35 protein-coding genes, 1 tRNA gene and 2 pseudogenes (2 of these 38 running past the window's edge) are annotated in these 57671 nt (G+C 59.2%); 12 read left to right on the top strand and 26 right to left on the bottom strand.

What is annotated here, in order from left to right:
- Window positions 1-1996: the 3' portion of an AAA family ATPase gene (locus tag GWG67_RS11640; RefSeq protein ID WP_275169482.1), read on the top strand. 101 nt of this gene lie to the left of the window's left edge; only the last 1996 of its 2097 coding nucleotides appear in the window; its start codon lies beyond the left edge, outside the window; its stop codon occupies window positions 1994-1996.
- Between the two features lie 526 nt (window positions 1997-2522).
- On the opposite strand, the gene GWG67_RS11645 is transcribed toward GWG67_RS11640, so the two are convergent.
- Window positions 2523-3533 carry a methyltransferase gene (locus GWG67_RS11645; RefSeq protein ID WP_275169483.1) on the bottom strand — a complete coding sequence of 337 codons (1011 nt, stop codon included), beginning with the start codon at window positions 3531-3533 and terminating at the stop codon, window positions 2523-2525.
- A 21-nt stretch (window positions 3534-3554) separates the two neighbouring features.
- Window positions 3555-4532, bottom strand: coding sequence for a tripartite tricarboxylate transporter substrate binding protein (locus GWG67_RS11650; protein ID WP_275169484.1), 978 nt, complete (start codon window positions 4530-4532; stop codon window positions 3555-3557).
- A 76-nt stretch (window positions 4533-4608) separates the two neighbouring features.
- Between GWG67_RS11650 and GWG67_RS11655 the strand changes: the two genes are divergently transcribed.
- On the top strand, window positions 4609-6246 hold the full coding sequence (locus GWG67_RS11655; RefSeq protein ID WP_342761032.1) for a winged helix-turn-helix domain-containing protein: 1638 nt from the start codon (window positions 4609-4611) through the stop codon (window positions 6244-6246).
- A gap of 343 nt (window positions 6247-6589) precedes the next feature.
- On the opposite strand, the gene GWG67_RS11660 is transcribed toward GWG67_RS11655, so the two are convergent.
- From GWG67_RS11660 to GWG67_RS11695, 8 genes are all read right to left on the bottom strand, one after another.
- On the bottom strand, window positions 6590-7513 hold the full coding sequence (locus GWG67_RS11660; protein ID WP_275169485.1) for a lipase family protein: 924 nt from the start codon (window positions 7511-7513) through the stop codon (window positions 6590-6592).
- A gap of 410 nt (window positions 7514-7923) precedes the next feature.
- Window positions 7924-9183 (bottom strand): peptidoglycan-binding protein, encoded by a 1260-nt coding sequence (locus GWG67_RS11665; protein WP_275169486.1) that lies wholly within the window; start codon window positions 9181-9183, stop codon window positions 7924-7926.
- A 50-nt stretch (window positions 9184-9233) separates the two neighbouring features.
- Complete coding sequence (locus GWG67_RS11670) at window positions 9234-10535, bottom strand: TIGR02594 family protein (protein WP_275169487.1); 1302 nt, start codon at window positions 10533-10535, stop codon at window positions 9234-9236.
- A 365-nt stretch (window positions 10536-10900) separates the two neighbouring features.
- Entirely contained in the window at window positions 10901-12124 is a 1224-nt protein-coding gene (locus GWG67_RS11675) for a serine protease (RefSeq protein WP_275169488.1), read from the bottom strand.
- Window positions 12125-12155: 31 nt separating this feature from the next.
- Window positions 12156-13418, bottom strand: coding sequence for a metallophosphoesterase (locus GWG67_RS11680; RefSeq protein ID WP_275169489.1), 1263 nt, complete (start codon window positions 13416-13418; stop codon window positions 12156-12158).
- Window positions 13419-14645: 1227 nt separating this feature from the next.
- Window positions 14646-15788, bottom strand: a complete 1143-nt coding sequence (grrM, locus tag GWG67_RS11685; RefSeq protein ID WP_275169490.1) for a cyclophane-forming radical SAM/SPASM peptide maturase GrrM/OscB — start codon at window positions 15786-15788, stop codon at window positions 14646-14648.
- A 511-nt stretch (window positions 15789-16299) separates the two neighbouring features.
- A complete protein-coding gene (locus tag GWG67_RS11690) occupies window positions 16300-19629 on the bottom strand; it encodes a hypothetical protein (RefSeq protein ID WP_275169491.1) in 3330 nt (1109 codons plus the stop codon).
- Between the two features lie 107 nt (window positions 19630-19736).
- Entirely contained in the window at window positions 19737-21647 is a 1911-nt protein-coding gene (locus tag GWG67_RS11695; RefSeq protein ID WP_275169492.1) for an effector-associated domain EAD1-containing protein, read from the bottom strand.
- 205 nt (window positions 21648-21852) lie between these two features.
- Here GWG67_RS11695 and GWG67_RS11700 point away from each other — a divergent pair, with 205 nt between their 5' ends.
- Both GWG67_RS11700 and GWG67_RS11705 read left to right on the top strand, forming a co-directional pair.
- The gene (locus tag GWG67_RS11700; RefSeq protein ID WP_275169493.1) at window positions 21853-22929 is read left to right on the top strand and encodes an effector-associated domain EAD1-containing protein; all 1077 of its coding nucleotides are present in this window, start codon (window positions 21853-21855) and stop codon (window positions 22927-22929) included.
- A gap of 1955 nt (window positions 22930-24884) precedes the next feature.
- A pseudogene (locus GWG67_RS11705) lies at window positions 24885-25102 on the top strand (IS3 family transposase); the annotation flags it as partial.
- A 380-nt stretch (window positions 25103-25482) separates the two neighbouring features.
- Here GWG67_RS11705 and GWG67_RS11710 read toward each other — a convergent pair.
- The 3 genes from GWG67_RS11710 to GWG67_RS11720 all read right to left on the bottom strand — a co-directional run bounded on the left by GWG67_RS11710 (window position 25483) and on the right by GWG67_RS11720 (window position 30739).
- Window positions 25483-27408 carry a pentapeptide repeat-containing protein gene (locus tag GWG67_RS11710; RefSeq protein ID WP_275169494.1) on the bottom strand — a complete coding sequence of 642 codons (1926 nt, stop codon included), beginning with the start codon at window positions 27406-27408 and terminating at the stop codon, window positions 25483-25485.
- Window positions 27405-28724 (bottom strand): effector-associated domain EAD1-containing protein, encoded by a 1320-nt coding sequence (locus tag GWG67_RS11715; RefSeq protein ID WP_275169495.1) that lies wholly within the window; start codon window positions 28722-28724, stop codon window positions 27405-27407. Before GWG67_RS11715 ends, GWG67_RS11710 begins: the two co-directional genes overlap by 4 nt.
- Window positions 28725-28810: 86 nt before the next feature.
- A complete protein-coding gene (locus GWG67_RS11720; RefSeq protein WP_275169496.1) occupies window positions 28811-30739 on the bottom strand; it encodes a DNA/RNA non-specific endonuclease in 1929 nt (642 codons plus the stop codon).
- Between the two features lie 112 nt (window positions 30740-30851).
- Between GWG67_RS11720 and GWG67_RS11725 the strand changes: the two genes are divergently transcribed.
- Entirely contained in the window at window positions 30852-31979 is a 1128-nt protein-coding gene (locus GWG67_RS11725) for a serine protease (RefSeq protein ID WP_275169497.1), read from the top strand.
- Window positions 31980-32479: 500 nt separating this feature from the next.
- On the opposite strand, the gene GWG67_RS39085 is transcribed toward GWG67_RS11725, so the two are convergent.
- Complete coding sequence (locus GWG67_RS39085; RefSeq protein ID WP_369335502.1) at window positions 32480-32839, bottom strand: DUF3732 domain-containing protein; 360 nt, start codon at window positions 32837-32839, stop codon at window positions 32480-32482.
- Window positions 32733-33152: a hypothetical protein gene (locus GWG67_RS11730; protein WP_275169498.1), complete on the bottom strand. Its 420-nt coding sequence runs from the start codon at window positions 33150-33152 to the stop codon at window positions 32733-32735. The genes GWG67_RS39085 and GWG67_RS11730 overlap by 107 nt, the downstream gene beginning before the upstream one ends.
- Window positions 33153-33194: 42 nt before the next feature.
- Here GWG67_RS11730 and GWG67_RS11735 point away from each other — a divergent pair, with 42 nt between their 5' ends.
- Window positions 33195-33413: a hypothetical protein gene (locus tag GWG67_RS11735; RefSeq protein WP_275169499.1), complete on the top strand. Its 219-nt coding sequence runs from the start codon at window positions 33195-33197 to the stop codon at window positions 33411-33413.
- Between the two features lie 375 nt (window positions 33414-33788).
- Here the strand turns inward: GWG67_RS11735 and brxL are convergent, their stop codons facing one another.
- From brxL to GWG67_RS11765, 6 genes are all read right to left on the bottom strand, one after another.
- On the bottom strand, window positions 33789-35837 hold the full coding sequence (gene brxL / locus GWG67_RS11740) for a BREX system Lon protease-like protein BrxL (RefSeq protein WP_275169699.1): 2049 nt from the start codon (window positions 35835-35837) through the stop codon (window positions 33789-33791).
- A gap of 6 nt (window positions 35838-35843) precedes the next feature.
- Window positions 35844-38126, bottom strand: coding sequence for a BREX-1 system phosphatase PglZ type B (gene pglZ / locus GWG67_RS11745; protein WP_275169500.1), 2283 nt, complete (start codon window positions 38124-38126; stop codon window positions 35844-35846).
- A gap of 124 nt (window positions 38127-38250) precedes the next feature.
- Window positions 38251-41577 (bottom strand): N-6 DNA methylase, encoded by a 3327-nt coding sequence (locus GWG67_RS11750; RefSeq protein ID WP_275169501.1) that lies wholly within the window; start codon window positions 41575-41577, stop codon window positions 38251-38253.
- Window positions 41578-41580: 3 nt separating this feature from the next.
- A complete protein-coding gene (gene brxC / locus GWG67_RS11755) occupies window positions 41581-45018 on the bottom strand; it encodes a BREX system P-loop protein BrxC (protein ID WP_275169502.1) in 3438 nt (1145 codons plus the stop codon).
- 10 nt (window positions 45019-45028) lie between these two features.
- Window positions 45029-45571: a DUF1788 domain-containing protein gene (locus GWG67_RS11760; protein ID WP_275169503.1), complete on the bottom strand. Its 543-nt coding sequence runs from the start codon at window positions 45569-45571 to the stop codon at window positions 45029-45031.
- Window positions 45561-46622, bottom strand: a complete 1062-nt coding sequence (locus GWG67_RS11765; RefSeq protein ID WP_275169504.1) for a hypothetical protein — start codon at window positions 46620-46622, stop codon at window positions 45561-45563. The genes GWG67_RS11760 and GWG67_RS11765 overlap by 11 nt, the downstream gene beginning before the upstream one ends.
- Before the next feature lie 757 nt (window positions 46623-47379).
- Between GWG67_RS11765 and GWG67_RS11770 the strand changes: the two are divergent.
- Window positions 47380-48375, top strand: a pseudogene (locus GWG67_RS11770) (recombinase family protein); the annotation flags it as partial.
- A 48-nt stretch (window positions 48376-48423) separates the two neighbouring features.
- On the opposite strand, the gene GWG67_RS11775 reads toward GWG67_RS11770, so the two are convergent.
- The 5 genes from GWG67_RS11775 to mnmA all read right to left on the bottom strand — a co-directional run bounded on the left by GWG67_RS11775 (window position 48424) and on the right by mnmA (window position 51646).
- Window positions 48424-48717 (bottom strand): hypothetical protein, encoded by a 294-nt coding sequence (locus GWG67_RS11775; protein ID WP_275169505.1) that lies wholly within the window; start codon window positions 48715-48717, stop codon window positions 48424-48426.
- A gap of 241 nt (window positions 48718-48958) precedes the next feature.
- Window positions 48959-49032, bottom strand: a tRNA-Met gene (locus tag GWG67_RS11780).
- A 370-nt stretch (window positions 49033-49402) separates the two neighbouring features.
- Window positions 49403-49759, bottom strand: coding sequence for a hypothetical protein (locus tag GWG67_RS11785; RefSeq protein WP_007596151.1), 357 nt, complete (start codon window positions 49757-49759; stop codon window positions 49403-49405).
- A gap of 44 nt (window positions 49760-49803) precedes the next feature.
- The gene (locus GWG67_RS11790) at window positions 49804-50442 is read right to left on the bottom strand and encodes a class I SAM-dependent methyltransferase (RefSeq protein WP_275169506.1); all 639 of its coding nucleotides are present in this window, start codon (window positions 50440-50442) and stop codon (window positions 49804-49806) included.
- A 22-nt stretch (window positions 50443-50464) separates the two neighbouring features.
- A complete protein-coding gene (gene mnmA / locus GWG67_RS11795) occupies window positions 50465-51646 on the bottom strand; it encodes a tRNA 2-thiouridine(34) synthase MnmA (RefSeq protein ID WP_275169507.1) in 1182 nt (393 codons plus the stop codon).
- A 348-nt stretch (window positions 51647-51994) separates the two neighbouring features.
- On the opposite strand from mnmA, the gene GWG67_RS11800 reads away from it, so the two are divergent.
- From GWG67_RS11800 to fliG, 5 genes are all read left to right on the top strand, one after another.
- On the top strand, window positions 51995-53629 hold the full coding sequence (locus GWG67_RS11800) for a flagellar hook-length control protein FliK (protein ID WP_275169508.1): 1635 nt from the start codon (window positions 51995-51997) through the stop codon (window positions 53627-53629).
- Between the two features lie 13 nt (window positions 53630-53642).
- On the top strand, window positions 53643-54350 hold the full coding sequence (locus tag GWG67_RS11805) for a flagellar hook assembly protein FlgD (RefSeq protein WP_275169509.1): 708 nt from the start codon (window positions 53643-53645) through the stop codon (window positions 54348-54350).
- 368 nt (window positions 54351-54718) lie between these two features.
- Complete coding sequence (locus GWG67_RS11810) at window positions 54719-54994, top strand: DUF1153 domain-containing protein (RefSeq protein ID WP_002714638.1); 276 nt, start codon at window positions 54719-54721, stop codon at window positions 54992-54994.
- A 192-nt stretch (window positions 54995-55186) separates the two neighbouring features.
- Window positions 55187-56794, top strand: coding sequence for a flagellar basal-body MS-ring/collar protein FliF (gene fliF / locus GWG67_RS11815; RefSeq protein WP_275169510.1), 1608 nt, complete (start codon window positions 55187-55189; stop codon window positions 56792-56794).
- A gap of 17 nt (window positions 56795-56811) precedes the next feature.
- Window positions 56812-57671 carry the 5' portion of a flagellar motor switch protein FliG gene (fliG, locus tag GWG67_RS11820; RefSeq protein WP_275169511.1) on the top strand. The gene runs 232 nt beyond the window's last position, so only the first 860 of its 1092 coding nucleotides appear in the window; its start codon is at window positions 56812-56814; its stop codon lies off the right edge, out of view.

Here is a 57671-nt window from a genome sequence, read left to right on the forward strand (position 1 = left end):
TGGAGCACCCCGCGTGCGCGTCTTCGCGTTACCTGGCGAAAGGCAAAAGATCGAAGTTTGGATCGCGGAGAACAACGGGAAAGCTAATCTTTATTTCGAGGCAAACATCCCACGCTCTCGGACCGAGACTAAATCGAAAAAGGACGATATCGCCAGCGTCGTCTACCTCCACGCCGATCTTGATCGTGCCGCCGGCGAATCTGCCGATGAGGCCCGTGGACGCCACTTAATGGCGGTGAAGTCCGGAAAAGTACCTCTTCCATCGTACGTTTGGTCAAGCGGCAACGGGCTTGCAGCTTTATGGAAGCTGGAAATCCCGGCGGTCTCTATTGACGAAGCGGAAGGCGCCGGTGCCGAGATTGCAAAGGCACTTGGTGGCGACCGTACGCAAAACGTCGACCGGCTCCTCCGGATTCCGCACACGACTAACCTGCCGAATCGGCGTAAGCGAGAAAAAGGCTTCGTACCGGTTAGGGCAAGCGGCTTCCTTATGAAGACAAGCGGCTCTTACAGCCTCGCAGCCTTCCGTCGTCAAAGCGTTGGCATCAAGGCACCAGCGGAACGAGTCGGCGCTGCAGAGACAGTTGATGACCTCGACGCGCTCAATTTGGACCAACGTACGAAGGCGATCGTACAAACTGGAGGCAGCGACAAAACTCTCGAGAAAGACCGATCTCGATCAGTGTATGCCGCAATCTGCGGAATGATCCGTTGCGGCGTGGCGCACGAGAAGATCGTCGGCGTCCTAACGGATTCTCGCTACCGCATCTCCGAGCGCGTGTTGGAACGCCAAGACCCAGAAGCGCACGCTCGCAATGAAGTCGCTCGTGTCAAAGCAAAGCTCAAAGCGGAACTGGATGCCGAGTTTGAAGCTGACCTTTCCGAAGTCGATGACACTCCGAATGTCGTCCGACCCGACGAGCGACAAGCCAAGAACCCTTACCGGCACGAAACACATGCCGAGATTATGGCGGAGCCCGAGCAACCCTACCTCATCGAGGGACTCGTGCCCGAAGGTGCATTTTTCCAGGTGTTCGGCGACCCTAAGGCCGGCAAGTCTTATTGCATGATGACGGCGGGCCTATGCATCGCAACCGGGCGCGACTTCGCAGGCTTGGAGGTGCGGAAGTGTCGCGTCTTGTACGTCATTGCCGAGGGTGGTCGACGGCGCTTTGCGGAGCGTGTCGAAGCGTGGATTTTAAAAACCGCCAGCGATGAAGCAGCCGCCACCGGGGAGGCCCGAGCGAAAATCGAAAGTCGGATTCGATCGGACTTAGCCGAAAATTGGCGCTTGATCGGGCGTTCCGTGATGGTCGACGTGCCACTGGAGGTGAAGCAGGCGCTTGCCGGCGGCCCCGGTCCTTGGGGAATGATTGTGATCGATACCTTAATTCGGAACTTCTCCGGTGCAATGAACGATCAGGAGGCTATCGCGAAGTTTATCCACGGCGTCGACTTCATGCGGGGTGATAAGACTGCCGTTGGTGTCGTCCACCACTCGGGTCATGGAACTAAGACGCGCGGCGCAGGTTCCGTCGCGCTCGATGGCGGCCTGGACCTCGCTATCCGGGTGTGGCGAGAAGATCCGCTCCGCGTGATGGAGCTGGTTCTATCGCGGCACACTCCCGACGGCCTCAAACTCGTTTTTGAGCTGGTCAACTACCCGATCCCTAGCACCAACTACGACTTTGACACTTGGGACGAGGACCTGCTCGACCAGGTGGTGCTGGTGCAAACGAACAAGCTTCCCGCCGCCAAAGGAGAGGGCGATAGTGACGACGACGCGGCGATCAAGTGGCTCGTTGAGATCCGCGACGCCCCCCAGCCGCTTACCGAGCGGGCTTTGGCGGAACGCGTGTGCTCGTCGCCCACGACGGTTCATCGCCGGATCGAGAAGCTTTTCGACCAGGGCTACGTCACGAAGAACCCGATTGGTCTCACTGACAAAGCTAAAGAAGTAGTAGGCGAACAGCTTTTTCATGCTTCACGGGAGTGAAGCAGACCTGCTTCACAGTCAATCGACCAGGATGAAGCAAGACTGCACTAAGCTGCTGAATTAGCTCATGCTCCACATGAAGCAAGCGTGAAGCAAAGATGAGCATCCTTGCTTCGCTTCACCCCCCTCTCTAGGGGGTGAAGCGTGAAGCAGCAACAGGGTGAAAGAGGAGCGAATAGCTAAAACGGAAATTACTGTGCCGCGCAGAGCCGTCCATCAGTGGCGGTCGGGGCCGCCGAATTAATTTTGAACAGGTGGCGGGTCCCTCCAGACGATTTCGCAATGCGGTCAGTGCGGGGGTGCCGATCGCTTGCAGCTACAAATTAATTTGGAAAGGCTTAGGGTATCCATCGTCCGGACAACGTCCGCTATCGGCTCCGCAGCGGGAGTGGCTCTGGTGGGTGCAGCGCATAACCCGGAGCGGACCTCTGGCCAAATAGCTGCGTTCAGTCTTCAGGAAATGCGGGTCGTCACTGACGGCAGCTGGTAGGCACCATCGGTCCACGCCATGGAGAAGAAAGCCTCCTTAAGCACCATTTTTCCTGAACTTGACCAAGCTGAAGGAGCCAACACCCACCGCAACTACGAAAGAGAAGCCGGCCTTGGCGGCCAGCGTACGATACTGGGCTTCCGTCCGCTCGCAACCACCGGGTCCCCGCAACATGTTAAGGTCGCTCAAGGCGCAGCCGGCGTCCTCGGCCGTGGCAAGCTCTGGCATGATACGCTCGATCACAATCAGCGTTCCGTCTATCGGTAGTGCGTCGCGGCAGTTGCGCAGAATGATCTCGCACCGGCCATCCTTCCAATTGTGGAGGATGCTCTTCATGAGTATGGTGTCCGCGCCGCCTGGGATCGCTTCGAAGAAACTGCCAGCGACGAACCGGCAGCGGCCAGCCAAGCCAACCCGAACGAAATGCGCACGCGCGCCTGCCTCGCAGCGCGCAAGATCGAACGCAACCCCCTCAAGATGGGCGTTGCGCTGGAGCACGCCGCTAATCAATTCGCCAGTACCGCCACCGACATCCATGAGGGCGCGCGCGGCCGTGAAGTCGTGCGCTGCAACGATTTTTGGAACGAGGGATCGCGTGAGGCTGACCATCGCCGCGTTGAACCGGCGGGTCCATTCCGGTGCATATCCTGTAGCGGCATAGCGATCATCGCCCTCGCCGCGCAGCTCGGCCGCGCTCTTCCCAGAGCGGACCGAATCGACCAATCCGCCCCAAGATTGCGCGAGCATCTCGCTCTCAAATAAAACCCAGTCCTTGAAGGACGGGTCGGCAGCCTGATCGAGCTGCCGACCAAGATCGGTTATGCCAAAGCGGTCGCCGGACGCCTGCGCGCAAAGGCCAAGGGTTGTAAGTGCAACGAGGAGTCTCCGTAGTGCACTTTCGTCGGCAAACACGAGCCGGGCAAGTTCGGCTACCGATTTTGCCTCACCGCCGATGGCCTCGGCGAGATCTAGCTGCACCGCGGCGTGGATCACTGCTGTGATGCGATGCGACTGCACAAGCTCATACACGGATGCTGGCCGGCTCATATGTTGCCTCCCCAATTGGTTTTAATCGGTCGGGACGAACCCCGTCGCCAGGACTATCGCCTTCCACCGTTCGGACTCGGAGGCGATCAGGCGCGCGAAGTCCCCCATCGCTCTCGCGTCTGGCTCGACCGCCAGCTTCGCCATGCCGACCCTGACCTCATCGGTCCGCAAGGCCGCCTGGATCGCCTCGTTTAGCCTGTCGACTACCGGCGCTGGCGTGGTCGCCGGAACAAAGAAAGCAAACCATGTCAGGTCCTCGAGGGAGGGATATCCGGCCTCCCGCACCGTCGGTACCGCCGGAACGAAGGGGCTGCGGCGCGGCCCGGTGGTCGCCAGGGCACGAAGATCTCCAGATTGGACGAGTCCGAGCGCGCTGCCGATTGGCATGACGGCCGCGGCAATCACTCCCTTCATCAGATCCTGAATCGCGCCATTGCCCTGATAGGGCACGTGTAGGAAATCGAAGCCCGCGCTGCGACCCAGCATCGTGCCCAGAAAATGCAGCGTGGTCCCGGCACCCGGCGTGCCAAAGGTCGCGAGCTTCGGATTGGCGCGGCACCAGCCAACGAAGTCTGCCAGCGTCTTTACCTCGGCCGGCACCTTCGGGCCGACCGTCACCAGGGTCGGGGTCGAGGCAACGGTTGAGACCGGCGTGAAGTCCCGTGGATCGTATCTCAGCGTCTTGTAGACGTGTGGAAAGAACATCATGAAGCCAAGCGGCGCAAACAACATGACCGACCCATCCGGGTCGGCGCTCTTCACCGCTTCGACCGCGATGCGACCGCCCGCGCCTGGCCGGGTCTCGACCACGATCGTCTTCGCATAGTCGTTCATCTGTCCGGCCACGAGCCGCGCCAAAGCGTCCTGTAGGCCGGGGGTGAAACCAGTAAGGATATGCGCGGTTTTTGGGAGTGGTTGCCCAAGTGCCTGAGGCGTCCGAAACGCGGCGGAGAGCGCGACGGCGGCGGAAGCGATCAATATATCACGTCGGGTGATCATCCCTGTCTCCCTGACCCGGCCCCCAAAGTTCCAGGGCGTGCTACCTTTGGGTGTACCACGTCGGGTACGGTTAGACTTGATCGGCGGCTTACTTTTTCTTTACCGGCGGCTTATTCTTGCGGAGATGGCCTCCACGATCGACCGCGATTGCAAGGGAAGTGGCTTGCGCTATTTCTTTGAAGATTTTTCACTCGATACAGAGCGACGTGAGCTTTGTCGCGGATTGGAGCTCGTCCCCATCGCCCCCAAGGGCTTCGACCTGCTCGGATATCTGATCGGCAATCGCGAGCGCGTTGTCAGCAAGGATGATCTGATCAGCGCCATATGGGACGGCCGGATCGTCTCGGATGTGGCTTTGACCACGCGCCTCAACGCGGTGCGCAAGGCGATCGGCGATACCGGAGACGAGCAGCGTCTGATCAAAACGTTTCCGCGTAAGGGCGTCCGCTTCGTCGCATCGGTTCACGAAGCGCCGACGGCAGTAACGGTCGCCAGCTCGCCGAGCCCGGCCACCGGCAAGCCGTCTCTTGTGGTCTTGCCCTTCGTGAATCTGAGTCCCGATCCCACGCAAGATTATTTTGTCGATGGCGTTACCGAAAGCCTGACGACAGATTTGTCGCGGATGGCCGGCATCTTCGTGATCGGCCGCAACACCGCCTTCACATACAAGGGAAAGCACGTCGATCTAAAGCAGGTTGGCTGCGAGCTGGGCGTTCGCTACGTGCTCGAGGGCTCGGTGCAACGGGCTGGGGATCGGATGCGCATCAACATCCAGCTGATCGATGCCGAGACCGGCAATCACTTGTGGGGTGAACGGTTTGACAAACAGGTCGCCGACCTATTCGACATGCAGGACGAGATCGGCGCTCGGCTCGCCGGCCAACTCGGAACCGAATTGGTCACCGTGGAGGCACGGCGGGCAGCACGGGCGCCGCATCCAGATTCGATGGACCTCTATTTTCAAGGTATGGCATATCTGAACCGCGGAACTGATCCCGCAAGCCTGTCCAAGGCGCGCCCATTCTTCGAAGCGGCGCTCCGGCTGGACGCCACGAATGTCGAAGCCATGGTTGGAATGGCCGACGTCGATACTATGCGGGCGACTTCAATGCTGATCGACCGGAGACCGCCCCTGCGGCTGGTCGAAGCGTCGTTGGCCGAAATACTTGCTCATACCCCCAATCATGCAAGGGCGCACTGCCTGATGGGCGTCGCCCGGATCTTCACGAAACGCGCTGCCCAAGGCATCGCCGGATGTGAGCTTGCCTTGACGCTGGATCGGAATCTGGCCACCGCTCATGCATGGATTGGGCTCGGCAAATGCAATCTGGGGCGCGCAGGGGAGACCGAAGCCCACGTGATGGAAGCATTCCGGCTCTCTCCCCGTGACATCAAGGCGTCGTCCTGGATGAACACTGCAGGCGTCGCGCGATCATATCTCGGGGATGACGAAGCTGCCGTTGAGTGGTTCAAGCGCTCGATCGAGGCCAACAGGAATATCGCCCCGTTCGTTCATTTCTATCTCGCTGCGGCGTTGGCCCATCTCGATCAGGTCGATGAAGCAGGCGCTTCTCTGCAGAAAGGCCTCATCCTCGCTCCCGAGTTCAGCATCGCCCAATTCCACATTAGTGCGCCAAGTGACCATCCGACTTGTATCGCGCAGCGGGTTCGGATTACGGCGGGCTTCCGCAAGGCAGGACTTCGCGAGAACTAGTTAGCACAGAGCCTGAAAATTCGATCTCGTGATCGTCTGGTCGCCCCAAGCTGCCCCGACGTCGGGAGCCGTTGCCAGGCTGATGTTGCATTTTATACGTGAGGGGCCGCCTTTCGAGCAGCGCTTTCGGTTGGCCGAGGTCGGCTTGTAGCCCGCAGCTGACGATCCGGAAGACGTGAGGCGATGTCGGCTTTCCTGCTCTCAACCGACGTCGTTCGCCGGCTTACAACCAGATGGGCACCGGTACTGGATTTTTGCATTCTCTCGCTGGACGGAGAGGAACTGAGTTCGAACTTTCTCCGCGCGTCTGGCGCGTCGGAACGCAATCTAATCTACCGCGCTGCTAAGGGGTTAGAGCTTGCCAGTAGGAATCCTGCAGGTGATCCCGGATTTCAGGTGGAATAAATCGAAACAATGGACCGAATGTGCCCGGTCCGGTCGGCGACAGGATATGTCCGGTCAAAACATTGCCGACGCCGCGCCGGAACATGTTGGGGAGCTGCTCGCCGAATGAAGGATCGTCCGATCCGATCGGCGACAGTGGCGTCGCCCCATCGAATTTCGCTCCGGCGCCGCATTGAAGCACGCGGCCTACATGGCGAAATCCGGCGAATGAGGGCGGCACTCGTGCGACGAGATCGATGCCGTGAACCAGCCGATAGGTCAGCGCACCCAGGCCCGCATCATAGCTTGACTTAAATTTCTCCCCACCAACGCGCGGCATACCGAACGCATAAACCGCGCTCGGCGGCGATCCCTCCTTCAAGGCTATCTGCGCGGCTAGCGCTGCGAGCGCGGCGCCTAGGCTGTGGCCGGTGATGAATAGCGGCTTCTTTGACTGCTGGGAAAGGCGGACTGCCTGTTCGACCTCAGACTGAGCGGCAGCTGCGGCCAGCCGGAAACCTTCGTGGATGTCAGAACCGGCCTGCGGCAAGGGTGTAAAATCCGTCGTGAGATTTTGCCAGATGCCTGGATCGGTTCCCGCGAACGCAAGGATCACTGCACCAGTTCGCTCACCGATAAGCCCGCAGGTTTCAAAACTGCCTTTCAGGCTAGTCTTGTGTTTGATGAAAGAGGCGACAGACTTAAAATCCCATGCTCGCGAGACTATTTCAACCGTCGTCATCCGATGCGTCTCGTAAGCAAGCTGCGCGAGCCACATCATCGCGCGTGCGTTACCGATTTCGAAGCCTGCTGCCGCAGGATCGAAGCTCTTGAAAGCAGCGAGATCATACTCTTCCGGACCGATTTCGACGAATGTACTCATGATATACTCACTCCCGCGAAAACCAGATGTGAAACCGAAACTCGGATAACGGTTCTAGTGCGCAGCGCTCTCGAAGAAACGGCAAGGTTGGGAGGACTGTATCGCCCGCTCGGAGTGACAAGCAAAGGTGATTTCTCTGCGATAGCCATCAGAATAACAGCATCCGGAATGCCCGTGTCGGGAACTCCCTTGCCACAGAAAATGCGACATCGCTTCTCACGGTTAAACCCAAAAAGACTGCGGGTCGTACAGTTCAAACGGAAGCTTTGCCAGGAAGCTCATAGCCCTCCATTCAATTGACAACGCGTCCAATTGCATCCGTCGTCCTGTCTGCTAACAGTTGTTGCGTCGGGCAAAAGGCTAACTGCAATGCCTTTGGACACCGACGCGCTGTACCCCGTACGGACGTGTCACTTCGGCTTGGCGGCGATTATGCCAAACGCCTGGATCGCGCGGTCTATTTTCGCGGTCCCGCCAAGAGCACCGAACGCGGTTATAAGGATTGTCAGGATCTGACCAGTTGGGGTCGCCACGCCGACCACCCCGACTGCCTTTAAAATTGCTAATACTACGTAAGCGACGACCGAGAGCGCTGTTTTCTTTCCCACAAGTGTCTCGCCGCCCAGCGCCCTGTCGATCGGGGAAAGAATCGGGGTGGTGGGTACGGCGGCGCCCGTCTGACCATTAATCAGCGCACCAATGATGACATGCAGCAGGTCGGTGCCCGACTCCGACGACGACGTTCCGATAGGCACGCCCGGTGCAGGCGCGCGCGCCTTGAGCGCGTTAACGAGGGCGAGCAGTACGTCAGCCTGCTTGAAACCTTCAACGGGAGAGCGGCGCGGCCCGCTCGCCAGCGCCCGCAATGTGGCCTGATCAGCAACGCCGGTGGGTGGGAGGCTACGTGAGAGTTGAAATGCCCTCACTGCTGCCGCGGTGTTGTTTCCAAAATCGCCATCGATGTCACCTACCTGAAATCCCTGGCTTGCGAGTGCGGTTTGCAACTGCCGCACAGGATCGCCTTTCGCGCCCATCTGAAGACCAGCGACAGCGGCGATCTGCGGAACTCGCCCATCGAGGGCACCATCCAAGCGAATCGACGAATCAAGCTCCATCAGCATCTTCAAAATCGGCATAGTGCCGCACTGCTTGTCATTAGCGTCCGGATCAAAATGGCCGTCGGCGACATACTTGCCGCACTCATAGTTGGTAGAGAACGACCAAAGATATGGCGATCTCACTTGCGGATGATGATTGCGATATCCGAAACCATTGTATCTTTCGATTTCGAAACAGGCTCGCTCGACCGTCCAGTTGGGCACCAAGTGCAGGGAGTGGGGCGGCATCGTGAGTGCGTCAACTGCACTTTCCTCCCAACTGTAAAAGGGGCCGCGGTCCTTCGGCACCAAGCTAGTTAGCTTGCCGGTACCGATGATGCGCTCTCCATTGTGGAGAACGCCCGCGAAGTCGGCGCTTGCCTCACGCTGATGCAGAACCGCGATGATATGCCATGGCACAAGGACTTTGGAGGCAACCTGTTGGTACCGCGGCTTTAGCGCAATCAGCCGATTGGTAATGGCGTTGACCTCCGTCAGCCGCTCGGGTCGAATCCGCATGCGCTGCCAAAGATCTGCGTATTCAGCCCTTAAGCCATCGAATGTGTTTGCCATGATCGACCTTCGTGTTTCACCGAGGCTGGCCGACGGAGCTTTGCGCGCACCTATTTGAGTGCGGATGGCGCCTTAGCTGCCATGATGCCCAACATCTGCACAACGCGATCAAACTTGCCGAGAAGCCCGAGCCCGCCGAGGGATCCAATCAACGTCGTGAGAATCTGGCCGGTGGGAGTAGCAGTTGGTCCGGTCGCCGTACCGGCGACATCGACTGCCTGCAGGATGGCCAAGATCGCATACGCTAGGATCGCCAAAGGTGTCTTTTTTCCCTGGAGCGCCTCACCTCCAAGTACCTTATCGATCGGGGACATCACTGCCGGAGCCGTTCCGGTCGGCGATTCGGGGGCGGGAGCAAGTTGCTTCCCGGACAATGCTGCTAGAGCGATTTGCAGCAGCTGTGACGTGTCGACGCCCGCCGCGTCCGACGGGACACTGCCGGGGGCAAGCGCCGGCTGATGTCGTCTGGCTGCGAGAACCTCGAACAGGGGCTTCAGGATGTCCTGCGGCTGCATGGTGGCTCCTCCGTCTGCTGCAATTACTCCGGGCACGGACGGTATTGTCGGGATGACCGGGAGAGTCGGGTCAGACACAAACAATCCCAAATGCCGCAGGGTATCAGCGTCGGCGTTGCCAGTAACTGGAAGGCGTCTCGTACCCTGAAAATTGCTCACCGCGAAAGCCGTGAGGGGCCCGTATTCTCCGTCGATCTCACCCGGTTGAAAGCCCGAGCGGGCGAGCGCTTCCTGCAAAGCGCGGACGCGTGGGCCGCTCGTACCTTCCGAGAGTATTTCAGTCGCCCGCACCTCACGAGGCCCGATCGTCGCAGTGGTCGCCGCGCCTATTCCGAGCACGTGCGGGGGTGCACTGCCTGCGTCAATTGTCAGGATGTTGGGCAACGTCGTATCGGTTGGCAATGGGGCTGTTTCCGTCGGAAGCCGATAGGTCAGGACTCGACTCTTGGGGAACGACGCCATGGTCACGGCGTCGCCCTGATTGCCACCGAGTACGATGACGTGATCCCCGTCATCGTGGTCATAGAATGCCACGTGTCCGGTGCTTGCCTTCGGACTACCTCGCGTGAAGACTACAATGCAACCGCGCTGCGGCGCATTCTTCAAGTCCTCGCCAAAGTTCTGATAACTGCGGGCGCCAAGGCTGCCCGAGCTGCGATAACCTGATAGGCGCAGACAGACACCGACGAAAGCCGCACACCAAGGGGTTTCATCATCCTTGACTTCCGGGTGACCGGAGATCCGAAACATCTCGACAATCTTTGGATTGTCCACCGAGCCATGAACTTCGGTAAGGCCCTTGAAATGCATTGCAACAGAAAACCAGGGTGATTGCATCTGTTTCCCCCTAGGCACAAAAAAATAGTACACTCCTGTGCCGCAAGCAAAGCAAGTGCTTTTTCTCTATACAACCTGTCTTCTGCGCAGACCCAGATGATGGCAGGTGAGGGAGCCAAAATCCTCATCGCAATCACTGACGCCTCAAGTGGTTGCAATGGCGGGCGCCGGAAGAAACTGGCTTATGGACATAGAGGCCTGCAGCGACGCCTTCTGACCAAACCCGGTAAGCTTAGGATGCAGCTACGAGGGCGACTCGCAGTTCTTCCTCTTGCCCGAGCGCCAATTGCGTCGGTGCCGCCCTTCGCTTATGAGCCGATTAGAGTTCTTTCCATCAATCGTTTTCGCTCCAGCGACGCCGTCACTCATGGCACGAACGTCGCCGAAAAATTAGAGAGCTTGTCGCGCAGGCGCGCCGCAACGTGAGCCCAGTTCTGCTCACGATTGGCACCGGCAAAATGCAGGGCCACGACCCGGAAGCCGTCTCCGCTTAGGTCAGCAACGCAGGAACCCGAATTGCCGCCGAGCGTGCTGGCGTCATGCGCGCATATCCAATTCTGTTCGTCGCGAGCGACCTCGCCAGCGCCTATCCTTACCGTGCCGGGCGCCAACCGTTTCACCCCGAACTTGTTGTTGAAAAGGGTTGAGATAACCTGTGTGGTCTCGTGTCCGGTCGGCGGCTTGCCGTCAAACGCCCAGATCCGCGGCTGTCCCGGAAAGCCAACCACGTAGAGGTCGCCGCGCGCTTTCGGCTGCACTGTATCGGTCTCGAACGTGACCGGCATCGGAAATGGATTTGTGGGGTTGCTGGCGGGATCGACACGCAGGATCGCCATGTCCAGATGCGCGAAATTGATGCTGCGATTGATTGGATCGGGCCCAGCAAAGGCGACGCCTGTGACTTTGAACTTGGTGGCGGCGGCCGACCCGTCCTCACCGACGAAATCGACCGTGGTGGCGTCCGGCCAATTCAGCGTCCAGGTACCGGCGGCGTCCTGGGTCGCAATCTCCTCGAGCACGTGCCGATTGGTCACCACCAGGCCTTCGGCGACCACAAAGCATGTACCGGCGAACCATGGCCTGACCGGAACATCGATGCGCCCAACCGACGATATCACCTTGCGGATCACGTTCTGGAAACGGTTCAGGCCCAAGCCCCAGTCGCCGATATCCGGCGCATTGAGGTCGACAAAGCCATCGCGAACGAACAGGCTCGGGCGCTCGCCGTTGGTCAGAATGACCGCTTCGAGACCGATCTGTTCGCCGAGCGTGAAATTCTGTGGCGGTTCGCCCTGGTTGACCTTGGCGAGACCCGAGCGCGCACCGGCTAAAACTTCATCCTTGATCGCGTCTTGCTCGACTTTAGTTACCGCCGGATGTGAGGTGGCGAGCGCCTCATCCAACCGGTCTAGCCGCTCGCGCTCGCTAGGGCCTGCGTGGCTGGCGCTAGCCGCATCATCCGTCCCCGTCGCCTCAAACGTGCTCTCCAGTCCGCTCTCTAGCCCGCCCCTACGCCTCGACCGCCGCAGTAGAGAGGCGCTCTCGCCGACGCTCTCGGCGTCGGCCTTACGATGCCAATCAATCTTCATGCGATCCCTCCACGCTGTCCGGATCGTCAGGTCACAACGGTCCTTTGAATACCTCGGTGCCGTCAGGCAGATGCACGCGCTCGATCAAATTGGGTCCGTCGAAATCGAGCGTAAGATAGCCGTGCGGTCCGAACTTTTCCTCCTCGCCTTTTACCAGCGGATTGGGTCCGTCGAGTGCCAGCGACGATGGAGCGTCCGCGCTTGCCGACAGGCGCTTCCAGGCGACCCCGTTGAGGCGCCGGTCAGCAGCGGCATCCAATACTTCCGTCTTGCGAGGCGCCGGGATACCACCGTGGCCTATGCACCGGCCGAGCAGGCCGAACGTCGGATGCTTGTCGTAGATAATGCAATCGTGCTCATGGCCCCAGTACCAGGCCGTGATTGCCTTCTTCTGAAACAGGTCGGCGAGAGCCGCCTGCAGCTCGGGTCCCTGTTTGTCGAGCCGCGAAAAAGGCTGATGATGCGAGAACAGGATCACCTTCCGCGGCCCACCCTTTTGCACGACCGACTTAAGCCACGCGACCTGCTGGTGGTCGAGGGCATGATCGGTATGGGCGGTGTCTAGTCCGACCAGCAGCCAATGCTTATTTTGCAGAGCGAAGTAGCTCGATGGTTGTTTGAACTTCGGCAGGATATCCTCAAAATAGGCGAAACCGCCGGAATACATTTCGTGATTGCCGTTAAGAGCGCGGCTCACCTTGCCGGCGCTCGTGGGCCAGGCCTCCAGAAAGCGCTGCTGTGCCTCCGTCTTTGTGCCGGAATAATAGATGTCGCCGAGATGCAGCAGAAGTTCGTAGCCGCCGGTTCGCTTGATCGAAGCAGCGGAGACCGGTGCTCCGTAGAGGTTGGTGCCCCAGTCACCGAGTACAGCGACGCGGCCGGTGTCGGCGAGGGTTCCAATATTGTTATCGGGAGGCCTCACGATTGGATGCCATTGGGTCTGGTCGATATGGTCGAACATGCTGCGGATCCAGCCCCAGACGTCGCCGCCTGTGACACCATCCCCGAACTGCGCTTCGAGCCCGCCCGCCTGCAGCGGCGACCCGGCGTCGCCCCCTTCAGCGATTCTACTCTGAAGAAGCGATGCGTCGCGATCCTGCACGGTGATCAGCACACCGGCGCTGGTTTTCGCAGTCTCGGCTTGGAGTTTTTCGAGGATGCGATGGTAGCGGCCCGCCTGCTGCACCGCATCGTGATGGGAATGAAGTCCCGACGATTCTACGCCGGCCGCGCTCAGCAGGGTTCGCAGCGTGACTACCCTGGTAACCTCAGTTTTGGAAAGGCCGCCTGCCACAATGTCCTCCACTGTCTAGCGCACGGCCCCGGCACGCGCCGCCTGGACCGCACAGCAATCATAGGCCGGGTTAGTGGAAAATAAAAGTGCAGCCTTAGGTCGCGGCACTCAGTCCGCGTAGGGTGCAGCGGCAGTCTAGCGTGAGTGGTGATAAAACAGGTCGCCATGGTGGCGCGTGGCCATTGGAATCGTGTCGGGGATGGCCAGAAATTTGAATGGTTGCACGGCCGGTACCATTGCCTCACCGGTAATGCGACCTGACGCGAGCAACACGATTGCTGGCCGCACGGCAAACGTTATTCGTTTCAGACGGCCGGTACGCTTACCTTGAACGTGATGAGCAATATCGATTGCAATCAGTGGTCGCCGGATCGTTTGATAACTTATCGTCAGCGCCCGTCCATGTACAATTGCAGTCGAACGTGGCAAACAGCTTTGTGCCGTCGATAATTCACAAGGAATGCTGCTCAAATCCTCGTTCGGTTAACCCCGGAATCCATAGCCGTTGCCGACGCCCGAGCGGGCGTTGGTCAGACCGCGGGCGTTCGTCAGACCTGTCAACTCGTCGCAGAGCTCGGTCCTTTGCTCCCAGCCTCACACATTTTTGCGTCCGCCTCTTGCAGCGGTCAAGCTCGAGGAAACCCTGTTGCTTGCTGGCCTGATCAAGCCGAAGCGCCTCGTATCCAGCTGACTGAAGCTGCGAACACTAATATGAGTGCTAGAGGCTCTTTGTTGTCAGGACTTGAAGGCGTCACCCATCTCTCCTTTGACGACACTGGCAGATATCTTACAGCGTTGCAGAACCCATGGGGAGACAGAGCTCGTGTCCGCGCATGGGATCTGAAACGTGCTGAGGTGATTAAAGCTCTGAGTTATGATGAACTTCAAGATGAGGCTTGTTGCACAGCCGCCTCGCAGGGCGCCTACAGTGCCTTCTTTCGGTCCGACGAGCTAGAAAGAGGGGTCCGAGGAGCAAACTTCCAACCCTGCGCTGCGAGGTTGCAGCCGTGCTTGCTGACCGTCACAGGCTCTCAACCGGAGCGCTGAAGAGACAGACCAGATGCGCGCAATGGAATTGTCGCGTCTGCCGCGCTTACCAAATGGAAGCGCTTGCTATCCACCTCCGCGTGCGTTGTTATGGAACAACGATCAGGAGCCGCTAAGACACCCGATCTAAAGGTCAGCAGTTCTACCAGCGTCATCGAGGCGAGTGCCAGCTGCATCTGTTCAAGTGAGGCCAAGATTGCGTTCTACGCGCTCTAACACCACATCCACCACCGCCTTCTTTGCCAAGCGACAGAACAGCGTTTCGCAGGTTGCGAAACTGCCGTTCTCAAAAAGTTTATTTCCGGGAACACCTCCAAGACAGACGTCAAAGTACTGACAAGAATTGCGACAGCCTTGAATCCCCGCCTGAATATCGGAATTGACTTCTTTAAATATCGGATTGGTCAAAACATCTACCAACGCATCCGCGTGAACGTTGCCAAACGCAAAAGAAGGATACCGGCAGCTTCTAGTACCGAGAAGCTCCGGCGAAAACGTACTAATATCGCCATCGACTCCCACGGATACAAACCGCATGGGCTCGGCCATAGGATTTCCATAGTCGGCACTTTTCGGATTTACTATCGCGTGGAAAGCTCCATCAAACTCCCTAATCGACAGTTTCGGTCGCCTTTCAGTAAGCAAATCAAGAAACCTGCGCAGGAACTCTTTCATCTGCCGATCACTGTCCTGAGACTGCAGGGACGAACTGGAATGAACGCCTTCGATTTCCTCGACATTGAATGCGACCTGGCGGATGTCATTCTCGACATAGAATTCAAACAATTTGTCCGGGCACCCGAGCGATTCCTTTGTCAATACGGTGATTACATGGAACGGCAGGTTGTTCTTCTGTAACAAACGGAGTCCCTGCATTGATCGCTGGAAGGTACCGTTTCCCGACCGTGTCTTCCTTGTTCGATCATGCAGATCTGCCGGTCCATCAATGCTCAATCCAATTTTTGACGAACTGTCCGCAAGGAAGTCGACCCACGCTTGAGTAAGCAACGTTCCGTTCGTTTGAAAATGGCATGTAACGGAAACGCCGGATGGCTTGCATCGTTCGAGGATATCAAACGCATGCCGATAGTAGTCTACGCCGGCGACCAAAGGCTCACCTGCATGCCACAGCACAGTCAGGTGATCACCAAGAAATGGACTGGAGAACACACGACTGAAGGCCCGCTCCAGCGTTTGTTCGCTCATCAACGCTTTTGACGTGCGGTCCGGCAAGTAGCAATAAGAGCAGTCGATGTTGCAGAATGGCGTCGACTGCAGCACCAAGGTCTCAATCTTAAACTTGGAGACACTTGCCGAAGGCATCGATGTATCCCGCTGCTACGCCATACGGCCATATCTTGGGAAATTTGGGAAATTTGGGAAATTTGGAAAGTTTGGAAAATTCGGAAATTGAGCCAACTCGTTGTTTGACGCGGAGCTGTCGCTTGCAGCCCGGGCACCAACGACGGCAATCCGCTCGCGGACAGCGTCGATCCGATCGGAAATAGATTGAGCGCGGCCGGCAGCCGTTCTTGAAGCTTCGATGGCCGCTGAACTACCCGCTGCGTACTCGGTCGGCGCAAACACTGCCATAACAGACGAAAAGGCGCGGACGGCTATTAGGAGCCACCGCACACCTGACGCGCGTCTTACCTTTCCAAAAACAGTCATATAGATAGTCCTCTCATCCGGACTGTGTTCACGATAGCCAAGCACCTACAAATTGCAACGATTTTCATCGCCGGTAAGTCCAGCCAGGAACAATGTTCTGGAAATAAGGCTCGAGAATTCAACTCGCAAAACACTTCCCATCTTTGGCCGCATCAAAGTGCGGCTAGTAGCTTATATTCGAACCAGGCCACTCCGGTATGTTCGTCTCGTCACACTTCATCCTCTTGCAAAGCTGCGAGAACTCGCTGCCCTTGACTGCGTCCGGCGAAAGACCCTGCCAACGGGCTTGAAGCAACGGCAGCAGATTCTTGGTACCCACGGAGTAGCGCCACGTTTGTCCATTCGCGTCGCTTACAAGAAGATAACCATCTTTAACTTGAGCTCCCACCACCCCGGAAGAAAAATGCGAGATACTCATCCGCAGCCAATTGCTGCTAGGCTGGCCTGAAGGGTTGAACGATATTCGTAACTCAGTTGCACACAGATCATTGGGTGTACTGCAAACGCGCTGGCCTCCAGCACCCTGTCCTGCACCGCTCATTACTTGTGGAATGTATTTCGCCTGGTCAGAGAAGTATGCGGCCTCCAGGCGATGGTTTTGGCCTTCGAATGCGAACTCCCCCATATTGCAAGTAAACAGCTCACGCGATTCTCGATCGCCGATCTTAATCGGCGTTGGCGTGCAATTCCTCGAAACCGCCCCGTCAACCGGGTCTGCGTCTGAGACGGCAGCGCTCGTCCAGAGGATCGCGGTTTCTCGAGACTTAAGCGGCAGCAGGAATCCGACTTTGTCGCCAGACCGAAACGATGCAACTTGCCTGCCACCCGTTTGAATCAGGTCGGTAACTTCCGGGTTTAGCTTGTTGATCAAGACATCGAAGCTTTGTGATGTTGATGGACGGCGCTGCGACTGAAGAACAACGTGCCACTTATTGTCGCGCCTGGCTGCCAAAGGAGCCGTCCTGATCCACACAATTCGGTACATGTTGGGGGGAGAGCTCGATTGGTTTCCCGGCGCAGGCGTCCAGATCAGGAGCCAATTCGCGTCATTCGACAAGCATACGAGAGATCCAGGAAGTAACGTAAATCCACTTAGGTTCGATGACTCGATGGGAGAAACAACGTTCTCAATCGAACGCCACACAGGAATCATCGTAATAGTTGACACCCCATTGCTAACGTCCGCGCGCTTCAGACGAACCCCCAAGTTCTGCCCTTCACCGATCAAATCAGCATGCGACGCGTCGCTTGGATTAACAATTGCACATTTGCTCGAACGCGGGTTGAGCGTTGGGAGCGCGGGAGATCTGTTAGGCGCCACTCGAATCGAAACGTCCGATAAGATCACCCGTGCACCGTCTTCAAGCGATCGCATCGAATTGTACAATTGCTCTTTTGCTTCATCCGATGGCAAGTTGTCCGTCAGATGGCCTTCCATAGCTAGCACCGCGTAAAGTTCGCGATCCGCAGCTAAACTTCTGGGATTATTCTGCGAAACTAAAGTTGCGGCCTCTTGAAGCTGAGAAAAACGATAGACGTTGTTCAGCTTTTCGCTCGCGACCCTTGCAGACTGCAGACCGTAACCTGTTATCGAGAGGATGGTGAGCGCCATCACAACCCCTAACAGGAGTAGTCGTGGCCGATGCTTCGCCCCATCCCGATAGGTTTTTGCATCCTCGATTGTACTCCGAATGGCACCCAAGCGACTGCCGCTCTCTCCACAGTTGCGCTTCACCGCTATCTTGCCGTCCGCCCGATCAAGCATCATACACGCCCACTCATCGCTAAATACGCTGCTTATGCCGACGACATCCTCTAAAGTCCTACTCGTCTCATCGCCGGCAATTTGGTCTGCCTTGGCAAGTTTCTCTACAAAGATCCACTCACTCACGGCATCAATCCATCCCAGCAACAGCGACTTCTTAGCTGGTGGCTCTGCTGCTTGGATCTGTTGATCGACGCTAACAAGTTTGGCGGCACGATCGCGAGCATCCTCGATCCAACCGGCATAGGTAACCCAGCCGCGAGTTAGTGCCTCATGATTGACGTCATACACACGGGACGTATTTACCAAAGTCGCTTCTCGGAATACTTCAAAGGCGCGCTCTAACGCAACTTTGCATGCGACCTTACCGGCCGCGTCAAGGCGCTCAAAGGCGCCAGACGCATTTAGCATTTGGTCGAGAGAAGCAAAGTCGCGCACGACTTTCCCGTTATCATCCAACTGCGCCAAGCAACAGAATGATACCCGAAGCAACTGCCCGACTATTGATTCTGGTAGGCCAGAGCTGGATGCTCCCCGCCGTATAGCGGCACCCAAGACGGCGTCCGCTGTTGCATTCAGGGTGCCCAACAAAACGCCTTCCGGAGCTGACCAGCCAGGGATAGATTCGCAATCGCGCAAATCGATACTGAGGGGTTGACGATCAGCGATCGCTTGCCACCTTTGGACTGCCTTTTCCCAAATGAGAGGCAGCAGATGCTGCATTAAAGGCAACTGATCCGCGGGGTGAGCCAATTCATCGCGAGCATCGTCAAATACGCGATGGAGCCTGCTAAGTGCTTCGGTCGTGAAGGGTCCCGTTTCCCGATCGCCGACCTCAAGGCCCCAACTACCAAGGAGGCGTTGCGCTGGCCCTACAATGGCGCGCTCGATATCTTTGCCGCCGATGAGATCAACCAGGTAGAAGGACTTGTTTACAACGTCCGCTAACCCTATGAATTCGGCACAGCGGTGCAACTCTTCGCTGCGCATGGTAACCACCAAGAATAGATTGAACGGCTTGTAGGTGTGTACGCTGGTTATCAGGTCCATGAGCATAGCTCTGGCAGCGGTCTCGACCTTCGGCTTGAAGACCTCCTCAAACTGATCAATCAATATGAGCAGATTCGGAGCGTCGGCAATCATCCCTTCCGATAAAGCGCGATCAAGACCGAGCAGGGTTTGATCGACGAAGTCAAATAGAGCCCCAACGTCGACGACATCACCCTCGAACAGCATCTCGCGAAGTTTAGACTTGTAAGTTTTAGTGATTGTTTCGAGCTCATCGTTTGGGTCAGACGACACGGCGAGAGCAGTATCTAGCGCTCCGACTCGACGATCAAACTCAACGGCCTCGCGATCTGAGCTAGCAGACTCGGCCGCGTCTGGAAGATGAAATCGCAGCACTGGACTGACGATCTGCTCGAACAATGCATCGAAAAGCTCGGCGGAGGGATCGAGCTTAGGTCGAAACTCAACGACGTACCAAGCACCGGCGCGCCCAGGTATAGGTGATGTACTGTTGAGTTCAGGAATCAGGCCCGCACGAACGAGAGACGACTTTCCAGAGCCAGAGCCTCCCAGCACAAAGATGACATTGTGCTTAGTAAGAAACTTTCTCAGTTCTCTTACCTGAGCGTCGCGACCAAAGAAAAGGTCCGCTTCGTCCGGTCGAAAACTACGTAGCCCGGGATATGGTGAGACGGTAAGGCCGCCGTCCTTGAGGGACAATTGTTGTCCCTCTTGTATGAACGATTGGGCACGAACCACATTCCATTGCGCAAAATACTCACGCCTCGTGATGCTGAAATCGTGAGCCCGAGCGTATGATTGGTCCGTCATGACGCTGCTTGTTCGCTTGGATTCATCAAGCTTGCGGCATAATCGCGGAGCCGCTCCAAATTCGCCTTATCTGGAACGAGCGTGCCGTCGCTACGAACGACGATTCGAAGCAACTGCCACTTGCTCACCCGAGACGAACGACTGAACTCGAGAGCGGGGAATAGCTTCCAATTGCGCAGTAAAACAGCAACACGCATCAGACGAGCGTTTGCGATCTTCCTCTTTATGAGGCTCTCTTCAATCCTGCGATCGATATCGCGAAAGCGTTGCAGAGTATCGTCAGATGAGCCAAACTTGGACCGCATATCGTGGGCGGCTAGGACAGTTAGCTTGTCTCCCTCGAATGTGATCGAATCTATGACCTCTTGGAGCTGCTGGTAGCCGAACGGTAATGAGTCGGGAATTAGTGGCGGGATCTTGCTAGAGATAGCGCCGCACAAGCTCTCCTCCACGGCCTCTCGCCGTCGCCGATTGCCAGAATCGCCCCTATCAGCCGGATCTTCATAGTGCACAATTGCGTTGCTCGTCGCCTGATTTTGGCCGATCTGATAGGAAAGCCAGCGAGCGAAATCACTTGCACTGTCGCTACTCGAAAATAGAAGCGGCCCTGTTGCCGCTGGGTCCCACTTCGGACCATTCGGCCGCCAAACTACTTTTGGCCGCTCAGAAAGTGGGCGAACATTTTCGCCTTGCTCATCGAACTGAAAGCCAAATGAGACATTCAGCTCGCTTGATAAGCGACCTAAGAGCTCCTTCGCGCTGGATTGACTTGGATCGCTAACAGCGCGCACGAAAAGCGGGAAGCTTGCTAGTTCGCTTTGGGATCGGCCGACTTCTCGCCAACCGTCAGCCCAGCGCTGATGAGGTATGTTTCGCTTGACGAGCCCATCGATCAGTTCCTCGATCGCGCTGGTCGTAGCGTGATCCGGAATGCTTCTGGGCTCACCCAGGACTACAATCGTCTGAGAGGTCGAAGCTGATGCAACCGGTGGATCGGGGGGATGTATAATGATCTTGCCAGGAGCATCCTGCCCAAGTTGGCCAACCGAGCTGGGCAGGTCGTCAAATGATTGTCGTAGGCTTTCGCCGAGAGATGATATCTGGGTGGCGACCCCATCATCGACTACCTTGTTGGCGACAATGGCTTTCCGAACATTTCCCTCATAGAATTCGGAGATCGTCAGGAGCTCCTGTACGTCAGTCGTCTCTCTCTTAACGCAATCGATGCTCTCCTGATCGAGCGCCACCAGAAGAACTTTGGGAGGCCCGCTGCCCCTCTCGTTCCGGGTCCGCAAATTGGTCAACGCGCGTCTAACCTCATCGGCGGTCTGCGGAAACGCCAGGTAGCGTCTCGACAGAAAGGCGACGAAGAGATCGGCTCGATCTATGTCACGGAATATACTCCGAACGCTTTCTCTGGACTGCTTGAATCTCTCTAACGTGTCGACGACATCGCAAGGTTGCAATGCGTCGATGAACCCTCCTATCCCTCTGAAATTTTCTTTCCAGGCCGCGTCCGTACCAACTGAACTTAAGACAACGGCTATCTTCCGCGAAGTTGTGGCGCGTGCGGCCGCAGTTTCTATTAGGATAGATTCTCGCTCACGAGCACTTTGTTCCACGAGGGTAACAAACCACTGATTTACCTCGAGCAAGACTTTCTGTAGGGGTGCATTTTGCTGCCGAGCATTGGCAAGCGCCAGACAAAGGCTGCCAAGCCATCCTTCTTTGAACGCGGTATCGATCAGAGCGTCGACTTGAGTCCGTAGGTCGGCCGCGACCGGCATACTACTGGTCGACAAGTTGTTATCCCTGAGAGTGCTTACGAGCGGCGTGAAATCGAAGCCGCTAAGGATCGCGTCACGCAGCTTAACTCGTTGCACCCCATCAAAGGAAAGTTTGGTCATCTCGCCCCCCAATTCGGAGCAACACGATTAACGGACCAGAATGCACGCCTTGACCGACGTACGGTTGGCCCGCTCCTGAAAAATATGCGGCCATACCGCTTTTCAATTAAACGAACGAACCATGCGCAATCATCAGTTGCCGTAAGTGTTTTCATCTTAGATTGTAGCTGGGTATGATTGCAACATCGAAATCAGGGAGGACAACATGGCGCTAACCGGACCGCAGGCCAAGGCGTTGCGAGACGCGCTAGTAAGCGCCTTTGATAGCAATTCTCTGGCGATGATGCTGAGGTTCGAGTTGAACAGGAGACTTGAAGCAATGGTCGCGCCTGGGCCGCTTAGTTCGGTGGCTTTCAAGCTAATCGAACTCGCCGAGATGGAGGGATGGACGCTCGACCTAGTTCGCGCCGCCCGAAATTCGAATCCTGGTAACGCACAACTTTATGAAGTTTCACGCTTTTTGGCCCTGGCCAGCACAGGCTCCCTAGATCTCGAGAAGATTGTAAGAGGCAATCTTCCCTTCCTCGATCCCGCAAGATTTCGTTCGATGCTCGGCCGGCTTGAGCTCCAGGTCTGCTCGATTGAGCTAGATGGGGAGGGATTTGGCTCGGGAGTACTGGTCGGCCCTGAATACGTCCTGACCAATCAGCACGTCATCAGCAGCGCCAATTCGATAGGGCAGATCAGCTGCCGTTTCGACTTTGCTGCACTTGCGAATGGAGGGGTCATCAATCCTGGCTTCGCACTTTCCGCAGTTGTGATCGATGCAAGCCCCCCAAGTCCGTATGATCCGAACCTGTCAGCTGGCGACCCCACTGACGAAGAATGTGATTACGCGTTACTGAAGCTGGCAACCGATATTGGTAACGCGCCGGCCGGTTCTGGATCGAACCCGTCAGCGGATGTACGAGGATGGGTCAAGCTGACAGGCGGCCAAATCAATCCGAACGATCCCATGTTTGTCATGCAGCATCCTCAGAGCCCGATCGATTGGAAACTCCAACCGCTCAAACTTACGATGGGCCAAATGCTCACTCTAGCTGGTGGCGGGCGGCGGCTTCGCCACAACGCCAATACGTTGCCCGGCTCGTCCGGCTCCCCATGCTTTTCCGCGGCTTTGTCACTCGTTGCGCTGCATCACGCCGGTGGTGACAATCGGTTCAAGCCAGCAAACTTTAATCAAGCCATACCCACTAGGATAATTTGTGAACGGTTGGAGCGGCAACAAATTCCTCACTTTTGGAAGCTCGAGCCTCCAGAATCCGCATCAATGACGAATTGAAGCAGTTGCAATGTAAGGTCTGCGCACGGCAGCGAACACCAGAGCTTGTCCATCAACGCGGGCACGGACGCCCGCGCAACTCCGGCAACATGCCGCCTATCAAAGGCTCAAGCCCCCGAGCCGAACCAGCAGCGGGTGCAGGTCGATCCCAATGTCACGCTAGGTTGGAGCAAAACACCTCTGCACCATCCGGTAAATGGATGGCTCAAATAAATTAGGACCGACGAATTCAAGTGAAAGGTAGCCGTGAGGCCCAAACGTCGTTTCCTCTCCAGTCACAAATGGATTTGGTCCGTCTAGAACGATACGTGCCGGACTATGGCGAGTTGCAGAGAGCCGCTTCCACGCAACTCCATTCACGCTCCTGACAACTCAGCGGCAATTACTTCGGCCTTGCGAGGCGACGAGATGCCTCCATTTCCAATACACCGCCCGAACAGGCCGTATTCTGCATGTCGATCGACAAAATGCAGTCGTGTTCGTGCCGCCAATACCATGCCGTGACCATTCTTTGCTCAAGGTGTGTTTCGACATGGAATAAGGGCTTATGAAAGAAAATCGCAAGGTACCTCGTGCTGCCATACGTCAATCAGCACCCGAGCGCGCTCGTCAGGGCGCGGAGTCAGAAGCATTTGAGAGACGCAGTTCTATGGTCGGAGTAAGCGCATCCGATCATGCCGGCCGATACAATCTGCTATCAGGCCTATTGCTGCTGTCGATGCCTGTAGCGGTCTTAGTTGCCGTTCTGATATTCCGCTATCAGAGCTACAGTTGGCTCAATGCGATTGGTCTGTTGATCGTTCCGTTTGCGATCCTCTGTTGGACGTTCACCGTTATCAGGGCAATCCATATACTTGACGTAAGGTTTTGGTCGTGCCCTCGACCTATGCCTCATCGGCGGTGTACTGGCGCTCCTAACCTGTTTGGCTATGTTCGCCTTTTCCACTGAGGCAGAACGTCGAGGGCACCAAAGTAACCGACACCACCGTTTATGCGGCAGCTGCATCTTTACTGCGGCTGTGTTGTTTGGTCGTATCTTTGTAATTGGCGAAAGACGGGATCGGCACTTCTATCTGTGAGCCTGACTCTCCTCCAGACCATTTCTGCTGCTTTCGTCATTGTGGCGTTGTACCTCTGGATCGGCGGCCGCAATACCAGGCGGTACGAGCGCGAACACGGCATCAGCTAGAGTGCTGGCGACGACATCGGGCTGTAAGAACACTACGGGTTAGGATCAGAGCCGTGACCGTTGATGTTGAGCCTGGCGGCTACGGTGATAGGGCCACCGGTACGCTCACTCCCTTTCAAGGCGTTGGAAGCCGAACGGAATTCGGCCGAATCGACATGATGCGCTCGGGCCAGTGTCCGCTTCCGACGCATGCGCGCAATTCTCCCTTTCTCAGAGAACTCTCAGACGCCGCCCCCGCGCCGAGTGCCGGCTTATATCCGCGTTGACTGGGATTCCGTTTCACTCTTGAGCCGCGGCAGGTGCTCCATCGCTTTAACGGCCGGCGACATTGCGTCGCCTCACTGGCCATCGCCAATGCGTCGAGCGGATTCTACGCGGATCAGTTGGGCGCACTCAATGGAAATGGGCTGGAAGGCTGCTCAATAACGGCATTAAGCTGAAAGAGGCCGCAGCGTCCAAGGTAGACGACATGACTGACCGGGGCCCGGCTCAGTTGGCAATCAAGACTGGCCTGGAGAACTATCAAGTCCAGGAGCTTCACGCGGACATCGACTCTGTCGGATAGTATGGGACGGGATCAGGACCGCTGACGTGCTTGCTGCCGGCGGAATGGGTCGGTGTTGAGCCCGGTGGCTATTCGCCCTGCCACGGCTCCTATCTTGAGAAGAAGGCCGCCGAGATAGCACCCCTACTCAAAGCGAAATAATCATCTCCCTCGTGCCATGAGGTCTGCATCAGAAGGTCAAAGCGGACATCATTCGGCTCAATGCACTGCGGCGGCCTCGTGAACCACGGCGACCGGAGCCAATACGTCTCATTCAAATAGACCGGGCGTCTGCCTGAGGTGATCCACGGGCGCAGGCCATGGCGTCGTTCAAGGCCGCCGGGTTCGCAACCCTTGAATGGTCAATTCGATTCAACAACCTAAGGCACCTGGAGCCGACCAGCAGCATCCCGCCGGCCGAAGCCGAGCAACGCCACTAGCGGCATAACTTGGACCCAATCGCATCCGGCAATCCGGGCGCATTCCAGATCGCTCGAGTTGCCTTCATCGGCCTCAAGCCAGCTAGAAGCTGCTCAGCACCCTTGACAGCCCGCCAACAACCACACCGGATTTTCAAGCGAGGAAACAAACAATCCAGCACCTATCAGTGCGAGAGCAATGGCGAATCCAAAAATGACTTTACGCATGACCCGCTCCTTAGTTGACCGCCCACCATAGTGTGATCGTGAAACCAAGTTTGTGAGATAGATCACAAATCCGGGCTCTGTACTCCTACAAGAGGAGTTGATCGTTTCGAGCAGCCGGCATCGTGTCTGCTCTTGGCCAACGCTTGCGGCGGCGGCTGCAAGAGCCTGTCGTTTCATTTGGGAGGAGCGGAGGGTTTTGGACATTTCAATGGCTGTTTTGGCAGGGGATACCGGCGCGCCTCCAGTAGGATCCTCAGTTCACGCTCGAATTCTCCAGAAATTTGAGTTCGCAGTCGAACCAGTTCATGGCTGGGAACGAAACCCTTCCAGGCCATTGCTTTGTGCAACTGGGCGATAGCGCCGTCACGGCCGGACACGAACTGTGCAACTGCGTGTCGGAAAAGATTCTCCGGACGAGTATCGAGACGGACGGCGATCTCCAGTTGATCGAACGCCTCCTTATCGCCCTTTTGGAGCAAGATGTACCCAAGCGTATCCCTTAGCTCTCCCTCCAAGAAAGAGCCTTTGGCGATCTTTGCCATGATTTTCACGGCTTCCCGTGCTGCCCTCTCGGCATTATCAAGATCGAGGCCGAAAAGTGCTAAAATCCAGGCCTGGCGGTTAAGGGAAAAAGCCCGCATCAGGGTGTCGGTCGGGCTCGTTTGCACGCTCTGTTCGGCCGCGTCGATCATTTCTTTGAACGTGGTAGAGTTTCCCAACCCACTCTGATCCTGCTCTCGCAGTTTTTCGATTTGCTCCCAGTTCCATCCCCGGGCAAGCCACCAGGCGGTGTTTTTCACGATCGGCGAAGTGCCCTCTTGGAACTCAACGTTTTCAACACTGGCGCCACGCAGGTCGGTATTCGAAAAATCTACACCTTTGCAAAAAAGAGCCAAATCGAAAGAGGAGCCGGAGAGGTCAGCGTTCGCGAATGTCGTGTCTGCTATGATAGCGTGATCAAACGTCCCAGACGCAATTCGCGCGTTGTCAAACTTTGTGCCGTCCAGGGATACTTGCGCAAATCTCGCGCTGCGCAGCGTTGCACCGCTTAAATCAACACCTCTTAGGGAAATGCCGAAAAAAAATAGCGGTTGGTTATAACGCGCCAACCATCGAATTCCCTCGGATTTTTTTCGAGCGCTGGACGCCTCAGATTTTACATCCTCCATGACTGAGTCGACCCGGAACGGAACCCAAGATAAGCGGTAGAGCCATTCGGAAAGCGGGGGTCCGCCCAAGAGTAGCACGACTACGCACGTTGCCGCGGTCAGTAATACGATACTGTACTTTTTGCTCTTGTTGAGGAACTCCAGCTCGAGCTCGTTCAGGTCCCCGTATGCGCCGGCCTCTTTCGCTACACTGAAGCCTAACAGCGCGCCCCTCTTTCGTCCGCTTCGATCCCAAAACAGCGCCGCCTCGCGAAATTTTGCCCGCTCCTCTATCCAACGAGAAAGACGGTCCCACTTGCGTGTGAGCGCTTCGTATTGCAGCTCGACGACGTCTCCTCGGTCGGACGGGGTCTGCTTCAGCACCCCGGCTTCGATCAGTCGCCCCAGGAGAGCCCTACCAGCCACCAGCTCGCCCTGAGCGAGCAGGACTTCGCGTTTCGCCGGCACGGCGATGCAACCGCCTGTTCGTTCCGACAAGTGGACGAGATGTATGAGCATTCGACGTGCGAGCTCGAGATCATTCGAAGAGAGCTTTGCCAGTACCTGCTCGCCCCGCTGTTCGGCCTCTTTCACAGGACTCGCATCGAAGGGAGCCAACCGGGTCGGCCGCGAGTAACGGTCTGATGCGGTCGTGCCCCCTTCACCGGCCTGCTGGTGTGCCGAGGTGTACCAACTCGCGACCCAGTAATCGATCAAACCCTGAGCCGTCTTACGATCCGCAGGTGCATCCAGTATCGCCCCCGCGGCAGCGGCACGGTTAATGAAGTCGGAGATCCGCTGTTCCCTTGCTGCGTCCTCCGCTGGAGACGGCTCCGCGCTGGCTTCGGCCATTTCCAGCAAATCCTCGTGCGCAGCCCGCAATGTATCGAGCGAACTAAACTGATCGTTCGGGGAGCCCGCCGCCTTCCCATCCACTGTGTGGTCTATCATCGTTTGATCACCGACATCAGACTGTTCAAAGGCATCGCCAGTTCGGTGAGCCGACCGCTGAGCGCATTGAGCTCATCATCGACCTCGAAAAAACGCATTTCACACGCGCTGTGGAACTCGTCGAACGCGCTCCCGCTTGCGTCGATCTCATCCGTCGTAGGAGATGGGGAGAGTGTAGAGTGCTCCCACAGAAGTAGACGGTCCTTCAATTCTCGTGACCACACATCTTGAGGGTGTTTGTCACAAAGCTGGATGAACCTCGCTCTGAATTGCGGCCATTTTTTTTTGGGCATTTTTCCCATGGGCCCATGCTTATCGTAAAAGAGTTTCGCCGCACCTGCGAGCTCCTTGTCGACCCACTGCCATTCAAAATGCTGGTCGACCAACTCAACAAGGTGCGGCTGAAGCAGACTGAGGGCGGTGAGGTCGCCCGTAATTTGCTGAGACGTCGCATCTTTGGGATCGGCGGTGTCTTGGATGTGTTTTGCCATCTTGGTCATTGCTTGGACGAGATTGTCGAAGGGTATGGTAGAGGCCGCATTGGCGAGCGCCGAGTTTATCCGAGGCCCTTCTTGGAGCAGCTGGTTGAGACCGATGACCAACGCCTCCAAGTCGTCACTCGACATTGGCTGCGCCGAGGCTCGATTCATGGTGGTGATGTGGTCGTCGAAATCATTGATCCATCCGATCTCGTTCTGCGCTCCGGGGAGACCCTGCGCCTGCAGCCGCGCTTTTTTCGCCAACGGCGCAAGCTCGATCGCATGCAGGGTAAGGCTGCGCGCGGCGCGCTTGTCGGTCTTTGCTGCCTCGACCTCCTCCTCGATCGTCCCTATCTTGAGCTGCAGACGATGCAGTCCATCGTGCAAAGACTTGTACTTCTTAAGGATCTGGATCTGTTTACTGGCCGCTTCGAAGTCCGCGCGAAACTGCCCCACCGTCTGCTGAACGATGGGCAGGTCCTTCAAGGCAACCAATGCCTCGATGCCACGGTTGACCCTGTCGACCAGTACTCCGCTGTCGAGCGGCCGTATCTCGTCGGGCCTAAAGGCATCGTCGCAAAACGCCCGGATGGCCGCGTCGTCCGGTCGAACCGTGACGACTCCCTGGAGCAACTTAGTCAACGCGGAGCGTCCTCGTTTGTCGGCCCAGTTCACCAATTCGAACGCGACGTCTTCGAGGCGTTGGTCTTCGTTGACGATGGCATCGAGGCGTGTTTCGAGGGACAATTGGACTACGCGTCTGAGTCCGACCTTGTCGAACCCTGCGACGAGCAATTTAGCCAACATTTCAATTTGCGTGCCGCTTAAAACAGGCATCTCAATGGCTCCGCCATTGCACTGTGGAGCTTCAGGACCAAGGCGAAGCGAGCTGAACAGCAGCCGTCGCCTGGCGCGACGTCAAATCAAAGCACTAGATCCTGCGGTCCTCGGATCATGAGCGCGCGGGGCAATGAAATTCCCTCCTCCCGTTGCCGAACCAAGCTATCGCGATCACGCAGCTTACCGAAATTAAGGCCTGTCTCCTCCTCGATCTTGGCGACGAGAATCTGGTAAGTTCGGAACTCGCCAAAAACAAACGCTGCTTCGCTAATGTCTTTCAGCATCTCGCCCTGGCTCAGGACGTAGCCGGCTGAGGAAAGCTCGTTGTTGTCGGCATTGACTAGCACCGCAATCTTCCAGAACTCCTGCGGCAACTTTACTAGGCCTCGATAATCCTGGTCAGTGTCACGCATGACCGGGCCCGTGAACACCGACACCTTCAAGTCCTTGGCCATGGTGCTATCGAGAATATATCCCTCGAGATTGCTCCATTCCTTCTGATTGAGATCTTTGTGCTGTGGAGCAGCGTTGACGTAGTGAAAGGTGTCGTCATTAGCCTGGGCCGCGTGTTCCTTGTTTCCCCAAACCGGATCCAGCCGCCGGACCATATGACCGCGATCGAGTTCGTTGCTGCGATAGATCTCGTTGCCGAGCTGCAGATCCTCTGAGATGCGCAGATCGATGAACCACTTGTCGGTTCTCCGGAATGCGCGACGACTTTCCTTTCCGTCGATATTGACGCCGGTGAAGATTGGTAGTTTGCGACTGGCACTGTGCGTTACCGAAAAATGCCGGTACTTGAGCTCATATTGCTTCTTTTTGCCTTTGCCCTTAACTGCGACCGCATCCTTGGCCCAGCGTCCGAGCTTGGGAAGTGGAACATCGGGCCCAAGGAATCCGCTAACGTAGCCGTCCCGATCGGCGAAGAACTCTGGCTTGTGGCGACCATCGGCAAGCGCCTCTTCTTGTACAAGTTTTGGAACTTTGACCGCGATGGTGGTGGAGATGTTGCGTAGCGCGTCCTTAATTGCACTCACTTTCACAGCAAAGTTGCCGGACAGAAACGCTCCTGAGAAATGCAGGCCAACCACTTTTCCACTCTCGATGTCGATGACCTTAGAGCCCGAGTTGCCACCAAGCGTGGTACAATCGTGAATGAAGTAGTGTTCGTCCGGAGTAGGAAAACTGACCTTGCCAGGCGCGAAGCGTTTGACGTCAAAGATATCGCCGAAATACCGACGCATAGCGTCGAGGCCGTTGCGGCTGTCAAAGGCGGGATAACCGATGACACCTATGGTTTGGCGCTGCTCCACCTCTTTGTCCGCAAGCGCAATCGGCGATGGTAGCGCTTTGTCGGACGCAATTCGCAGGAGGGCGATGTCCGGCTCGTTCTTACCGGCTATGTGCAGTATCTTTTCAACGCTGACTTCGATCGCGAGGTCGATTTCGTACTCCTCACGGAAATCGATGCTGGCCTCAATTTGATTGCCGAGAAGGTTAGTTGCAAAGGCGAACCCAGCGCCCCGGCCGATTGCAAACTCCTCCGCTACATGGCGGTTGGTCATCACGATGTTTTCTGCGACCAACCAGCCAGTGCCGACCCATTGATAGGTCATGTGATTGTGCAACTCGACCCGACCAACCCGGGCGATCGCCTGTTCAATATTGCCACGTGTCCGTTGCAGGACGGTACGCCAAACCCTGCTGTCTGGGATAAGGAACGTTCCATTCTGTACGACCAGCGAGGGCCGGCCTTGCTCGAGCACGATCGCTTCCAGCGCAGCGCTACCGCCCGAGGGTGGCGGGGGGGCCCGGGGTCGCGCTGCCCCTTCCAAACCACGCAATGGCGCCCGTGGAAACCTCGCCCTCGTCAAGGCACGCTCGATCAGTTCGGGTGCAATCCCGAGCTTCTGTGCCAACGGGAGCTTGCCGGCAGCGGCACGCTGCCGGATTTCTTCGATCAGATCCTCGTCCTGTAAGAACGATTGGAATTGCTGGCCCGCGTGCTGCACCTCTCCCTCCTCTTGGACGGATCGCGCTAAAGACGTTGCAGGCAAGTTATGCTTAATCTAGATTGCATCATCTTTCATGAACGCGCAAGTAGCAGCTCGCGGAGAGACAACGATGTCGGAGTTGGATCTTAAGCCGGCTCCCACCTTCAGCCCGGGAGAATTGGAGCAGGTTGCCGAGGCGATCGTGGACAGCTTCGACCTCGGCGAGCTGACGCGGGCGCTGCGATTCAAGTGGGGAATGGTGCTGGCGAACTTCGTCAACATCCACCAAGGTTTTTGCGGAACGGTTGGTGACCTTGTCGCTTACACCGAGCGCCGGAGGAAGACCGTCGAACTGGTAGCGTTGGCGTATGCTGAGAGACCTGATCACGCCGCGTTGCGCCAACTCGCTCAAGTTCACGGCCTGTCGCTGCCGACAATCGAGCTAAAGTACGACTTGAGCAAGCCTTTGCCACCGAAGCCTGCGGGCCTAGAAGCTATGGTCGCTCGACACTCGCGCCTGGTCGACTATGCCCGCTTTCTCAACCGTTTCATGAGTTTCGGCGACCGGCTTTGCCGGATCGAAACGCCCTATATGCTGGGAACTGGTTTCTTGGTCGCCGCGGATCTCGTGCTGACCAATTTTCACGTGGTTGAAGAGGTGATCCGTACGCCAAGCCAAGCCGAACAGGTAGTGTGCCGTTTCGACTACCGCTCAGGAAGCGCCTTTGAGAAGAGCGCGCCTAAGAAAAGGTCGGGCAAGCGCAACGAACCAGGACGACCGACCGCCTGCCCGCTGGCGTCGCAATGGCTGGTCGCAAAAAGCCCGTACGCCAACAGCGATATCGGTGAGCCAGGAGAGGCCGGCGTCGCGGAGCTCGATTACGCCCTTCTTCGAGTGGCCGAATCCATCGGCAGAACGCCCGGCATGAAAGCTGAGGAGCGCGGCTGGTTCAGTCTGGTACCTGAACGCTCGCTACTCGCAGTACGCGACTTCGTCGTGGTTCCGCAGCATGCAGAGGGAGAGACACTCTCGGTAGCGTGGGGCAATGTGTTGGCCTTCAATTCCGCCGCGACGCGAGTCAGATATGACGCGATCACGAACGACGGCTCCTCCGGGTCCCCCTGCTTTACCGCCGATCTGGACATTTTCGGTCTCCACCACGCGACAGACTCCAACAAGCGACCAACATACAATCAGGCCGTACCTCTCGACCTGATCGCCGCGGACCTCAAGGCGAAGAATATCGCAATCCAATGAGGCTGCTAAGGCCTACACCAGATGTGGTCTATCGCCCTAGCGTCTGCGGCAGCCATATTGAGCACCGAGCCTATGGCGAGCGATCCAAAGCAGGCCCTTGAATGCATCGACACTTTGAGTATTTGGTCGGTATGGGACATTCAACCGACGTCAGGCTTCGTCTAATTACCAGCCAGCCGCCCAGTTGACTCCCCCAAGAGCAAAACAGCAGTGACGCCCACTGCCGCGCGGTGGTCACTGGTGAAGAATTCGAACGAAGAGCGTCTCGTTCGCCATCAACCAACGACTGCTTCTGATTCCACGGGTGACCCTAGAGGAACGCGAGTCAGCAGTCGGATGTGAAGACGGGGTCGCATTGGTTCGTCTCGGCGTCGACTACAAGGGGCTGCGTCAAACATAAACACTGGTTTAGGTTTTAAAGTTCTGATCTTTGTACTCAGGCTGCCCACGTGATTTCGGGCCAAATGCTCTATGCGAAGTCATTACGATTGCCAGCGGAGTTATGATTCCGGCCAGTCGTATGGCACAAGGGCTGCATTTCCTCGCCACTGTTGTACAATAGCGTCTTCGAACCAGACGTCCTTGAGGTGTGCGTGGTCCAGGACAATCAACTGGAAGCCCGAGCCTATTTCATCACATGCTACAGACATCAGCTTAAACAGCGATTGGACTGCCGTGCGATCATCGTCCTTTTCGATCTCATCGAGCCCGCCTTCCACACTATCAGGAGGGTAATATGCTTGCGTCGGCTGATCAAAGATTAGAAATGCCGGTACTGGCCGATCCTTTTTCCTTAGCGACCAGTGTAGCGCGAGATGGCTGAGTACGTGATAGCCAATCCAATTTTCGCCGCTTCCCATACGATTCAACGGAATTGGGCCGTCGACGGTATTCGCCACGACTGTAAGTTTTTTTCAAATCAAGACGCAGCGAGCTTCCGCTATGCTCCAGATCAAGCATATCGGAGTATTCCGTCATTTTCTTGCCGATAAAGCTTAAGATAGTTTCGAGCCGAGATTCCATATCGTCAGAATTAATACGTGATCGAACACTCTCGATCATCGCCTTCAACTCGACAATCTGCCCAGCCAAGCCGTCGTCGTCTACCTTGGGCTCAACCGACTCCAAAAACTCTGACAGACGTCCAAGAAACCGCCCCCGCTCGAGGAGCATGTCTTGGCGCCCTTTGACTGATTCATCTTCGAGGATGGAACGATGAAGCTCTCTCTGAACCGTTCGCAAGTTTGTCCGTTCTACGAAGATGAATCGGGCGGCTGGGTTGTGAAGCCCGAAACCATTTTTCTTGACTTTACTGTTCGGTTCAAGGCAAGCGACCTGCGTTTGGGGCGTTTGGCAAGTGCGCCCAGGCGCCTTTTCAATCCCCGTGCAAAGCGCGGCTACGCCTGGACACCGAATAATTCTTGCACCGGCTAATTGATATTTCTGGATTCCGGATCTCACGGACTGACGAACAGATATTTGAACGAGCAATCAAAACGTTTATGGACAAAAGAGGAAAGCCTTGGAAGGCTCCTGCCGCAAGCAGTAACTATAACTACCTCGAAATTCCATTCTCGCAGTTTTGGAAAGACGTGGTTTTGCCAACTATTTAACTGGCCAATTTGGCCATCGCGGATCCAACTGGATCCGGAAAAGTGCTGTCACGGAACAAATTAGCCAGCGACCTAGCGCGCTGCTCCGAATTGCACCGGCACCCTTCTCGAGCATGGGCACGCCACGCTCTGCCAGAAACGCGGCCGTTCCGTTGTGGACAGACTCGCTCCCCTGATCTGGCAGACATTGAGTGAGCTATTCGTGGAGAGCTTTCCTCAATGCATCTTTCGCGTCGGCATAAAAAAATACCTGAACTTTGGTGGCCACCTCGTCCGAGAGATCGGCCAAGCCCCTGCGGCACGAAATCGGCATGAGAACGGTCGCGGCTCCCTTTGAAAGAGCATGCTCGACAACGTCGATAGGGTTGTGAACCGGTTCAACGGAGCCGCCGAGGTTGATCCCGCCCACCACCGCCAAACCGCCCTTGAGCGCGGTGCCGAGAAGCGCCGATGTCAACGCCAATAGGACCGGAACGCCAGTTTGCGCTCCAAGCTTGCCCGCATCGAAGGAGCGGAGCTGAACCGTGAATTCGTGCTCTCGCGGATTGCGATCCCCCGCTAGCTCACGGCTTCGGGCGTACAGGTTTTGCGTCGCCATATTGACGCTTTCCCTGAATGGCGCTGGTGGGGACTGGTTGAGAATACGAACAGTGCCTCCCGGCCCTTCGTTGACCTCAATGCGAAACAGGCCAACGGATTCGTCCTGGCCGCCAGGGCTAATCGCCCAGACCTGTCCTGGTTGGAGTGGGTCAGAGCCGATACTGTCTTCACTCTGTAGCTCTGGCGTGGCGACGAACTTCTCGACACCGTCGAGGCCCATGGCGTAGCTGAATTGCGTGTTTCGGAATTCCGCGGAGCCGATGCGCTTTTGCTGCTCCTTGACTCGGCGCCGCACTTCTAGTGCCAGTCGGATCGCCCATTCCAGATCTTCGTCCGACACGGTCATTTCGGCGCTTGGATAAAGCAGCTTTATTAGGCCGGAGACCGTCTTGTTGACCGCATTCGTATCGCGCCCAGACAGCGCGCCGCCGAGATGAGCGCGGCCTTGCATGATGCCCGACCGCGATTGCGATCGTAGGCGTGAGAAGCACTCAGCCAGCACATCGCTTACCAGGCCGAAATGGTCGGTGAAAATTGCCCGGCTGACTTTCGGAATATCCCATCCGGGCAAATAGGAGTGAATACGGTCCATAAAGGCAGTATCGTTGCGCATCTCCGGCGGTAGCGGACCGAATAGATGTCCGACCCGCTGCTGATGCTGGACGTCCACGTCAAAGTTTCCGACCAGGACTATGCTGCCTTCGGCACGAATGCTTTCCCGGCCACGGGAGAACTCACCGCTCTCCATGTAGCCCTTCATGATGTTCACGCCGTCCTTGCTGTCGAACGAGATGCCGGACACTTCGTCGAAACAAACCACGTCATATTGGCAGACCAAACCACGCTGCCCGTTCGCCATATTGACGAACATGCGCGCCACAGTCGCCTTGCCGCCTGACACCAAATGCGCGTACGGCGACACCTGCTGAAAGAGGTGGCTCTTACCGGTACCTCGGGGACCGAGTTCCACAAGATTGTAATTGTTCTCGACGAAAGGAATCATGCGCAACAGCATCACGTCGCACGCGCGCGGACTCAGTGCAGACGGCTCCAGCCCTACGCTACGGAGCAAAAGTTCTTTCCACTCCGTCGTGGTGAGGCCGGCCCTTCCGGTCGCGATGCGATCGAGAATGTCGCGCGTCGAAAGCTGGATTTCGCGCAGCGTCAAGATTTCAAAAGGGCGACCTCCTTTTTCCTGCGCGATCGCCGCGTCGTAACCAACCTCCACCTCCGCATAGAAGCCACCGGTCAGCATACGATCATGGTCGCGGACCAACTTGTCGCCGATACGCACGTCATTCAGGCGCAGGCTCGGGAGAGTGGCGAGGTAGCTATCGCTTTTGGCGTCGAGACGGGCGGTCACGATGTCGATCATCTTGACCGAGCCGTTGTCGCGCGCTTTTGCCTTGAACAATTCTTCTTCGCCGGCGCGCACCGTGCGGGCGGTGAGCTGCTGCTGCACCATCTCCACACCTTCCTCGATCTCGGCGGGATCGGTGCTGGCGCAGTAGCGACCAAGCATGAATTCCACTACGTAGGTCGGCACCGGAAACTGCCCCCGGAACCGGCGCACGAGATCCTTACGCACAAGGTGTCCCTCGAACGCTGCAGTCGCCTTCTTGTCGAGATCGTCCAGTTCCAACATCAAGGCTCAGCCTTCTATTCTCGTGTTGAGCTTCGCCCTCACATCGCTGGGCGCCCCAGGCGCATAGACGACGACGCAAACATCCTTGCCGACGTGCTCGTCCGACACCAGAACATTCACCTGCCCCGCATCGTCCAGGATACGCGCTCCTTTCGACAGCAGACTTGGCCCATAGGCGTCGGATGCAGGTCGAAGGTCAAACATCATGCCGGCGCCCCCCTTGACCTCCACCCGCAACCGCAGCCGTTGCCATGAGGCGCTGATTGACAAGGGAGTCGCCTCGCCTTCGGCCGTGACGTCGATAACGGGAAGCACGCATTCCTGTGGACTGATCCCGCCGTGAGCGTATTCCGTGCCGTTGTAGAAGGCACGCGCGCCGGGCGCCGTTGCAAGCAGTACGCTCTGGTCCCAACTCCACGGTAGCAACGTGTAGTTCGTCGCGGCGCCTTCTTTGAGAGTGGCGACGCGGTTTCCGCGAGCGTTCGAAGCCGTCATCCCAGCATGCAATTCCGCGAAAGGTAATCCGCCTGGCATCAGCAACCAGCCATGATCAGTAACGATACGAACTCGGCGCTTCTGTCGAGCGAGCCGCAACACCAACTCCGTAATCTCGGTTACGCCATCGCCGACACGCTCCGCGAGGCGCGCGCCGAGCGAATGTCCTTCCTCGTCGAACCGCCCCACTTCGAGCCAGAATGGACCTGAACCCAGCAGCGTCTCCGTCACTGCCCAACCGGCACTCTCGATGGCTTTCATAAGAACAGGCTTGGTGACCGGCTTTCCCCCTGCCACCGGCGTCAGTGTTTCCACGACACCCCCGGCGAACACACCGGCCGCGGGACTTGCAAGCGGTTTGCAGGTCGCGGTCACCGAGGGAAATCCCGACCATCGCCAACCGAACACGACCTTTGCCCCGCGCGCCTCCAGAGCTGTGCTGAGGCGCCTGGCGACATCCATGCGGAGTCCATCAACGAAAACTAGCGCGGCGTTGTCCGGCGCCTTCGGCGGCGTCTTGGGCAAGGCGAGCGGCAGCTTGCCTTCTGTTGCAAGCGCTTGCAGCGCGGCCGCTCCCGCGTCGAGCCACGGCAGATAAACGGTGCGCAACGCGGCGGTCACAGCATCGCGGTTCTCCCCGGTCCGGGCGATATCGAGCGCGGCGACCGCGGCGGCATCGATTTTCCATCCCTCGGCGACGTAGGCCTCGGCAATCGCGTCCGGGGTATTGGCTGGCAGCGCCGTGGCCGTGGCGATCAGCGCTAGATGCTGGAGCGCATCAGCCAACTTCGCCTCGCCGCGCTTGGCCCACACCGTTTCTCGTCGCCAGCCGTGTTCGGCTTCCAGCGCCAGGACGGCCTTGACCGCCTCTGTATATGGCTTGAAGGCGAGGTCACAGAGGTTCTTCCGCAACGCTGTCTCGCGCCGGATGTTTTCTGTTGGATAGGCTTCCGGCGATGTGAGCAGGTCCTGCGGTTCCTCCATCGCGAGCAATTTGACCACGCCATCGTAGTCGCCGCTCCCTTCCTCGAATCGCTGCCAGACTTCGCCCCAACCTTTCTCCCGCTTGGCCAGCCTGGCGGCGGCGTCTTGCCGTGACTTCTTGCGAGGATCGAGACCCAGCTTCTTGGCAGCCAGGGCGCCAAAGGCGTCGAAGCTCGCCGAATCGGTTTCTGGTGTCAGGGTGCCGTCCATCCAGCGCAGCATATCCAGGGTGGGATCCGGCACCAGCATTCCATCCAGCGCTGCGGCGTCTAGCGTCCGGCCTTTGAGCAGCGCGAGCGGCTCTGTGAACAGTCGGGCGGCGGCACGAGCGAGGGCTTCACGAGTGGCCCTGTCGTCAGGCACGTTTAATGAAACAGGGCTGCCCTGTGCCGCCAGAAAGCCACGCAGCGTCCAGTCCCGCGCCTGCTTGGGTTGCCCGAAGAACACACCGGTTACGGCGAACCACACTAATGGCTGCAACTCAGCCGGACACTCTTCGGCGCCGCGCAGCACCTCGCGACCATGACCGGGCAGATAGATTACCGGCGGATCCAAAGCGTGCCAGTCCAAGCCAGGCACCGCGCGGGCGGCGGCGGCACGAAGCCACAGCGAAGGTCCAGTCCTCATGGCCGCATCGTAAGCTCCGAAGGTCAGCAAATGCGGCAGACGGGTGCGCAAGGCCGGCATCACGGGAGCGAAGTCGCCGGCCGGATCGCACCACAGAATCGCCGCAGGAGCCGACTCGGCGCCCGAAGCGTAGGCGCGGCAGGCCAGCAGAGCCTCTGCCAGGGATTCGAGTGGCGTCGTCATGTTTTTTTCGGGCGGTTGGGTGAAGAAGCTCGGGCCATCCGCGTCAGAAATGCACGAACCGAAGTTTCCAAGTCCAGGGTGACCTGCAATGTTGGCATCGAAAACATCTCTAGCTGCCGGAGGGTCATGAAATCCCCCGCGCCGCTCGCTTCTCTACTAGCGTCGTGTGGTGATCGTTGATGCGGTCGCCCTGCTTGCCGCCATAGCGCGGGCCGAGATCGTACCAGGGCGTTGAGACTGCATCAGTGCCGCGGTCCTTATTCCAGGTGATGCCTCTTGGCTGCTCCCGGAGGATTCCAGCAACCATGAAGGGGCGGATGTTGAGGCGTACGCCCTCGTCGAGATTCGGGTTCCAGCCGAGTGGCTGGCACGCGAGTGGTTTCCAGCGGACGAAGACGTCATAGGGAGTTTCACCCTCAATGATTTTTGCAAGCTTTTGCTGAAGCTGTATGGCCCGCTCCTGGCGCGCAGTAGCGCCTTCAGCCTTGGCCGTCCTGATCCAATCGCCGAGCAGGGTATAGGTCAGCGTGTTCAGGGCGGCGTTGTCTAGGCGGTGATAATGCAGGAATGCCGAGAAGCCGTCTTGGAGTCCATCCCAGACCTGCCAGAGGAAAGGACGTTGCTGGAATAAGATGCAGTGTTGGCGAAACGCGCGATCACGCAGCCATGTTTCCAAGGTCGCATCCCTCGCCTCCTTCTTGTCGAGTTTCGCGTCGGCAGCACGCACCAGTTCCTGCTCTCGGACGGGCGACAAAGCGGAGCCGAACGCGGCGGCGAGAAAATGTCGCAATCGTTCTGACAAGGAATGATCGGCGCCGTAGCCGTGTAAAGGCAGCAAGCCATCGGAATCGGCCGTTGGCAGTGCCCCAGCTTGCACAAGCTGCGCTCGCCCCAGCTCGGACAGTCGCATATTAGCATCGATCTCTGCGGGCCAGCGATACCCAGCTAAACGAGCTAGCGCGACCTGGAGTTCGGTTCCGGGCTCAGCAAACGCGGGGTGCCCGTGAAAGATCCATTGCGTCGGATCGCTGGAGTAAGGCGTAGGCAAACCGTCGGGAAATTGTCTTGCCGCAACCGCCCGCCACTTTTCAATGTCAAATGGGATCTTAATGAGAGTTGCGTTCGTTACGTTTACTTTGGAGTCCTTTGCTCTCACCGCCTTGTAAAATTCGTCGGACGAGCAAAACGACCACAATGCAGGAAGGTCATCAACTGAGTTCGGTACGATGGGCGTACAACTGATGTCGAAATGCTCTCCAGTGTAACGAGTAACAGGCAGCATTCGCATCATACTGACGACAACACCGTCGCGCTGCCAGGCTGCCATTCCTTTCACGTAAGCGTTCGGATTTTCACGATGATCACGACCACCATCCCGCCATTGGAATATAGTCTCGCGTCCTCCAAAATCCCTAGTTGTTTCAACTGTGCCTTGAAACAGCGTCCAACCTATCAGCGTCGGGGGTTGTTCCCAGACAAATTGACGGTAGCGTGGCGAGTCGCCAGCATGCATCCCATTGGGCGCGACAGCAAATTTACTAAGTAACGGCCCACCTTCAGAAGGTCGGACAACAATTCGGGAATCGATCTCCGAGCGCTGTCCACTCTGATCGATAAAGCAAATCTCTTCATTACGTAGCAGATTCAGTTTTCTATCAAGATCGCGGCCGGTATCTGCGTCTATCGCAACATACGCATGACTCGATGCTGCGGGAGACGAACTGATAATGGTTAGGGCGGTGCGGGCTGCCCACCAGTTCATATCTTGAAACGCTGCAGGGCCTAAATCAATCACTGCATCCACAGTAGACGCTTTCAGGATCTTGGTCCGAAAATCGCGGTAAGAACCCAACAAGAGCCAGTTTTGTGGGGACACTCCTGCAACCGTTGCGCCAGGAGCAGCCATCTTGAACATTCTCTGAAGCATTGCGGTTGCTAGATCAGCTTTCGCTTCTGGCATCCTGTCAATTATGAACTGGCTCATAGTTTCGTTTTGTTTATTGCGCCCCAAGAAGGGCACGTTCGTCGCCAGTAGCACGTAGCGGCGCGCGAGTATTTCGGAGGCGTCGAGAAGCTCCTTGGCCGCAATGGCACCTTTTGCTCGCTCCGGCTCCGCGCCACGCAGCTTTTCCAGCGCTGCATCGCCCCGCTCACGTAGGTCAACGTCAAGCAAGTCTCGCGCACCAACTTCCAACAGACTTCCTAAAAGAGGAGCCTGAGCAAATTGATCATAAAGAGCCTCCAAAGCGTGTCGAAGAGTTGTGTCGCCGTTGGCCAGCGCGGCCATCTCGGTGCGCGACATTGGGGGCGGAGCGCCTACCCAAGCAATGTGCGGCGATGGCAAGGCAATTGCCGCACCCGCCAGCTTCCATGCTGCCAGAGCCACGTTGAACGCGGCAATCTGCACACACCGTCCGTCAAGTTCCAACCCGTGCAAATTGTCCCGCAGCACCGCAATCGCGGCGTCGGCCAGCGACAGACCTTCCTCTTGGCGGCGCAGCGCAGCGAGGACGGCGAAAGCCTCCACGAGAAAATGACCGGAGCCGCAGCAAGGATCGCAATACGTGATCTCCGCCGCGCGCACCGGCCAACCGGGGAAGGTCCCCGCCGCCGGCCGCCACGGTGCCTGGCTGTCGGCGTCGCGGATGAAGCGCAAGAACTCCCACCTCACACCAGGGACGGCGCAGGCCTCACGCAACGCGTCTTCATCGACCGCATCGCGCGCAAGATCTGGATCGCGCGCCAGCACCTTTCCGGCCCACCAGGCGCCAAGCGTGTTGTGCAGTAGGAATTTAACCATGTAGGACTCGGTGAACAATTGAGTCACCGCCGGCAATTCGGCCGCGCCGATCTTACCGCCAGCGGCATTCACCTCATCCTTCTCCGACGCCCGCCAGAACTGGTAGGTCCAACCCAAGCTGTCATCGGCCGTGAAAACCTCCTCAGGAAGGCCGCTCAGCAACGTGCGCAGACGCTTCGAAAATTCCGGGGCAATCGGCAGTGCCAGCACCGGATCGTCTGGCTTGAACACACCTGGCAATCCCGGCGCCGCATAGCCCTCGGCCAGCGCCCATTCATCGGCCCCTTCTTCATTGGCCAGGTCGCGCAACTCGGCAACTGACATGGCGGCGCCAAGCTCGGGATGGATCAGCAGGCCGCGTTCGGCCAGAAAGCGACCGAACAGCATGCGGTGCCAGATTTCATAGGAGGTCGCGTCCTGCAGCCGCGATGTGGTCATCACCCCGGTGCCGGGCGTATCGCCCAGTGTGCGGGCATGCGCGCGCAAACGGCGACGCAGCGCCTTGCTGTCATCCGACAAACGCGCAGGCGCATCGGCGGCGGCCACGCCCAAACGCGCGATGCCTTCTTTCGCCGCGTCCTCGGCGATCTCCCGCGCCTGTTTGATAGTCGTTTCAAGCTGGCGGCGCTGCGTTTTACTGAGAATCGTCATCGGTCAAGCCTTCGGCAGCACAGGGCCGTGCGCCAGGCTCGGCGCGATTGCGATGCGAAGCTCGGCAAGCCACGCATCCAACTCGGCTACACTGCGCAGCGTGCGGCGCGGGATGGTAATCGATTGCGTCTTGGGCTCGATCTCGACCGCAGCATCTTGCAGGGCGGCGTCCACACGAGCCGGCAATGCCATTGCACTGTCGCGCCACTGGCCGATGCCGCAGGTAGACAAGCTCTCGACGATCTTTTCCGGTGTCGCAAGATCCGGCGCAACGCGGTCCAACAGGCTATGGCTCGCGAGTAATTCGTGTTTCTTCTCCGGGCTGAGTTTGCACCACGCATCGTCCGCTTTCAGCCGCGCCTGACCGGCCAGCCAGGCTGCTTGCCAGGCCTGAAACGCTGCATTGGCTTTCGCGCGAAGGTCATCAGCGGCGGCCGAGACCAGCGGCATCACCGGATGGGGCTCATCCAGCAGCGTGCGATCCGATTTGATCGCGGTCAGCGCCTCCTCTTGGTTCGCCGCACCCAGCGACACCAGTCGCTCGGCCAGTTTGAAGGCGGACAAGCGCCGGTCCTTCTCGGCCTTCTGCGCCTGCCATACGGGGATGAGCTTCTTGAGGTTGTCGGTCCGCGCCGCTAACTCGGCCAGCAGATCGTTGCCGACCATGCCGCGGAGCACGCCGATATCGGGAACGTCTGGGGCCGCCGGAGCCGGCGCGTCGCCACCCGCATCCGCCGCGATCTGTTCTAGCTTCTCGCGGATGGTGATCAGATGGTCGTTCTCCTGCCCCGACGGCACGGTGATGCCCAGCGCTGTGCCGAGCCCGCGCACAGTTAGCCGTTCCTTGGTTGAGACCACACGGTTTTCGGGCGTGAAGGTACAGGTGCCAAGCTGAGTGGCCGTGAGGTCGGCGGGGGTGACGGGCTTGCCGTCGTTGCCTACCGCCCGGACCTGTCCGACATTGCAAAGCGCCACCAATGCGGCATCCACGGCATCGCGGGGCCAGCCATAGGGAGGGGCGGCGAACCGATTGCGCAGTTCCGAGCCCTTCTGCGCTGGCGACATGCCCTTGAGCAGGGCTTTGCAGACCGGATGGTCTTGAGCATCGCCCGCATGTCCGATCGCTTTCAGGGCATCGGGAATACGCTTTTTGGCATCACTCAGCGCCTTCTCCCAGGTGGCGCTGTCACCCGGTCCAAAATCCGGGAACATGCGGTCGAGCATTTGCAGGCCAGCTTCGCGCACGGCGTCGGCCCGCTTGAGGCCCGCGCCGACTTCGGCGCCGCCAGCGACGAGAACGCGGGCGGCCTCGACCGCCTCCTTGAGGATAAGCTTCGCGTTCGTCTCGGCGCTATCACGCTTGGACTCCATCGCCGCTTTGGCGTCCTTGCCACCGTCGGTGCTAGGAACACCTTGCCGTTGGATCACGGCATTGGCGGCTTTGTAGGCGATGATCGCCGCACGCAGCTCGGCGGACCGGTGATCGGGGATCAGCAGGTGCAGAGTTGCATCCTTGGCGACGTCCGCCGCCCTAATTTCGTTAGTCACGGTCGGTAGGCTGTCATCCCAACCGTTCCAGAGCCGCAAAGTGAGCCCGTCACCGCTCGCGTTGCTATTGCCCGTCACACGTTCGATGCGCCGGTTGGTTTTGGAAGCACCATGCTGAACTTGCGCTGACGCAGCCAGCGCCTCATCGATAGCAAGCTGCAGGAGAGATGCGCGTTGACGAGCAATGGCGTTGGGGTCCCCCGCCTCGCGGGCTTCGGCGGCGCCATAGGCGGCGAGCCATTCCGCGCTCTCTTTGGTCTGCAGGCGCCACTCGCCGCTGACCTCCATGACGAGAGCTTCAGTTTGCAGCTCGGCGAGCAGCTTTGGCACCTGTGCACGGACCGCCGCACCGGCGCTGAGATCCTCGATGAGTAAGTCGGCGATGATCTCCGGCGTCGGTCGAACACCATGGACTTGAGCGTCGGCCGCGACGCGGGACAGCAAATAGACGATGGTGAGGATACGGGCCTTCATAAGCCCATCGCCACCTTGGCCGCGCAGCGTGTCGATCCGGTCGTGCACGTCGCGCGAGATCAGATTGCGCGACAAGGCTTCGGCGCGAAAGGTGTCAAACAGGAAATCGGTGGCCACGGCGGTGCCGAGCGGCCGATCGGCGTAGCGCTGCACGGCCTCCAGCGTCAGACGCAATTGGCCACGCAGATTGCCGCTCAGCCCCGACTTGTCGAGCTCCGCCAGCACCCGTTCCCAGACGCGGCGGCGCGGCGCGAGAATCGGCCAATCGGCGACGGCTTGGGCACGGTCGGATTCGCTGCGAGCCAGGCTCGATCCTTGCAAATGTTTGTCGATCTCACCGGAGCGAGCATTCAACATCGCTTCGACATTGGACCTGGCTATGCTGTCTTTCTTCAGCAATACGGTCTTGCGGATGACCGCATCGATTTGCGCTGAGGTGAGCGGCACCGGCACGGAGAACCGACCGAGCAGTTTTTCCAGGTAGGCGGTGTCGCTGAGGGCAGACTGACCGGTGCAGACAAGCAGCAGGCGGCCCTTGAATTTCGACGTGAGCTGCTCAGCGATGGTTTGAATTGCCAACGAAATATTTGGGTCCTCGCGGATGAACTGCTGCACCTCGTCGAGGATGATCAGCGTGAGCGGGATCTCCTTGCGGCCCTCGCTCAACGCTTTCAGCGCGACATCGACAAGCAACTCGACGGTCGGTTCCGGCTCGTTCTGGTACTGAGTGCCGAGGCGATCCATCAATGTGTCGACGTCCGGCGCGAGGCCCGGCTTGGCCTCCAAGGCGGCCGCGGCGAGCCGATCTTCGAGCAAAAAGGCGCGCAGAGCAGTGTCGAAGTCCGAGCCGAGTTTCGTGCGCACTTGATCTAGAATACCCTGCTCGGCCAGCCACAGTGCGACCAGCGACGGGCGCAGATCGGCGCCGGCCGGAAGCCCAACCGCGCGAAGAATAACCTCCAAAACTGCCTTGACCGGATGCGGAGACCCCAGGCCAAGGGTGTTGCCCCCAACAACGAGGCCCCCGAGCCGTTTGGCGTTCGTGCGCAATTCCTTGAGCGCGGCCTTCACGTCTTCGGGCATGCCCGAGACCAGGCCCTCGGCAGAGGCCCCATCGTGGAAGCGCAGATCGCACCACAAAGCGCCGAGCATACTGGCCAGCAAGGACTTGCCGCTGCCATAGAAACCGCTGATCCAGACCGCGGGGACGTCACCGCGTTTGCCTGCCACGCTGTTGAAGGTGTCGAGAATCCGGCGCAATCCTTCGGCATAGGCTCCCTCACAGACGAACGTCTGGAGTTGCTCACGCAGGATTGCCGTTTGATCATTGTCAGGCGGAAACGAAACCTTGGCGACGCCGCCATCAGCCAGCCGGTACTCGGCAGGATCACGCGCCAACACATCTTTGTTCAAGATCATTTTTTTTGTCTCATGCTGTCGGTGAAGATGGGATGGGTACAGCGAGGTAACTCCACCCGTCACGGGCGTCGAGCAATCGGTATATGCCGGCCTGGTGTGTGCCGGGAAATGTCACGAGGAGGCGGCCGGGAATCGCATCGGCAACTTTGCCTATGAGAGTCGAAACACGCATAAGGCCGAACAAAGAAGCCGATCCCGTCAGAGCGAGAATGCCATCGGGTCCGCACTGGCTGAGCCGGCCACGAAGCTCGTGGATCAGGCGTTCTTCAAAGTCAGGTAAAACAGTTCCGAGCGTCGCCGGACGCTTCGCGGCGCGCTCGAACCAAGTTTGCGCCGCTACCCACTTTCCGAACTCCGGTGCGAGATCAAATTCTTGCCACCCCTTACCGGCCTGCTCTGCGGCAAGGCGAAACTCAGCCAGACGCCCGCGCACCCTTCGCTCCAGTGCCTTATCGTACCAAAGCATCCAGACGCGCCCCGCCGCCGCTTCATCGGAACGCCAGGGAACCGACAGGCGGGCTCGGAAGGCTGCAAGCAGGTCCTCAACTGACAAGTTCGGCAACTCCCAACTGATCCGCCATTGGGCGACGAACATCAACCTCAAGCACGTCGCCGGCACTGCGTACCCGGACGAGACCGAGACCCTCTGCTTGGCGGAGGAGGGCGAGGCGGTCTTCGACTGGGCGGTCGAGGACACTCATCCACCTGCTTTCGAGAAGGCGATAGCCGCCGAACCCGCACAGACTGGCAAGTAGTGCAGCGAAGGCTGCAATGATTGGCGTCGGGTTCGAACGGACGCGCTCCTTACGCACCGCGCCTCTCAGGAATCCCGCCTGGGTCCATGACGACGCGGCGTTCTGCGCAAGAGACTTGGCCATTTTCTCGCTGAGGCGACCTACATTAGTTGCCTCGAAGGCTGCGGCGATCTCGGGCCAACGAACTCGCTCGCCTGGCGACGCATCAAGCACTGCTGAGGCGCCATCGCGCAGAGCTGGATCTCGGGCTAGTGCTGTCAGAAGCCCAAGCAGGGGTCGTTGGCCGGTCTCGCGAATCCAAAGCGCCTGGAGAACCAGCCAGATGGGATCAGTACCGCCGACGCCGTATAGTTGTTGCAGGTTATACAGCGCGGCCTGCCGTGCACGAGTAGATGGCTTCCCCAGGAGATTGTTGCCCAGGATCGCGTCAGCTGGATTTTCGAGCTGACCACTCGCAAATAGCGAAGACAGATCGCCAAACATCATGGTCTTGGATTGGTGCGGACCGCCGCCAGCGGACTTGATGCCGAACCGGGTGAGCCGGACGTGATCGGCAGACGGCAGCAGCCAACAATCTGCTGAGTTGGCAGCGGGCGGGAGGGACAGCATTGGCGCGACACCGACTTTAGCTGCGAAACGCACCCCCATCAATTTAGCCTCGCGACGATCCTGGCAACAAACCTTCCACGACCTCCGTAAACGGGGATGGAAAGATTCGAAGTTGGCGCGCACGAGCGAGCCAGCCAAGGGCAACTGGATTCGTACGTGGCTTGTCTCGTGGTGGGTGGTGAGCAAGAGATTCGGAAGGTTCAGGTGAGAGTCTGGCTTCTTATCCTCGAAGATCTGCATTTCTCAGCCAGATAGAATCACGTGGGTGAAAACAACCCTAAGAATACCATTAGCCCGCGGTCAAGCCGAAGTCGGTCATCCGATCGTTCAAACCATGGGGCCTAGGGAAGCATCCTTGTCGAGAGAAATCAGAAGGGCAATTAGAACACTCCGAGTGATCAGAGGGACTAATTGCATGTCGGGGACCAATGGGGGGACTGGCCGGCACCTATCTAATCGACCGTGCTTGCGCCCAAGAACGTAGGTACATTCAAGAAGGCAGGCTGAAGAACTGCTGCGGACGGAAGCCCACTGCCTTCCTTGCAAAATCTCGTAAAACGATCGTAATTTTTGCACGGCAGAGCCGCTAAGTGCTAGCGCGCCCGGATGCAAAGGCCGCCCCTCAGATTCGTAGCTGGGGATGTGCTCGAACATAAAATAATGACTCGTTCACACCCAACGAGGCGGGGATGATTCCAGTTACGATTGGCAAAAGCAAAGGCCCACTCGGTGCCGGGCGTTGCGCCGTACGATAAAACTGGAAGGGCTTGCCAACTACCATTCGTTACTGGGAAACGAGACATGATAGGGCCAAATTCGCGGGCGTTAGAGGAGCACCGCCGCTCGTGGCCCGCAAACCGCATAAAACTGCAGGACAGGAGCTTGACCACGCTATCTTGGCAGTGGTCCGGGCTCTTGCTATTGCTTATGCGCGGGCCGACCACGAGGCCGAGATTGTTAACCTTAACCCACGGCCTGCCATGCGGGAGCCGCCACTATGATTCGCGCTGCGATTTACGCGCGTTTTTCTTCGGACCTTCAGAGCGACAAATCTATTGAAGATCAAGTCGCCTTGTGCCGCGATGTCTGCGCGCGCGAGGGAATGGCCGTGGTTCTGGCGTTCGAAGACCGCGCTATCTCCGGCACCGCTACGGCGAACCGGCCCGGCTTTCAGTCTTTGATGCGAGCCGCCGAAGCAAAGCTCTTTGATGCGCTAGTGATCGAAGACGTAGACCGGCTATCGCGAGATCAGGGCGACTATCATTCTGCACGCAAGCGTTTCGACTTCCTTGGGATCAACATCCACGCCGCAACCGGCAAAGTGGGCAAGCTCGACGGCGCATTGCGGGCGCTGATGGGCGAAATGTTCATCGAAAACCTTGTGCTTCACGTTCGGCGCGGAATGGATGGCGTAGTGCGCGATGGACGCCACGCGGGGGGGCGGGCATACGGCTACGAGCCCACGCCGGGCAAGCCGGGCGAATTGCAAATTGTCGCAGCGGAAGCCGAAGTCGTGCGACGCATCTTCGCCGCCTATGTCACGGGCACCTCCCCGCGCAAAATCGCTTCCAATCTCAACGCCAATGGCGTGAAACCACCGCGAGGAAGCGCTTGGAATGCTTCGACCATCAACGGCAATTTGCAACGGGGCGGCGGCATTCTGCTAAACGAAATCTACGCGGGCAGGATCGTTTGGAATAAGGTCCGGATGGTCAAAGATCCCACGACCGGCCGGCGTCTTTCACGGCCTAATCCAAAGTCCGAACACCGCACGGCCGACGCGCCGCACCTTCGCATTATCGACGACGCTACTTGGCAATCCGCACAGAAGATTAAGCACGAGCATTCGGCCGCACATGGCCCGACGAAGGGGCGGCCCAAAAGGCCGTTCTCCGGCCTGATCCGGTGCGGGTCATGCGGCGGGTCGATGGTCATGTCAGGCGGCAAGAATGGCGGCAGGGTCCAATGCTCCGCCTTTAAGGAAAAAGGCACATGCAAAAACGGGCGCCGAGTGCCGGTGGCCGCAGTTGAAGCGCTGGTGCTAGGCGGGCTGCGCGAAAATCTCGCCGATCCGGCGGCGATTGCAGCTTTCGTGGAAGCGTACAACGAAGAGCGTCAACGTTTGAAGAAGCTGGCCGTGCGAGACCGCAGCAACGCAGAGCGCAGGGTGGGCGAGATCAGCCGCGAATTGAATCGGCTGGTAGATGCCGTCGCAAAAGGCACTGCGCCACTCGACATTATTGGCCCTCGCATGCATGAACTGAAGGGGGAGCGGGATCAAATCACGGAAGAGCTTCGCCAGGCAGCCGAGGCGCCGGATGTGATCGCCCTCCACCCGACGGCCCTCCAAAACTACAAACGCGCCGTAACCGATCTGGCCGGCGCACTAACGGCGGATAAAGCCCTAACGGACAACCCCGCGCCCTTGATCGACGCACTCCGGGCGCTGGTCTCCCGCATCAACGTGACCGCGCCACCCGGTACCGAAGATTTCGGAATCGAGATTAAGGGGCGGTTGACCGAACTTTGCGGAATCGACGTGTTCCCGAACCGTTCTAGGGTGACGAGACCGATAGTAGCGGGAGAGGGACTCGAACCCCCGACCCCAGGATTATGATTCCCGTGCTCTAACCAGCTGAGCTACCCCGCCACAGGGCCGCGAGGGCCGAAACAAGCCGATCTCGCGAACGCGCGGCATATAAGGAAGGGGGCGGCGGGCTGTCAATCCGAGTTTGCTTCCGCTTGGGCTAAAGCTTCCGCCTTCGCCAAGGCTTCCGCCTTCGCTAAAGCTTCGGCGGGACATGTCGGCGGGCAGGAATGGATGGGTGTGTTTTGGGCCGAATCTCGGGCCAGATTCGTCATGGCCGGGCTTGTCGCGGCCATCCACGACCTCTTCCCGGCCGCCCACGACCTTTGCGGGCGGCCAGCAGAACGTGGATGCCCGGGACGAGCCCGGGCATGACGGCGAAATTGGGGAAGCGTAACGGGCTTCGCCTACGCCAAGGCTCGTCGCGACGGGGCTATTTCGGCCGTACCGTCGGGTCGCCGCCGGGGCTGCCGGGGGGCGGGATGACGGGCATGGCGCCGTTCGTGCTGGGCGCCGGAGCGTGCATCTCGGGATCGACCCCGGAAGGCGGGCAGAGCACGCCGTCGGATTTTGCCAGTTTGTCGCCGAGCGGTTCCCGGGACTGGCCGGTGGTGGTGCCGTCGGCCGAGCGGTTCGGGCGGTCCTGCGGCGTGCAATTGGTGGCGTGCTGCGGGGATGGCGGCGCGGTTTGTTGCGGCGGCGTCGCCGGGGCGGGCGGGGCCTGCGCGATCGCGCTGCCGGAGGCGGCGATCAGGAGGCTGGCCAGAATGATGTTTGATGTGGTGCGCATGGGAGGGAAACGCGCGGGTCAGCCCGCGTGTTCCGCGCCCCCGATCACGATTTGAGGTAGCGGATCAGCGAAAAGTGCCCCATTGGCGCCATCGGGCGGCGCTCGGCCAGGGTGACGCCGCCGTGTTTTGCGGCCCAGTCGACCAGGCGCTGCCATGGAAACTCCGGGCGCCAACCGAGGCGACGGGCGAGCGGCGCAAACGCGAGCTCTGAGAGTTTGCGCAAACCCTTTTCCGCGCCGATGTGGTTGACCAGGATCAGCTCGCCGCCGGGCTTCAAGACGCGCACGAACTCGTCGAGCGTGCCTTCGGGATCGGGCACGGCGGTGATGACATATTGCGCGACCACCGCGTCGAAGAAGTTTTCGGGGAAGGCGAGGTTTTTCGCGTCCATTACCGAGAGCACTTCGACATTGGAGAGCCGCAAGCTCCGCACGCGCGATTGCGCCTTGCGCAGCATCGGCTCGGAGATGTCGACCCCGCAGATCCTGGTGGTGCGCGCATAGTCGGACAGCGAGAGACCGGTGCCGACGCCGACGTCGAGGATGCGGCCGCCGATGCGGTCGGCCTCCGCGATGGTCGACTGCCTTCCGGCGTCGAACACCTTGCCGAACACGAGATCGTAGACCGGCGCCCAGCGGCCATAGGCCTTCTCGACCCCGGCCCGCGAGATGTCTGCTGCCATGCCCCCTGCCCTATTATATTTTTTAGCCGCGGACCGCTTCTGCGAGCGGCCTCGTCGTGCTGCTTGCGGCCTTCGCGGCGGCGCTTTGAATGAAGCCGCCGCCGAGCACGCGGGCCTGGCCACCGGCTGCGTCGTAGAACACGCAGGCCTGTCCCGGCGAAACGCCCTCTTCGCCGGCGACGAGCTCGACCTCGTAATGGCCGTTCGCACCGCGCAGCCAAGCGGGCTGGGGCGCGCGGGTCGAGCGCACGCGCACGAACATCTCGAGTCCATTGCCGATGGCGCGGTCGATGTCGCCATCGCCGATCCAGTTGACGTCGCGCAAGCTGATGCGGTGCATCTTCAGCGCCTCGCGCGGGCCGACGACGACGCGGCGGTTGGCGGCCTCCAGCCGCACCACGAACAGCGGCGCGGCGGCAGCGATGCCGAGGCCGCGGCGCTGGCCAATGGTGAAATTGGCGATGCCGTTGTGCCGGCCGAGCACGCGGCCGTCGAGATCGACGATGTCGCCGGGGTCCATCGCGTTCGGCCGCAGGCGGGTGATGATGTCGGTGTAGCGCCCGGTCGGCACGAAGCAGATGTCCTGGCTGTCGTGCTTGTCGGCGACCGCGAGCCCAAAGCGCCGCGCCAGCTCGCGCGTCTCGGGCTTGGTCATGTCGCCGAGCGGAAAGCGCAGATAATCGAGCTGCTCCTGCGTGGTCGCGAACAGGAAGTAGCTCTGGTCGCGATCGGCGTCAGCCGCACACACCAGCGCGCGCGAGCCGTCGTCGCGGCGGCGCGAGGCGACGTAATGGCCGGTGGCGAGCGCGGTGGCGCCGAGCTCGCGCGCGGTCTTCAAAAGGTCGCGAAACTTGACCGAGCGGTTGCACTCGATGCACGGCACCGGCGTCTCGCCGAGCGCGTAGCTGTCGGCGAAATTGTCGATGACGGATTCACGAAAGCGATCCTCATAGTCGAGCACGTAATGGGGAATGCCGAGCTTGGCGGCGACGTCGCGGGCGTCGTGGATGTCCTGGCCGGCGCAGCAGGCGCCCTTGCGATGGGTCGCAGCGCCATGGTCGTAGAGCTGCAGCGTGATGCCGACGACGTCGTAGCCTTCCGCCTTCAAAAGCGCAGCCGTCGTCGATGAATCGACGCCGCCCGACATGGCAACGACGACCCTGGTATCCTCAGGACGGCCTTCGAGATCCAGACTGTTGAGCATGGGCCTTAAAGCGTTGTGGACGGCGCGTTGGGCGATCCGCTTGGATGCTTCCGGCGGGACAAAAACGATCCCCGGGAACCTAGAGTTCCCGAAGGGCGCGGCCTGCCCGGTCGAAAGCGGCTGAGAGCTGTCTCTTTAATATAGGCGGCCTTCCGGTGAAGCAATCACGGACCCCGCAAGGTTTACGGCAATTCTTGCCGGGGAGGCAGAAATGGCGGGGCTTGGGAAGGGCCAGCGGCGGAGCCGAAAATCATCAAGTAATTGATTTTGCTTGTTAAAATTGCTGCGCGCGAGGGTGGCCCGCTCCTTGCTACCTCTCATGGCGAAGATGTTTCCAAGGGGTTGCCTGTGGTCGGTCGTACGTCAGATGTCGTGGCAAGCGTGCAAGTCCAGAGCGCGCCGCAAAAGCCTGCCCGGTCGCAAGCACCGAAAGAGAGCTCCGCCAACGATCCCTTCGGCTCGCTGGTGGACAGCAACACCCAGGCGATCAGCGACAGCGCGGCGTCCTCCGCGCAGGACTCCCCGCGCCGGACCGATTCATCGTCCTCCGCCTCCGACAAGAGCCCGCGCGATCGCTCTGCGACCGACAAGTCCTCGCAGAGCAAGGCCAGCGACGACGCCGACAATTCCGCGTCCGCCAAAAACGACGCCAAGAGCGACGCCAAGGACGACGCGACCACTGATGCGGCCAAGGCTGATAGCAAGACCAAGGACAAGCCGGAGGCGTCCGACGCCAAATCGGCCGACACGTCTGCGGACAAGTCCGATGAGACCAAGGGGGACGAGGCCGGCGGCACTGATGGCCTCGCCGCCGCCGTCGATACCGCCGCCGCCGCGCAGATTGACGCGACGCTGGCCGGCGTGCCCGATCCAAACGCCCTCGCGGCGGTCGTGCCGGTCGATCCCAACGCGGCTGCGAACCAGGGCGCCGGCGCTGCCTCCTCGCCGCTGGCGATCGCCGCCGCCGGCATCGCCGCCAGTGCGTCGATCGCAGCGCAGATCGCCGGCACCAAGATCGATACCGCGACGCCGGGCGACAAGAGCGCCAAGACCGCAAGCGCCAAAGTCGATGCCGACACCTCGGCAACGCTGGCCGATGCCGCGACCGGGGCGACCGATTCGACCGCGGCGGATGCGAAGACCAATGGCGGCCTGATCGCCGCCGTCGACCAGGGCACGCCAAAAACCTCGTTCAAGGCCGCAGCCCTCGCGCAAGGCGGGAGCGATGTCTCCAACATCGGCCAGGACACCGGCAAGGCAAACGCCGCGCAGACCTCGGCGACGGCTGCGTCCGCCAACACGGCGCATCCGCAAGCCGACAAGCCGACAATCGACGCGAACGCAGCCGAGGCCAAGGCTGGGACTTCCGACCGCACCGCCGATGCGGCACCGGCGACGGCAACTCATCATGCCCATGCGGGCACGCAGGCCGCTGTCCCCACCACCGACAGCAGCGCGCAGGCGGCCTCCGCCATTCAAGCGCCGCTGACCAATACGAGTTCGGCCGCGACCGCATCGACCGCGACGCTCACGGCGACCGCGGCGAATGCCAACGCCATACCGATCAGCGGCGTGCCGATCGAAATTGCCGCCGCCGCACGCGCGGGCAAGACCCGGTTCGACATCAGCCTCGATCCGCTCGACCTCGGCCGCATCGACGTCCGCATCAATGTCGACCGCAACGGCCAGGTCACCTCGCATCTCACCGTCGAGAAGCCGGAGACGCTGCAGATGCTGCGGCAGGACGCGCCGCAATTGCAGCGCGCGCTCGACGATGCCGGCCTCAAGACCGGCAGCAACGGGCTGTCCTTCAGCCTGCGCGACCAGAATTCATCGGGCCAGCACTCCGGCCAGAATAACGACAATGGCGGCAATGCCCGCCGGCTGATCATCAGCGACGAGGACGCAGTTCCCGCGGCCCCGGTCGGGCGCAGCTACGGCCGCATGCTCGGATCGAGCAGCGGCGTCGACATCAGAGTGTGAGGAGTATCGAGACATGACCACCACGAATTCCGCCACCGCCCCATCCGTCGTCTCCGGCACGACCGACCTGCCGAAATCCTCGTCGAACACGAGCCTGGGCTCGAACACCGGCGCGACTCTGGCCGGCAACTTCCAGACCTTCCTGACGCTGCTGACGACGCAGCTGCAGAACCAGAACCCGCTCGATCCGCTCGACACCAACCAGTTCACCCAGCAGCTGGTACAGTTCGCCGGCGTCGAGCAGCAGCTCAAGACCAACGACTCGCTGTCCCAACTCGTCACCCTGCAACAGACCACGCAGGCGACCCAGGCGCTCGGCTTCGTCGGCAAGACCGCCCTGGTCGACGGCACGACCGGGACCATGACGAATTCATCGGCGACCTGGCATCTCAACGTGCCCAGCGACGCCACCGTCGACATCACCATCGCCAATGCCAGCGGCCAGACCGTGTTCACCGGCAAATACACCGCCGGCGCCGGCACCGACGTTCCATTCACCTGGAACGGAATGGGTAATGACGGCACGCAATGGCCCGACGGCAAGTACACGATCTCGGCCACGGGCAAGGACGTCGCCAACAACAATGTCGGTATCGCCGCGCAGGTGCAAGGCACGGTGTCGTCCGTCGACCTGACCCAGTCGCCGCCGCTGCTGACCATCGACGGCGCCAGCTACACATTGAGCCAGGTCAAGAGCATCATCGCGACGGCCAGCAACTAAAGGCGGAATGCCGCTGGATAATCGGTGTCGTCCTGGCGAAAGCCAGGACCCATAACCACCGAACGTCGTTTGGCGCGAGGACGTAACCCCGAGTCGTCGTAGCGACTACTCCCTGGGGTAATGGGTCCTGGCTTTCGCCAGGACGACAATTGGGCCTTGCAGCGTCGCGCGCAGGCCTCGTTCGTTAGTAAAGTATTTACGAACACCCCCCTCGGCCCGCCTGGACGCACCGTCCCGCCGGTCGAGACGGCTGCGTTCCAGCCATTTTCAACGAGAATTGTATTGAAGCCTTAGGCTTAGCGGATTTTTAAGCCGGCGGGCGTAGGGTTCCTGAGTGAGTTCAGTGGTTGAGAGTTTGTGAGTACGCCATGACAGAACCCCATCGCCCGAGGGTAAAATACGTCATCGGGCCGGACGGTAGTCCGTTGACGATTGCGGATCTGCCTGCACCCGGCACCAAACGCTGGGTCATCCGCCGCAAGGCCGAGGTCGTCGCCGCAGTCCGTGGCGGTCTTCTCTCCCTCGAGGAGGCCTGCAGCCGTTACACCCTGACGGTTGACGAATTCCTCTCCTGGCAGTTTTCGATCGACCAGCATGGTCTGGCGGGACTTCGCACCACCCGTATCCAGCAATATCGCCAGTAGGCAATCCGGAAATCTGCGGCTTTTGACGAAAATCGGCCTCGCCTCGCGAGGCCGATTTTTTTCATGTTTCGTTTTGGCGCGACTTTCGTCGCAGCTCTTAACCTTCGTTAACCATATCGAAACCATCACCTAGGCAATAATTGCCCAGTCGGCCTTTCCTGTGAAAGCAGCCGAATCTGTCGGGGCGGTTGCTTGCAAGGTCTTGCGGACTTTCTGAAGGGTATCGGAGCCGCCCGGTTCGGGGCAATGATCGCGGTCACCGCCGCGCTCGTCGGCTTCTTTGCGTTCGTCATCATGCGCGTCACCACGCCGCAGATGACGACGCTGTTCACCGACCTCAGCGTCGAGGATTCCTCGGGCATCATCAAGGACCTGGAGCGCCAGGGCATCCAGTTCGAGCTACGTAACGAGGGCACCATCATCATGGTGCCCAAGGACAAGGTCACCCGCCTGCGGATGAAGCTCGCCGAGGGCGGCCTGCCCAAGGGCGGCGGCGTCGGCTACGAGGTGTTCGACAAGTCGGATGCGCTCGGCACCACCTCTTTCGTCCAGAACATCAACCATCTCCGCGCGCTGGAAGGCGAGCTCGCCCGCACCATCCGCGCCATCGACCGCATCCAGGCCGCCCGCGTCCATCTGGTGCTGCCCGAGCGTCCGCTGTTCTCGCGCGAGGCGCCGGAGCCGTCGGCCTCGATCGTGGTTCGGGTCCGCGGCGCGCTGGAGGCCCAGCAGATCCGCGCCATCCGCCACCTCGTCGCCTCGGCCGTGAACGGGCTGAAGCCGCAGCGGGTCTCGATCGTCGACGAGACCGGCCAGCTGCTCGCCGACGGCGCCCAGACCGATCCGGAGCAGGCGATGGGCGACGAGCGCCGCACCGCCTTCGAGAAGCGGATGCGCAAGCAGGTCGAGGACATCGTCTCCTCCGTGGTGGGGACGGGACGCGCCCGGGTCCAGCTCTCCGCCGATTTCGACTTCAACAAGATCACCCAGACCTCGGACAAGTACGACCCCGAAGGCCGCGTGCTGCGCTCGAGCCAGACCCGCGAAGAGCAGAGCATGACCGCCGACAACAACGGCCAGGTCACCGTCAACAACGAGTTGCCGGGCAACCAGCAGAACGGCGGCGTCGCGGCCAAGGACCAGAGCAAGAAGAGCGAAGAGACCAACAATTACGAGATCTCCCGCACCACCAAGACCGAGGTGACCGAGGCCGGCCGGGTCAACCGCATCTCGGTCGCAGTGCTGGTCGACGGCATCTACTCCAAGAACGAGAAGGGCGATCTGGCCTACCAGGACCGCACCAAGGAGCAGCTCGACCGCATCGCCACGCTGGTGCGCTCGGCGATCGGCTTCGACCAGAAGCGCGGGGATCAGGTCGAGGTCGTCAATCTGCGCTTTGCCGATGCTCCCTCCACCACCCCGATCGCGGAGCCGAGCGGCTTGCTCGGCATGCTCCAGTTCACCAAGGACGACGTCATGTACTTCGTCGAGCTCGGCGTCATGATGCTGCTGGGCCTGGTCGTGCTGTTCCTGGTGATCCGGCCGCTGGTCAGGCGCATCCTGGCATCCGACGAAGTCGCAGCCGCCATCTCCGGCGTCCTCACCGGTCCGGCGAGCGACGAGGCCGCGCCCGCCAGCCAGCCGCTGCTGCCGAGCGGCGCCGCGAGCGCGATCGACGTCGCCACCGTTCAGGGCCAGGTCCATGCCCAATCCGTCCATCGCGTCGGCGAACTCGCCGAGCGCAATCCCAACGAGACCGTCGCCATCATCCGCCAATGGCTGACCGAACCCACGAAATAATCGAGAAGTGATCTGACATGGCCGCTGCCCTGCAAAACGCCAATTCCAACGACATCACCAGCGTGATCTCCACGCTCGGTCAGCGTGCCGGCAGCCGTGCAGGCGCGAAGGTCGAAGCCGTGGCGGGACCGAAGCGCGCCGCGATCCTGATGCTGGCGCTCGGCGAGCAATATGGCGGCAAGATCTGGTCGCTGCTCGACGACGACGAGGTGCGCCAGCTCTCGCTGGAGATGTCGACGCTCGGCACCGTCGAGGTCGACACCGTGGAGGACATGCTGCTCGAATTCGTTTCGCGGATGTCGGCCTCCGGCGCGCTGATGGGCAATTTCGACGCCACCGAGCGGCTGCTCCAGCAATATCTGGCCCCCGAACGCGTCAACGGCATCATGGACGAAATCCGCGGCCCCGCCGGCCGTAACATGTGGGAGAAGCTCTCCAACGTGCAGGAAGAGGTGCTCGCCAATTATCTCAAGAACGAATATCCGCAGACCATCGCGGTGGTGCTGTCAAAGCTAAAGCCGGAACACGCCGCGCGCGTGCTCGGCATCTTCCCGGAGGATCTGGCGCTCGACGTCGTCAACCGCATGCTGAAGATGGAGGCGGTGCAGAAGGAGGTGATCGAGAGCGTGGAGAAGACGCTGCGCACCGAATTCATGTCCAATTTGTCGCAGACCCGCCGACGCGACGCCCACGAGGTGATGGCGGAAATCTTCAACAATTTCGACCGCCAGACCGAAACCCGCTTCATCACCTCGCTGGAAGAGGACAACCGCGAATCGGCCGAGCGCATCAAGGCGCTGATGTTCACCTTCGACGACCTCGTGAAGCTCGATTCCGGCTCCGCTCAGACCCTGATGCGCAACGTCGACAAGGACAA

Source organism: Bradyrhizobium sp. CSS354 (genome assembly GCF_029051725.1).
Taxonomy (GTDB): domain Bacteria; phylum Pseudomonadota; class Alphaproteobacteria; order Rhizobiales; family Xanthobacteraceae; genus Bradyrhizobium.

Excerpts from the sequence above, each read along its gene's own strand:
- GWG67_RS11645 (WP_275169483.1), bottom strand. The coding sequence starts at position 3,533 with ATGAGCCGGCCAGCATCCGTGTATGAGCTTGTGCAGTCGCATCGCATC.
- GWG67_RS11650 (WP_275169484.1), bottom strand. The coding sequence starts at position 4,532 with ATGATCACCCGACGTGATATATTGATCGCTTCCGCCGCCGTCGCGCTC.
- GWG67_RS11660 (WP_275169485.1), bottom strand. The coding sequence starts at position 7,513 with ATGAGTACATTCGTCGAAATCGGTCCGGAAGAGTATGATCTCGCTGCT.
- GWG67_RS11665 (WP_275169486.1), bottom strand. The coding sequence starts at position 9,183 with ATGGCAAACACATTCGATGGCTTAAGGGCTGAATACGCAGATCTTTGG.
- GWG67_RS11670 (WP_275169487.1), bottom strand. The coding sequence starts at position 10,535 with ATGCAATCACCCTGGTTTTCTGTTGCAATGCATTTCAAGGGCCTTACC.
- GWG67_RS11675 (WP_275169488.1), bottom strand. The coding sequence starts at position 12,124 with ATGAAGATTGATTGGCATCGTAAGGCCGACGCCGAGAGCGTCGGCGAG.
- grrM (WP_275169490.1), bottom strand. The coding sequence starts at position 15,788 with ATGCCTTCGGCAAGTGTCTCCAAGTTTAAGATTGAGACCTTGGTGCTG.
- GWG67_RS11695 (WP_275169492.1), bottom strand. The coding sequence starts at position 21,647 with ATGACCAAACTTTCCTTTGATGGGGTGCAACGAGTTAAGCTGCGTGAC.
- GWG67_RS11700 (WP_275169493.1), top strand. The coding sequence starts at position 21,853 with ATGGCGCTAACCGGACCGCAGGCCAAGGCGTTGCGAGACGCGCTAGTA.
- GWG67_RS11710 (WP_275169494.1), bottom strand. The coding sequence starts at position 27,408 with ATGATAGACCACACAGTGGATGGGAAGGCGGCGGGCTCCCCGAACGAT.
- GWG67_RS11715 (WP_275169495.1), bottom strand. The coding sequence starts at position 28,724 with ATGCCTGTTTTAAGCGGCACGCAAATTGAAATGTTGGCTAAATTGCTC.
- GWG67_RS11725 (WP_275169497.1), top strand. The coding sequence starts at position 30,852 with ATGTCGGAGTTGGATCTTAAGCCGGCTCCCACCTTCAGCCCGGGAGAA.
- GWG67_RS39085 (WP_369335502.1), bottom strand. The coding sequence starts at position 32,839 with ATGGGAAGCGGCGAAAATTGGATTGGCTATCACGTACTCAGCCATCTC.
- GWG67_RS11730 (WP_275169498.1), bottom strand. The coding sequence starts at position 33,152 with ATGCTCCTCGAGCGGGGGCGGTTTCTTGGACGTCTGTCAGAGTTTTTG.
- GWG67_RS11735 (WP_275169499.1), top strand. The coding sequence starts at position 33,195 with ATGAAGCTCTCTCTGAACCGTTCGCAAGTTTGTCCGTTCTACGAAGAT.
- brxL (WP_275169699.1), bottom strand. The coding sequence starts at position 35,837 with ATGTTGGAACTGGACGATCTCGACAAGAAGGCGACTGCAGCGTTCGAG.
- pglZ (WP_275169500.1), bottom strand. The coding sequence starts at position 38,126 with ATGACGACGCCACTCGAATCCCTGGCAGAGGCTCTGCTGGCCTGCCGC.
- GWG67_RS11750 (WP_275169501.1), bottom strand. The coding sequence starts at position 41,577 with ATGACGATTCTCAGTAAAACGCAGCGCCGCCAGCTTGAAACGACTATC.
- brxC (WP_275169502.1), bottom strand. The coding sequence starts at position 45,018 with ATGATCTTGAACAAAGATGTGTTGGCGCGTGATCCTGCCGAGTACCGG.
- GWG67_RS11765 (WP_275169504.1), bottom strand. The coding sequence starts at position 46,622 with ATGCAGATCTTCGAGGATAAGAAGCCAGACTCTCACCTGAACCTTCCG.
- GWG67_RS11785 (WP_007596151.1), bottom strand. The coding sequence starts at position 49,759 with ATGCGCACCACATCAAACATCATTCTGGCCAGCCTCCTGATCGCCGCC.
- GWG67_RS11790 (WP_275169506.1), bottom strand. The coding sequence starts at position 50,442 with ATGGCAGCAGACATCTCGCGGGCCGGGGTCGAGAAGGCCTATGGCCGC.
- mnmA (WP_275169507.1), bottom strand. The coding sequence starts at position 51,646 with ATGCTCAACAGTCTGGATCTCGAAGGCCGTCCTGAGGATACCAGGGTC.
- GWG67_RS11805 (WP_275169509.1), top strand. The coding sequence starts at position 53,643 with ATGACCACCACGAATTCCGCCACCGCCCCATCCGTCGTCTCCGGCACG.
- GWG67_RS11810 (WP_002714638.1), top strand. The coding sequence starts at position 54,719 with ATGACAGAACCCCATCGCCCGAGGGTAAAATACGTCATCGGGCCGGAC.